Raw genomic sequence first — 57,671 nt, forward strand, 5'->3', positions numbered from 1 at the left:
CGGTTATGGCGCAGCGTGAAGCATGAGGAAGTCTATTTGAAGGCTTACGATACGGTTAAACAAGCGAAACAATCAATTGCTGAATATTTGGATTTTTATAACACGATACGTCCTCATTCAAGTTTGAATAAGGCAACACCAAATGAATTTTATGATCAACATTTACTAAAAGTAATGGCAGCATGATTTAAATATTTAGAGCGGATTTATCACTTATAAAACTGAATTGAGTGGTCTAATTAACGGAACCACCTCAGTCTGGTTGTTTCTGGTTTAAGCCAGATTCTAAAAGCACATGAAGATGGTTTGTCATTACAAGTGGGTGAGGGTGGTCATAAATTATCTGGGGGACAACGGCAGGCGGTTGCCGTGGCACGTGCAATTGCCCAGAATGCTAAAATTTTGGTTTTTGATGAACCGACCAGTGCGATGGATACTCCTCTTGAGAATCATGTGATTCATCATCTAAAACATTATATGACAGCTCAACATACTTTAATTTTGGTCACACATAAACCTACATTACTTACATTGGTTGATCGAATTATTATTTTAGAAGATGGAAAGATTATTGCTGATGGTGATAAGGAAAGTGTAATGAAAGCCATGTTTCCCCAACAAGCTAAAGTTGCAGGAGCTGTATCATGAGCACAGAACACAATAAAACCCAAAGAGAGAAGATGTTTGGGGGCGTAGGTAAAAGTATTGAACAATCAGAAAAAGTTCTGAGTCCAGTGCTAGGGCGTTTAAATTTATTTAAAAAATATCAACCTGCTGATACAAATGACTGGAAAAGTCAGGTACAAGAAGTAACTCAATCACAAAAGCCAATTCAGGCAAGAGTCATCCTTTATGTGATTGTAGTGTTGTTTATCTGTTTAATTATTTGGGCAGGTTTTGCTAAAGTGGATGAAATTACCCGTGGTGAAGGTAAAGTGGTTCCGTCACAACAAATGCAGGTTATCCAATCTGTTGATGGTGGTGTTGTTGAAGAAGTATTGGTTCAGGAAGGTGATCGTGTCAAAAAAGGTGATCTACTTATACGGATTGATCCAACTCGGTTTACTTCAAACTTAAATGAAGTGAATGCTAAAATTTTTGCACTACAAACCAAAGTAAGACGCTTAACTGCTCAGGTCAATGGAACAGCGTACACTTCTGGAAGTGTACCTGACGGGATATCACCAAATGAAGCGGCAATGATTCTGGCGCAAGAAAGCCAGTTCTATTCTGAGAGTATGCGTGAATTAAGCCAGCGAACTGTGACTAATCAGGGTGCAGTAGCTACTCGTCAAGGCGAATCACAGCGTGCACAGGCTGCGTTGGCCCAAGCGGAAAGGGCTTATCAAATGGCCGTCAGGGAGTTGGATACCACTCGCCCCTTAATTAAAACGGGAGCAGTGTCTGAAATGGATATTCTTCGTTTAGAACGTGATGTGTCTAATGCTGACGGAGAACGTCGCCAAGCGGCTGCCAATCTGAGAGCAACGCAATCCTCAATTGGTGAAGCTCAATCTCGTACTTCCGAAGCTGCTGTCAGTTTGAAAAATCAATGGCGTAATGAATTGGCAGATGCTCAGGCACAATTGGTGAGTCTTAAACAAAGTATTTCAGGGGTCGCAGATCGTGTTAAAACCACTGATATTCGCTCACCTGCGAATGGCATTGTGCAAAAGATTTTTTATAATACGATTGGTGGTGTAGTAAAGCCTAGTGATCAGGTCGCAGAGATTGTTCCTTTGGATGGTCAGCTCATTGTTGAAGCAAAAGTTTCTCCAAAAGATATTGCTTTTGTCCGACCAGAATTACCAGCGGTCATTAAGTTTACGGCATACGATTTTTCAATTTATGGGGGAATGGATGCAACAGTCAAACATATTAGCCCTGATACATTTACTGATGAAAAGGGCAATACCTACTATATTGTTCGGGCAGTGACAGATCGCCCAACTTTTGGTAAAAACTTGCCTGTAATTCCAGGAATGATGGTGCAACTGGATATTATGACAGGTAAGAAAACGATTCTGTCTTATCTATTAAAGCCAATTTTAAAAGCAAAGCAAAATGCTTTAACTGAACGTTGAATATAGGTTAGTACTTTGGCGACATAAATTGTCGCCTAAATATCTTAAGTATACAATTTATTAAATAAAGAATAATAATTGATGAGTAGAATAGCGTTATTAGGAATCTTTAATAAAAGCCAGATATATATTTTTTAAAATTAAAGATTAAGTAAATAATTGGGGAAAATAAGAGGCCATTCAATGTTTGAAAGTATTAAGAATAAAGTGAATCAGTTGATCAACCCACAAGGGCAAAATTCATTGGATTCAGAAACCTTGGCTTTAATCAACACAATTGTTGAACCTTTGGCACAGGTGGATGCAGCATTGCCGAATCAGGTTTTAAACTATATTGTAAATGGACAAAATCCTGAGGTTTTAATGACCTTACAACAACAAGCGACAGATAAAGCCTGTGCATTGTTGGGTAGTCCTGGCACTTATGGCTGGTTTTGGCCCTCTTCAGAATTGACTAAAGCTCAGGAAAAATTATGCAAAGCTTCCCAAAACGCACGTTATAAGCTGTATATTAATATTTTTTCAAAACTCAGCAGCGAACAGATTATCCGTTATGGCAAGTTTTTGGAAGCAGCCACTCAACAACGAAATTACTCTCAATTATCCAAACAAAGCCCTGTATGGTTCGGTTACGTTTTGGTCGATGGTTTATTAAGTAGTTTTAACCATCAAAGTTTTGATGATCGCCAGAAAAAGTCACATCGTGATCTCTGGACACTGGCAGTACTCAAACAACTGTATTTATATGAGCCTGAAAATAATATTGAGGGTTTTATTGCAACCTTATTTGAGCGAGATGGGGTTAATAATTATCACCATGATCAGCTTAACGTTTTATTTAAACTTTCCGATAGTGTCGTATTTTTCAATGAACATGCCCAACAGGTTCGGGAGATTTTACCGAAGCTGTCTGCCGCAGCACAGGGGATTTTTTTAGAATTTATTGCTCAACATTCAGACTTATTGCAACAACAAACTGAGCTGATGATTATGCTTGCGCTTAGTTCAAGTAAAACTGTTCGTGAACAGGCAACCGTATTGTTGTCGCAGCTTAATCAGACAGAAAGTCAGCAATATTTGCAACATTTTCTGTTGAATGGTGAGAGCAAACAGCGCAGTTTTGCGGCGGATTTACTGGCGCGTCTGGGTGAGCAAAACCGAGACATTTTGCAACAAGCCGCAGACAGTGAAAAATTAAAATCAGTACAAGTGCTGATTATTGCTGCTTTACAACGGCTTGAGAGCTTGCAGCAGGTGGTTGAGGTTGATTATACCTTACCTGAAATTAAGGCGATTGAAACGCAGGATATTCCAGAAAGTTTTATCCCAATCATTGTGGAAAACTATCAAGCATTACTGGAAAAAGCCAGACTACGTGCTGAGCAAGAAATCGAAGATAATAAAACAGCCTCTTATAAAAGCACTTGGGCGCAAAGTAATTACAAAGACCTGCAAAAACTCAAAATAGAGCAGATCAGCCAGCAGTTGTTCTCCACAATTAATGGCAAGAAAAGAACCCAGATACACGGTGATCATTATAATATCCTGACCCACCAGAATAAGCTGCAAAATCTGCCTGAGTATGGTCTTGAACATGCGCTACGTTTAAGTTATCACGGACGAAACTGGATTAACTGGAATGAACTTTTCAATAGTTTGCTAAAACCACATCATTATGAAAATCTTGAGTTGCGTCAGCTTGAACAGTTGATGAAACAGTTGGGTTTTGAAAAGCCTGCGCGTATGATTGCCGAGAGTTATTTAGAGAACTATTACTATGAAAACTTGAGTAGTTATATTGCAGATGATGACAAGGTTGTTCCATTTTTTATGGAGCATATTGATCTGATTGCTGAAGCGTTGGGTTTATCACCTGATAAAAGTGAATCACGCTACCATGGTTTTGAGCCTTTACATGCAATTGGTGTATTGCAACGTTTCCCACAATTGCCAAAACAGTTTATTCCTCGTTTACTTGAGTTTGCTCTGGGGGATGGAAAACGTTTACGTTTTGATGCTCAGGAAGTATTGAGAAAACTCCCTGATATCCATTTACGTGCGATTGAAGCGCTGGAAAATGGTAAACAGGAAATTCGTATTACCGCGATTGAATGGTTGGCCCGTTTACAGCATCAAGCCGCTGTGCCTGCCTTATATGCGTTGTTGGAAAAAGAGAAAAAAGAAGTTGTTATTGCTGCAATTCTGACAGCTTTGGAGCAATTAGGGGAAGATATCAGTCGTTATCTTTCACCTGAAAATTTGCTGAAAGATGCTGAAAAAGGACTAAAAGGTAAAATTGCCAGTAGCTTTATCTGGTTTGATTTACAGCATTTACCTCAAGCCCAATGGCAGGATGGAACGACAGTTGATCCCAAAATTATTCAGTGGTGGGTAATTTTAGCGGATAAATTAAAAGATCCGATTCCAAATGCCTTGTTACAGCGTTATATGGGGCTGTTGAATGAAAAGAGTCAACAGATATTTTCGCTACATTTACTACAAAGCTTTATTTATCAGGATACACGTAATCCAACTTTAGAAGAGGCGATGGAGATTGCAACTAAAGAAGCACCGAGTCGTTTAGCATCTTATCAAGATTCATTTAAGCGTTGGGGACAAAAGTACCCTGAATTTTATGGGCGTTATGAGCACATCACGTTAGAAGAAGTGCTTGAGGAAATTAAACGTGAACGTCTGGCAATTTATTTAGGCTCTGCCATCAAAAGTAAGGGCATGCTGGCACTCACCTTTAAAACACAGGGCAGTATTGCGGTGAAATTGTTGCAGGATTATATGAAGCAACACTATCAACGTCGTGCGCAAATTGAAGCAATGTTGAGTAGTTTTTCAGTCAGTGATGATCCACTCATGATTCAATTGCTGCTCAGTCTTTCACGTCGTTATCGTACTGCATCAGTTCAAACTCTAGCAAAACAACTGGTTGAGCAAATTGCTGAGCGTAATCAATGGAGCAGTGATGAGTTGGCAGATCGTACCATCCCGACCGCAGGTTTGGATGATGCGGGTGTACTGAGTTTAGAATATGGTTCACGGGTTCTAACTGCTTATGTGGATGATAAAGATAAATTTGTACTGAAAAATGAAGATGGCAAGATCATCAAAAGCCTCCCTGCTGCACGTCAAGGCGATGATGAAAGCTTAATTAAGGAAGCGAAATCATTGTTCAGCAGCAGCAAGAAAGAATTTAAACAGGTGATTGATCTACAGACACAACGTCTATATGAAGCGATGTGTAGTGAACGTGTATGGAGCAGTGCAGACTGGCAAGAATACCTGTTTGCACATCCGATTATGAAGCGTTTGATTCAACGTTTGGTTTGGTTGGAAATTTCTACAGAGGGTGAGATTCTACACAGTTTCCGTCCGAGTGATGATGGCAGTCTGTTAAATCTGGAAGATGATGAAATTGAATTGTCGGCAGATAGCCAGATTAAAATTGCGCATGTGGTTTTGATTAGTGCTGAGGATGCTGAGGCATGGCAAGCGCACTTTAAAGACTATAAAGTGAAGTTTCTGTTTGAACAAATGACACACCAGCTTCCTGTTTTTGAAGCACAGGCTGAAATCATTGAAGATCGTAAAGGTTGGTTAACCGATACCTTTACCTTGCGTGGTGTGATCACTAAGCTGGGCTATCAACGTGCTTCGATTGAAGATGGCGGCTCCTTTGATAGTTACTTTAAGCCATTTAGTCAAATCGGTTTATCTGCGGTGATTCGTTTTAGTGGTAGCTATGTGCCTGAAGAAAATCTTGCAGCCGTTTTATATGACCTGAGTTTTGAGAAAAAAAATGTGCGTTCGTGGCGTGACAGTGGGATGAATCTGGCAGATGTTCCGCCTGTGTTGTTGGCTGAGACCTATGCAGATTATTTAAAAGTTGCTGAGGCATGTTCTGGTTTTGATCCTGAATGGCAGAAGAAAACGCCGTGGTAGAAAATGGTAAAAATATGAATCAACAAGACATTATTAAACTCAGTGCTGAACAACATTTTGCAGAAGAACTGGCAACATTAACTGAGCATGACCATGCACCCAAGCCACAAGGTTGGTTACGTTCACCACGTGCAGTACGCCAATTTATTCTTGGTGATGAAAAACTTGCCATTAGCCGTAAATTTTATGGTGATGATGCCTTGGTAGATCGAGCTATTGTCACTTTATTGGGAAAACAAGGTTTGATGTTAGTGGGCGAGCCTGGTACAGCAAAATCTATGCTTTCTGAGTTGTTAGCAGCTGCGATTAGCGGTGATTCTGGACTGACCATTCAGGGGACAGCGGGTACAACCGAAGACCATTTAAAATACTCATGGAACTATGCCTTATTACTTGCAGAGGGTCCAAATGAAAAATCTTTGGTGCCATCGCCTGTGTATCAAGCCATGCAACAAGGCAAGATTATTCGTTTTGAGGAAATCACCCGTTGTCCACCTGAAATTCAGGACGTGCTGGTTTCACTGATGTCTGAAAAGACCATGATGATTCCTGAGTTAGGTGAGCAAGGTCGTGTTTATGCCAAAGCAGGATTTAATATTATTGCCACTGCCAACTTGCGGGATCGGGGGGTGCATGAGATGTCCTCGGCATTGAAACGTCGTTTTAATTTTGAAACCGTTCGCCCGATTGCTGATCCTGTGTTTGAGCGTGAATTAGTATTGACTCAGTTAAAACGTGAGTTAGGCGATTTATCTGATCAGATTCAAATGTCTGAATCTGTGGTCGATCTACTGGTCACAGTTTTCCAAGAGTTACGCCAAGGCACAACCAAAGATGGTACGTCGATTAAAACGCCTGACGCGGTGATGTCGACAGCGGAAGCGGTGAATATTGCCTATGCTGCTGCTTTAGAGGGCTATTATCTGGGTGATCAATCCTTGAGTGGGGCTGCGATTGCGAGGCAGTTGATTGGCGTGGTGCTCAAAGATAATGCGGATGATGCCAAACGGATGCGTTTTTATATGGATAATGTGGCACGTGAACGGGCGAAACTGGATGCTACTTGGAAAGCTTTTTTTGATGCTGGAAAGACGTTTTGGCAATGACGATACCTCAACGCTTACAACACGCCCTCGCATGGCAAAAGGATTTGGCTGAAAGGGGGATTCATTTTTTACCAATTCGCCATCATAGTCCAGCGTGTGCCTACGCTACTTTACAAGCCTTACAGCAGTTGCAGGCTAGGCATGTGTTGATTGAGGCACCACGTTCGTTTAATCGTTTAATTGCAGATTTACAGCATCCAGAAAGTCAGCCACCATTGGCTGTGTTGTGTCAAACCGAAATCATTGAACAGAATGTTGATGCTGTAAATAGGGAAACCGTTGAGCAGAAACAAACCCGTACGGCCTATTATCCATTTTGTGATTATTCACCTGAATGGGCAGCGCTGCGTTATGCGCCAGAAATTAATGCCCAGGTTGAGTTTATTGATTTGGCATGGAGCAGTCAGGTTGAGCATGAATTACAAACCTTTGCTAAACAAACTTGGCAAAGCCGAAGCTTACAACAAGAACGCTATTTAGGGCATAGCCAGTATTTACAAGCTTTAGCGCATAAGTTGCATTGCCGTAACCATGATGAACTTTGGGATCATCTATTTGAGCTAAAGTCCAAAAAAGAGATGAATGACTGGCAAAACTTTTTTCATGAGGTTCTGGTCTGGTGTGCCATGTCTCGTCTGGACTATGAAGACAGTGTCTTGGAAGCTGATGCCTCTCTGGTTCGTGAACAATGTATGTTGCAGAGCATTTTAGAGTGCTATGAGCATAATAAGGGCACAATCTGTGTTATTACAGGTGGTTTCCACACTTTAGCTCTAATTGAGGAATTAGCTAAACAACTGTTATCTGAAAAACCAAAAAAGATCAAAAAAATAAAATCAGCTGATCAGAATGATCAAGCTTGGCTGATTCGTTATAGTTTTGATCGCCTTGATGCCTTAAATGGTTATGCTTCAGGTATGCCATCGCCCGCTTTTTATCAGCGTTGTTGGCAGCAAATAATGGATGATTCTGCAAATGAAGTTGAACAACGGCAAACCTTAACCGTTGAATTACTTTCTGATTTTTCTAGGCAATTGCGTGAACAGCAGATTTTAGACAGTAGTTTTATTACCGTTAAAAATGCCACTGAACAGGCGATGAGGTTAGCCAGTTTAAGAGAGCATCATCTCATTAGTCGTTTTGACTTGATAGATGCTTGCCAGAGTAGTTTTGTCAAAGGCAGTTTAGACGAGGGACAGCAAGCCTTTCAGCATTTACTGCGCCAGATTTTAAGTGGGGCTCGTTTAGGGCAGGTGGTTCAATCTACTCAAACGCCGCCACTCTTGGCACAAGTTTATGAGTTGGCCAAAATCCATCGTTTTAAACTAGACGAAACCACCAGCAAACGCGCGAAACTGGATGTATTCCGTAATCAAAAACATCGATTGCGCAGTCGATTTTTGCATTTGCTGGAATTTTTACAAGTCGGTTTTGCCAAATCAGTTAGTGGTCCAGATTTCTTGGGCGGTGGACGTTTACATCTATTGTTTGAAGAATGGGACTATGCATGGACTCCGCATGTTGAAGCGCAATTGATTGGATTGTCAGAATTAGGAAGTGATCTCAATACCATCGCAGTACAGAAGTTACTGCAACTCAAAGAGACTTTTTCTCAGTCTGGACAAGGGCGATCTTCTCATCTTGCAGTACAGCTTTTAATTCGTGCAGCATTGATGGGATTACATAAACAAATTCCAATTCTTTTTGCCGAAATTCAACAATATTTACCCAATGATCCTGATCTGGACTCGGTCATTCAATGCGGGCAAAAACTATTAAATTTATGGATAGGTAAGGATTTTTTGGCTTTCCAACAGCAGCCTGAACTAAAAGGGTTGTTAGAACAGGTGATTCCAAGTGCCTTGTTTTTGCTTTCACAATTGGCAACGCCGCCCGCAGATCAACAGCAGCAGATTCTCAATCAAGTGTTGCAGTTACGCAATTTGTCTAAACAGATTCAGCGCGTAGTGGAGGGTGAAGCGGATTGGTTGACACAGTTCTATCAAACCCTGGCGCGTTTACATACTGATTGGCAGAAACTGGATGTGTTGGCAGGTGCAGTGGATGCCTTACGTTTTATTGATGGTGATTTGACCGAACAAAACCTACAACAATCGATTCAGCAGCATTTTTGCATCGGTGCAAGCCCTGAACATGCAGTGGCCTATCTATCTGGCATGATGCACAGCGCCCCTGAATTATTACTGCGTTATCCTGCTATGGCAAAGTTACTTAATCAGCTTTTATTGCAGTGGGATGAAGCTAATTTTGTCGCGATTCTGCCTGATCTACGCCAAGCATTTACCCATTTTAAACCAAAAGAAACCGCAGCTTTTGCGGAACAAATTGCACAGTTGAATGATGTTTCAAGTCTGGATATTTCTCAATATATGAGTGAGGTATCACAGGCTGAAATGTTGCAAGGTGTACAGTTGAATCAACAGCTACAGCAGTTTTTAGTCGATCAAAATTTACAAGGTTGGTTAGCGTAATGGGTGATTCAAATTCTAAAGACCTTGCAGCCCGTTGGCGTTTAATTTTAGGTCGTTATAGTGATCGAGCATTAAATCAGGTACAACTCGATGCAGAACAATTACGCTTGGAACGAACGCTTGATTATTTATACAACCGAGAGTATGAACAGCGCGGACATGTAGCAGGAGAATCACGTCATGGTTCACTTGATGATTCACAACTCACTGCAATTAACTGGCTCAATCAGGCACGCAAACTATTTCCACAAAGTACCTTTGAGCGTCTACAGACCCAGGCAGTTGAGCGGTATCAGTTAGATGCCTTGCTTAAAGACCCACAAAGTTTAAAAAGTCTGGAACCAACACCGCAATTGGCAAAAGCTTTATTGACCATGCGTGGGCGAATGAATGCACAAACCCGAGAGGCTGTTCGAGAGATCATTAAAACGGTGGTAGAGCAGATTATTGCACGCTTAAAACCGAATTTTATCAATGCGATTCATGGTCGTCGTAACCGCTTTCGTCGTTCATTGATTGCCAATAGTCAGAATTTTGACTGGCGGCGTACCATTCGGGAAAATCTAAAACATTATAACCATGATCTAAATAAGTTGATTATTCAACAGCCATTCTTCAATGCACGGGTACAGCGTCATTTACCCTGGACGGTGGTGTTATGTGTGGATCAAAGTGGTTCGATGATGAACTCGGTGATGTATAGCGCGATTTGTGCCAGTATTTTGGCGAGTTTACCTGCTGTTAAAGTTCATCTCGTATTATTTGATACCAATATCGTGGATTTGTCGCATATGGCGCATGACCCTGTTGAGGTATTGCTCACGGTACAGTTGGGCGGCGGAACAGACATTGCCAAAGCAGTGAATTATTGTGAACGTTTTGTGACTCAACCCAATCGAACCATTTTTACTTTGATTAGTGATTTTGAAGAGGGCGGTTCAGTGGCGCATTTGCTTAATGCGATCAGTCGCTTGCAAAGCCAGCAGGTAAAATTATTGGGCTTGGCGGCTCTGGATGAACAGGCCAATCCAGTCTATGACATTCAGATGGCGCAAAAACTCAATGAACGAGGTATGGCTGTGGCAGCTTTAACCCCTGAACATTTTGCAGAATGGATGGCAGAGGTGATGCAATGAGCTGGCAACAACAATATTTGGCTTATGATCAAGACAGTCTTGCCACCTATGCCAATGCGGGGCTGGTACGCCGTGCCTTAAAGGATATTGAAGCGCAAAAGGTTACGGTACAGGCTGAGCAGCCTGAACAGATCACGATTGAGAGTGATGGTCAACAAGTTTGTTTATCGGCTACAGGTTTAGTCAACGCATCATGTACTTGTCCTGCAATAGGTGTATGTAAGCATATCGTTGCCGCAGTGCTGTATTTACAACAACATTTGCAAAACCCAGTTCAACAACAGATCGAAAATCAGACACAAGATACACCTGAATTGGTTGAGATTTCGGTTGTTGCATCTAGCGAACAGCCTCAAGTAAGTTTAAATAAACCCAATCTTATTGAAGAGATTCTTGTATTTGATTTAAATCAACTTGCCAAAAAAATAGGCAAAGCTCAAACCCAAAAAGCGATTAAATTGGCTCGCCTTTGGCAGCAAGAGCAACAAACGGAACTATTAGAAGAACAGTATCGCTTAAAGATTCAGATCAAAAGTCTGGCTGAGGACATCATTTATGTTGCAGGAGCTGGTTTTGCAGGCATGCTGTCTAATCTGGAAAAAGATCAATCAGCCTATTATCTAGCCGCTTTAAGTGAAGTTCAGCGTCTGCAAGGAAAATTGTGGGCTGAACTGGAATTGCGTGAAGCAGAGAACCCTGCAATTTTAAGCGAGAGTGAACGTCAGTTTATTTTTCAATTAAAAGATGATCTGGCACAGTTGCTTGAATTTGGCCTATCCCATGTCAATGAAATCACGGCACGGCAACTGCATTTACTCAATATGTCGGCACGAAGTGAATCACTGCCACGGCTGGCGGCAATGCTAAGGCAACTCAGTGGACAGGTAAATCGGCTATTAAATCGTGACGAGCACAGTTCAGAACAGGATACACTGCTATATCTAGCGCAGATGAATGCTTATCTCTATCAACTTCAACATGTGCAGGGTGAGCAATTATTAAAATTAAGAGGAAAGCTTCGTCAGCAGTATCAGCTTGATGAAGAACAAGCTGATTTGCAGCTTTTACCTTTAGGCGCACGTTGGTGGCGGACGCTTGGGGGAGCACGTGGGATGAGCCTGTATTTTTCAGAATTGGAAAATCCTAAAACTTTTGAAGTCACTTTGGCGCGTGCTGAACATAATGATCCAAACTTTAACCGTTACAATGCATGGTCTCAGCAGAGTGTCTGGATGTTAACTGCTCAACAACTGATGCAGAAAAAAGTACGTTTACAACAGCCTCGGTTTGGTGAAGATGGACGGTTATCTGCCTCAGGGACAAGTCGTGCCTTGCCTTTAAATAGCCTAAGTAAGATTGATGATTTTAGTCTTTACCAACAAATCGGATTCAATGATTGGCAGACATTACAGCAGCATTGGCAGCAACAGTTACAGACTATAGACGGAATTAATCAAACGATACTTCTTAATATCTCTGCTTATGACAGCCCAAAAGTAGATGAGATTGAACAATGCTTATGGTGGACGGTTTATGACCAAAACCGATCAACATTGCATATGCGTTTGGACTGGAAAACACAAGACTTAGAGAAAATTCGTCAGCTTGAACGCTTATGTACCCAAATGGTACAGGTCCATTCTATTTTTGGATACTGCCAAATTAAAGGGCATCAATTGGTTCTATCACCGATGAGTTTATTGATCACTCAAAATGGCAAGACTCGACTGTTTAACCTTGATTTTGACCAATTGGCTGAACCAAAAAAAACTTTAAAAGAAAGTATCGTTGGACGTATTGAGCAACTGTTAGCGAAGAAAAAACAGCAGCAAGCTAAATTTGCTTCAACTCAAATTAGCTTGAGCCAGAAAGTGTGTGAACCGATTTTGGAGGTATTGCTCAGTCTTAGTTGTTCAGGGCGTATGTTGCTGAGTGCTTCGCAGGTTGAAATACTACAGCAGCAACGACAGTTGGCACAGGATGCGGGAATGAGCCTTTTAGTTAGACAAATCAACTTAATTTTGGATACTTCTCAACTAAATTCAGCGCTGCTTTTACATTTGGTCTATGTGTGTGACTTGGTTTTAAGAATGCAGGTTTTTTTGCCAATACAATTAAATATTGATAATAAAGTATTAATTTAAACTGCATTTTTTTGCACAAAATGACATTTTTTGTCAAATGTCTGACAAAAAAACATTTACTTGCTTAAAAAACAGGCTAAAATACCTAACATGAAATAGCATTATAAGACGTCAGTTTCATGTATTTATATAATTAAAATGAGTGTTTTGAAGTGCGAATGGTTTTTATAAATAGACGATTCGAGAGGATATAAATTTATCGACTTTATAAAAATACTCAGAATTTGCTAAACAATTGTAGAGGGAAAAACGATGTTGGAATCTAAAAATCTAATTGTGCTTGACCAAATGCTTGTCCTAACCAAAGAGGGAAAAAATGACTTGGTCTATGAAAATGATACCCTACTCAAGGTAAAAATGATTTCGAATCAACATATCGTAGTAGAGGATGATCAACAGACCAGTTTCCTGCTCAAACAACGGGATGAAAATATAGTTTGGTCATTTGTATAAATAACAAAAGCGCAGGCACCTGAATATAATCATCAGGTGTTTGCCATGTACATCGGCTAAAATTATTGTTTAAGCTGCATCAATATCGGGCAGCAATCAGTTTCTGTCGTTTTACACTCATCTAGCCAGCTTGAAAGTCTTTGTTTCAGCCCCTGTAATTCCTGAATCCGCTCATCTATCTTGTTTAAGCGTTGTTCAATCACATGCATTACCTGAATACGGTCTTCCAGATTTAAGGTAAGTAATTCCTTGATTTCATTGAGTTGTAGGCCAGCGTCTTTGGCTTTCTGAATAAAGCTTAAGGTTTCCACATCCTGTTCATGATAGTAACGATAACTTTGTGTGCGCTCAGGTATACGCATTAAACCTATACGCTGATAATAACGAATGGTTTCGACGTTGATGTTGCAGGACTTTGCCAGTTTACCAATGGTCACGTTCATGTGCCTGTTCCTTAAAAAATAGCCTGAAAAAATGCTTGACTCTGTACTTGGGTACAGACTTTATCCTATAACCATCAAAAAATAAAAGATAGGTGTAGTGATGATTCAGCAACAAGCTTCATCATGCTGTTCAGGTCAGAAAACAGCAATTGTTTATGAATATACTGATCCTGTATGTGGAATGCAGGTGGCTGAAACGTCGAAGCATTATTTTGATTATCAGGATATTCGCTATTTATTTTGCTCAGCAGGCTGTCAGCAAAAGTTTAGTACGCAGCCTGAAAATTATCTAAGCCTTAAAGAAGAGCCGCAGGCGGCTTCATCCTGTTGTTCCAAAGAAAAGCCAGTTAAGCAAACGTCGTGTTGTGGTGGAACTGAATTGGAACATAAAGATGAGCCTGTCAAAAGTTCATCCTGTTGTGCACCAAAACCGACTAAGCAAAAAAGTAGTTCATGTTGCGGTGATAAACCAGAAGTGTCATCTGTTAAAGAAGAAGTAAAAAATTCCTCATGTTGTAGTGAATGGCAGCATCAACACCAGTATGAAGCAGATAATCTTCAAACCGAGATTGACCCTGTGTGTGGGATGTCAGTCAAAACTACAACTGATTTAAAAACAGAATATCAGGGGAAAACCTATTATTTCTGTAATCCATCCTGTCTGGATAAATTTAAACATGACCCTGAATTTTATTTAACTCCCGCTGATCAGCGTCCAGTTCCCGAGGGAGCAATGGATATGGATTATACCTGTCCGATGGATCCTGAGATTGTACAAAAAGGGCCTGGCACCTGTTCGATTTGTGGTATGGCACTTGAACCGATGCAACCCACTTTGGATGAGGGACCAAACCCTGAACTGGTGGATTTTAGCAAGCGTTTCTGGACAACCTTGCCACTTAGTTTATTGGTGATGATTCTAGCCATGGGGTCACATATTCATGCTTTTATTTCGCCACATGTTCAGCCGTGGATTGAACTTCTTTTAAGTTTGCCTGTGGTGTTATGGGCGGGTTATCCCATTTTACAACGTTGTTGGGTATCCTATAAAACAGGCCATTTGAATATGTGGAGTTTGATCGGGGTTGGGGTACTTGCAGCATTTATTTATAGTGTGATTGCAACCATTTTCCCATCACTCATTCCAGTTGAGGCGAAAACAGGGCATGGTGTAGCTGTTTATTATGAAGCAGCCTGTATGATTGTTTCGCTGAGTTTGTTGGGACAAATTTTCGAGCTTAAAGCGCGTTCACAGACTGCAAACTCGTTAAAAGCATTATTAAGTTTACAACCAGCGAAAGCCAAACTTGTTCAAGATGATCAAGTTAAAGAAGTCGATATTGCTATGATTCAACAAGGTGATATTCTGCAAATTTCATCGGGTGAACAGATTCCCCTTGATGGCGTGGTGGTGGAGGGAAAAACCTATGTCGATGAATCCATGATGACGGGTGAGCCAGTTCCTGTGAAAAAGGAAAAAGATGATCTAGTGATTGGTGGAACCATTAATCAACAAGGTTCGATTCGCATTCAAACCACTGCGGTGGGGACCAATACCACATTGGCAAAAATGATTCAGACGGTTGCCGATGCACAGCGTTCCAAAGCACCATTACAACGGATTGCCGATGTGGTGGCGAAATATTTCGTGATTGCGGTACTCAGTATCAGTGTTCTGACTTTTATTGCATGGATGGTTTTCGGTCAGGCACAGTTTGATCTGGCGTTGATGTGTGCGGTTGCGGTGCTGATCATTGCCTGTCCATGCGCACTAGGACTGGCAACACCAATGTCCGTGATGGCGACCACAGGCCGTACGGCGCAGAAAGGGGTGTTGTTTAAAGATGCCGAAGCGATTGAAGCATTAAGCAAGGTCAATACCCTGATTATTGATAAGACGGGAACACTGATCTGGACTGGCGAATCCATTTATGTAGCAGATTGGCATTGATCTGATGTTGCATTGCCACCTTGGCCACCGATGTGTCTGCTGCAGGCAAAGCTCGACCAGGTGCTGTTTAAAATCAGTTGCGAAGATTCTGCGGGTTCTTTCTGTCGTTTGTTCAGTGTCTATAAAAGTGTCTAAGGCCATAAACATAATGTCCATTTAATAAATAATGGACACTATCGGGATATTGAGAAAATAAGAAAAGTGGGGTTCAGCGGACGCTTACCGCTGAACCCCATGGCTATTTTTTAATTTTGTTCGGATTATCAATAACATAAGCGGGCATCGCTTGCTGAGTTAGGGTGTCACACTGATCACGGACCCATTTGCCACGTACATGCTGTTCCTTATAGAACGGTGCTGGTCTGAAATTCAGTTTTTCACTGATATCTTCGCCGACGTTTAAATTCAGCAGTATATGTTCTTCGTTTTTTCGCAAGAGATGCGATGGATGTCTGGTTATTTGTAGCCATAAATTTAAGTCCCCACTTATTTTTAAGTGCGGACTAAATTAAGGCTTATAGGACGAATTCATAAGGTGTGTTCAGCGGACGCTTACCTATTTTTTCAAAAATGAAAGCTCAAAAATTACCCGAAGAATGTGATAAAGAATGTATTTATTCAACTTTTATAGAGTCTTTTAAATGCCATATTTTAACCAAATGTTCAATTCAAATGATTGAATAAAGAAACTTTTCAAGTGTTATTTATTTATAAGTATATTGATTTCGTATATTTATGACATTTTAGACAGAATTTTTTGCAAAAACGTCACGTTATAATTTGTATTTATTTTCTACAATATAACAGTTCTACAAATCAGCTAAATAGCGAAGTTGTAAAACACAAGTGGAGAAAATGAGTAACTATAGCTGAATACGTAATTTATCATTACATCTAAAACCATAGGAAATCAGGTTTTACAGATGTTTCCATGTACTAATATTTTTAGAATTTAGCTATAAGGTCATCATTCATAACAGTTTAATACGATTTATATGATGTTTACTTATTCATAATAAAGAGAGTATAAAGCTTTCTTTAAGAAGATTTGTTATAAATGGAATGATAGAAAAATCAGATTTCATGGTTTTTCTAACAGGTAAATTGTAGACATTTCATGGAATCTTAGAGTTATTCGATATAACTCAATGTAGAAAGCATAGGAAATAAGTAATGCCTAAAAAATATGCGCGTTTTTTACCTACAGCCGATTCATTTAACTTGGAAGACTTCCCTTTTTACTGGATTTCTCAAGTAAATGCCCAGTATGTTCAAAACATTGACAACGTACTTAAAAAGTATGGTTTAGATAACTCTCGCCGCCGCATTCTCATTGCATTACATGTAAAACCTCATGCCAGTGTGTCTGAGCTTTCAGATATGGTCATTTCTAAAATGTCGACGACAACAAAAATTGTTTACCGCTTAAAGGATGAGGGATTTATTGAGACTTATTCCTGTAAAGAAGATGGTCGAATTACCCGCGTTTATTTAACCGAAAAAGGTCAGGAAATGATCACCAAGGTCAATGACCTCACTTCCGTTATTCTTGAGCAATCCTTTGATGGTCTGACACCATTACAGATTGAGAAAACCATGGAAATTCTCAAACATATGTTTAAGAACTTGGCGCGCTAATTTCCTATAAAAAGAGCTTCAATAATGAAGCCTTTTTTATTTTAGGTATAGAGAACTTATATCAATCAAATATACTGAATTCTGGAGTAATGTTTTCTATGGTCATAGGTCAACGTTTTACGCAGTTCTGCAGGTAAATATTTCAGAGCTTCAGTTAAAGCCTTGCGCACTGATTCTGCCTTTGCATCAGGTAATGTTACCAAGATACAGAGCCGTGTATTTCGTTTAATAAGTGTTGCTATCGAAATTTTATTGTCTTTAACTTTAATTAAATTAGCTTCCCAATGACCTGGTATTTTTCTTTCTTCAACTTCAGTTGGGCGCTCATGAATAGTTTTAATATCCTGTAATATAGAATCTTTAGATCGTACCAGGATGTCTTTTAATGAGTTCAGCAAATTTTCTGGCTGAAAAGCTTTCTTTTCTTGACTCAAGCATTAATGCAGTACGATCTTCAAAGTTAAGATGATGGTATGACAATTTTATATACTCCATAAACCCTTTAAATTAATTAGGTGGTTTATGTCGCACTTCAAGTTTTACTCTGCCTATATTGATTTTAAAAATAAAATGCTCCAGAGGTGCCGCTGCATGGTCGTTACCCTGAACCCGATGAGTTCAAGGTGGAGGTGACGTATACTTAATGGGTTTCCTACTCGAGGCAGGCATACACTCAAAATACACAGAACACATCCATAAATTTAAGTATCGGCAGGGGACTGGACGTACTGGCGAACACCCTAGAGACAGTTTTAGTATAACCGATCTTTACACGATGACAATCGCTACTTGTAAAGATAATTATTAATTGATGGGGCTTTGTGCAAATAATCTTAACATTTAGGTATTTTTCTACACAGTCTGTTCCACATCTTCCAAAATGGTCTGGAGCAGGTGTTCACAATGGGCATATTCCTGTAAAGACTTATTCAGGCTAAACACTTCCTGAGCCATTTGCAGGGCCACCATAATCACAAGTTTGTTATGTTCTACACGAGGAGCATTACGGCGCATGTCATGAAACTTTTGGTTCAGTAGTTCAGCTGCACGCTCTAATTCTTCACGTTTATCTTCAGTCGTGTTTAAACGGAAAGTCTGTTCAATTAAACGAAGTTCTACTGTCACTTGTTCACTCATGATCAGTTTTCCTCTTGTAGTTCAGCATTTGGATGGGCGAGTTGCTGAATCTCTTGTGCATGTTGATCCTCGGCTGTACCAAGAACGGCTAGGCGCTGGATAATCGCCTCAACTTTAGACTTTGCTAACTCATTTTTCTGCAACAAACGATCACGGTCCTGTTGCAAGTCCTGAATTTCCTGTTGGCTATGACGTTGCTGTGCCTGTAGTTTTTCCTTGATGACACGTAGATCATTACGTTCCGCCAGAATTTCCTGAAAGCGATTTTTAAGATCAGTGGTACTTTTCTCTAAACGTCCATAACGTTCAGCCAAAGTTGTTGCATCAGTATTCAGTTGTTTAAATTGATCTTGTAACTGAGTCAGTTGTTCAGTTAAGTTATCAACTTCTTCCTGCTTTTGCGTGATGATGCTATTTTTCTGCACAACTTGTGCATGATGATCAGTTTCAGCTAAAGCTTTAGCCTCAGTGAGCGAAGTGTTTTCTCGCTCTAAATGATGTAAACGTGTTTTTAAAACACCAATATGCGCTTGTAGACGCTGTAATTGTTCTAACATAACGAGGTCGCACAGAGTTGCAATCAAAGGTAATATATACAGCAGTATAGAGATTGGATAAACGAATGCAAGACGATATTTCAGGTTGGACGGAATGGAATGCTCATTTTGATGGGATTGAAGAAATTTCAAGTCCAAGTGAGTTACATGGATTACTCACAGGTATAGTTTGTGTCACACAAGCACCAACCAAAGACGAATGGTCACAAATTTTAAATACTTTAAATGTTCCTGCATTATCGGAAGAGGCGTTAGAAAGCTTAACTGACGAAAGCGAAGATGTTTCTCATGCCTTGTCTGACGATGAGTTAGATTATTTGCCGATGTTGCCAGACGACACTCATTTGCTTGTAGACCGTGTTCAGGCATTGGCGGATTGGTGTGCAGGTGTGGTCCTTGGTTTTGGTTTGGCTTCTGGTCATATTCGTGCAGAAGAACAAGAGCTGATTGAACATTTACAAGATGTTGCAGCTGTTGAGTTTGAGGATTCGGACAATGATGAAGAGGGTGAGGAAAGCTATCAGGAACTGTATGAATTTGTACGCCTGATTCCTGTGAGTCTGTCGATTGGCCGTAAAAAGATTGCTGTAGCCGAAAGCTCATTATTACAAAACTTTCATGCAAAAAGTAAGAATCAGGGGGATATTGGCGATGTACAAAATGTCGTTGAAATGTTTACCCCACATCGTCCGAGTTAACTCGGGCGGTGCCTTAAGCTCTTATAAATAAAGATACTTACAATCATTCATCTTCATCAGAAGGACAATATGAAATTAAGTCAAGCCGATTTTAAACAACGCCGTAATCTTCTTGCTCAACACATAGGCAGCAATAGCATTGCCATTATTGCGACGCGAGCAGAAATGTATCGTAATCGCGATGCGGATTATAAATATCGTGCAGACAGTAGTTTTTATTATCTGACTGGGTTTGCAGAACCCGAAGCCGTTGCGGTAATCGAAACCTTTGCAGAGGGCGAGGAATATAGCTATAGCTTGTTCTGCCGTGAACGTAATCGCGAGATGGAAATCTGGAATGGTTATCGTGCTGGGATTGATGGTGCGATTGAAATCTATGATGCAGATGAAGCGTATGCAATTGATCTGCTTGATGAAGAAATTATCGACAAGTTGTTAAATAAAAAGCGTTTTTATTATCGTATTGGTCAAAATGCGGAATTCGATGCACGTGTCAGCCAATGGATTCAAAAAGCAGATGCACAGCAGCGTCGTGGTGGTGCTGCACCCGCTGAAATGATTCAGTTAGACCGAATTATTGATGAAATGCGTTTGAAAAAATCAGCGCAAGAAATCGAGCTAATGCAGATCGCATCGAATATCAGTGCTGAAGCCCATACTCGTGCCATGCAAAGCGTAAAACCAGAAATGATGGAGTATGCACTTGAAGCAGAACTCAATTATATTTTTGGTAAAAATGGTTGTGTGCCAGCCTACAATAGTATTGTCGGTGGTGGAGAGAATGCGTGCATTTTGCATTACGTAGAAAACAATAAACCATTAAAAGACGGTGATTTGGTTTTAATAGATGCTGCTTGTGAATATGAATTCTACGCATCTGATATCACTCGCACTTTCCCAGTCAATGGTAAGTTCAGTCCTGAGCAAAAAGCACTTTACAATATTGTATTAGATGCACAACTAGCTGCGATTGATGCAACCCGTATTGGCAATCACTACAAATATCCACATGAAGTCGCTGTAAAAATTTTAACTCAAGGTTTGGTTGATCTCGGCTTACTGAGCGGTAATGTAGATGAGTTGGTTGAGAGCGAAGCATTCCGTCAATTCTTTATGCATGGAACTGGGCATTGGCTCGGTATGGACGTGCATGATGTCGGTGCCTATAAAACGGGCGAAGAATGGCGTTCTTACGAAGTGGGTATGGTAGTCACTGTTGAACCAGGTTTGTATATTGCACCCGATGATGAGACAGTTGATGCAAAATGGCGGGGTATCGGCATTCGTATCGAGGATGATATTGTTGTGACTGAAAGTGGTCCATTGGTTTTGACGAAAAATGTAGTGAAAACTGTTGAAGAAATTGAGCAATTAATGGCTAGTTAAGTCAGAAATATTGATCTAAAGGCTTTTTCTGGGATAAGCCTTTTTTATTTGTCGAATTAAAATAAAACACAGACCAAACAAAGTACAAATTCCATTGTCGATTTAAGTTAGAGTAAGATAGGCTAGGGTCTGTAGATATTTCATAAATGCTTGCGACAGTGGATATTTTTTAGGTGATACAAGGCATGGCTTATGAAATTTAGTCATTCTAAATAAATAAGCCATAACGCAGTAGCGACAAAAAATATCCCTGTCCCACAGGGTTATGGCTAAAACTTCCTTAAACTTTGTTATGAAACTTGACAAGGAGTTGCCATTGCCTACGTTTCATGCCTCGTTTAAGTTGTTTTAGCCTATAACGCAACCATAGATGAAATATCAACAGACCCTTAACATCAAGTCATGAAAAACTGATAAGGAATAATATTATGCAGCAACAAGTCATCATTGTCGGTGGAGGTATGGTTGGACTCAGCCTTGCTTTAATGTTGGCAAAATCTAATATTGCCGTAAAGCTATTAGAAGCTGTGAAATATCCAAATTATGATGATGAAAATGTTGCTCCTTATCACTCAAGTTTTGATGCGCGTAACACCGCTTTGTCACGCCGTAGCGTGCAGATTTACCAAAAATTAGGTTTGTGGGAAGCCTTACAGCAACATGCCACCCCAATTCTGCAAGTACATATCACTGAGCAGGGTAGCTTTGGTAAAGCACGATTAGTCGCAGAACAAGAAAAAGTAGAAAGCTTTGGGCAAGTCATTGAAAATGCGTGGTTAGGTCGAGTATTACTCACCCAGGTTCGTCAGCAGCCTCTGATTGAATTAATTGATGGGGTACAAGTGACATCACTGACACAAGATGTAGATGAGGTTCACATTGAAGCCATGCGTAATGGTGAATATATCCATTCCTTGAAATCGAAGTTGGTGATCGCAGCAGATGGTCGTGATTCTTTCTGCCGTCAAGCAATTGGTGTGGGCGTGGATGAACATGATTATGACCAAGTTGCGATTGTTACAACGGTTCAAACCTCTAAACCTCATCAACAGGTTGGTTTTGAGCGGTTTAGCGCATTAGGACCATTGGCATTATTGCCTTTACCTGGTGAATATCGTCGTTCTGTCGTTTGGCCAGTTAAAAAAGGTACTGAAGCTGAATGGTTGGGTGAAGAAAATGATCAACACTTCTTGGATGCCCTACAAGAAACTTATGGCGATCGTGCGGGTAAATTTGAAAAAACGGGTAAACGTTTTAGTTATCCATTGTCACAAGTTCTGGCTCACAAGCAGGCAGTTGGTCGTGTAGTTCTGATGGGTAATGCAGCACACACAATTCATCCTGTTGCAGGGCAAGGCTTTAACTTGTGTTTGCGAGATGCCGATGTATTGGTTCGTTATTTACTAGAGCAGTTAGCGAAGTCTGATGATATTGGTCATCCTGATAATTTATTGGCTTATGAGCAAGCACGCTTAACAGATCAGCAGCGTGTGATTAAGTTCTGTGATTCAGTGGTGCGTGGTTTCAGTAATCAAAATCCAATCCTCAAATTATTACGCAATACAGGTCTGATTGCATTTGATGTGATTCCAGGCGTTAAGCCTTTGGTTGCCAATTATGCGATGGGACTAAAAGCATGAGTGAAATCTTAGATGTTGTGATTGTTGGCGGTGGTTTAGTCGGTGGATTAACCGCTTTATTGTTGGCTCAAGGTGGTGTGCAAGCAACAGTATTGGATGCTGCACCAGTGCTTGATCAAGAGAAAACTTTAGCTGTGATGAATCCACGGGTGTTGGCTTTAAGTCAAGCAACGATTCATCTACTAAAGACAGTGGATGTCTGGAATGATTTAGCACGCCAAATGCCTTATTCAGGTATGCAGGTCTGGAATAAAAATGGTTATGGTGAAATAAATTTTGGACATGCTTCCGAACAGCAACCTCGTGCAGATCAAGCTTTAGGTTCAATGGTTGAACCAAGTGTCTTGAATGTTGCGATTCAACAAAAAATGCTACAGCAGCTCAATGATTATCGTACTCAAGTCAAAGTGATTCGGATTGAGCAGATTCCACAAGGTTGGTCAATTCAATTGGCGGATGGCACAACACTAAAAACCAAGTTACTTATTGGTGCAGATGGTGCAAATTCTTTTGTCCGCGAACAAGCTTATATAGATTTAGATGTTTTGGATTACAAACAGGCTGCCATCAGTTGCGCGATTAAAACCACCCAGCCGAATCATTATGTGGCACGACAAATTTTCCTACCGACAGGCCCATTGGCTTATTTGCCGATGGCGAGTCTTGATCCACAAGAGAACGGCTATTGGCAGTCGATTGTCTGGACTTTACCAGATGATTACGCCGATGAATATTCAGCACTCAGCGATCAAGCGTTTATGCAATTACTGACCCAAGAAAGCCTAAATATGTTGGGTGAAGTAGTTGAGGTTCGTTCCAGAGCACAATTTCCACTTAAAGCAAGAGCAGCTCAGCGTTATATCAAATCGGGTCTGGCATTAATTGGTGATGCTGCACATGTCATCCATCCTTTGGCAGGTCAGGGCGTAAATATCGGTTGCTTGGATGCAGCAGTTTTATGTGATGTTTTATTGCATGATTTAAAACGCGGTGTGTGGGCCAATGAGCAAACTTTATTGCGCTATGAACACCAACGTAAAGGCCAGAATGATGCCATGATGCACAGTATGTCTGCGATTGGTTGGTTAGAAAGTTCAGAATTATTTCCGTTTGTTTGGGCACGTAACTTTGGTCTAAAACAAGTTGAACAATTGGATTGGTTTAAAGATCGCTTTATGAGACAAGCGAATGGATTAGGGGCTTTACAGCACACGCGTTATGCTTGCTAAAAAATAGTAGATATTTTTTAAACAATCATTTATAAATCAGAGTGAATTTGGTTATAAAAAGCACAATTTGATGAATATTTTGCTTTGATAAATAAGAAGAGCTTGTTAAATTTCATCAAGTTCTGATGGCCAAATAGCGATGATGAGAGTTGAGTCATTGTGGGGAGAGTAATATGACGGAAATGAATGATTACGACGAAAATACTGAAGATTCTGCGGTAGACGATGAAGAAGCGAAAGCCGCAGAAAGCGGTGCAGATACCGAAGAAGCAACGATTGATGATGCTGATCTAGCTGAAGCTGAAACGCTAACTGTGACTGCGAAACAGAAGCAGCGTCAGGCTTTGGAAGACGAATTAGCTGCATTTCTTGCACGCGGTGGACGCATTACTGAGGTTCCGCCAGGTGAGCATCAAGATTAAGTCTGAATTGACATAAAAAAGCATCACGGTTTTATTGGTGGCTCACATGCCCGTTCTGTATCGTTATGGGTCGATGCGCTGGATTTTGCAGGTGATGCTGCTAACTATGCAATTTCATTGGCTGAGATGATAAGGGGAGATTTTTTTAATCCCCCCTTAGGTTTTATTGATCTTGTTGGGTGAGTTCCAGAGCCCGTTGATAAGCAACTTTCTTTTTTATACCCGTTAAATCAGCGGCCAATTGTGACGCTGCTTTTACCGATAAATCCTGCAATAAGCGTTTTAACAACTCATCCAGTTTATCCTGCTCCACATCTTTTTCCGCAGATGCACCACCCACCACAACCACAATTTCACCTTTTTCCTGGTTGTGATCATTTTCAATAAACGTGACCAATTCTTTTAAGGTCATTTTTTTGATGGTTTCAAAAGTCTTGGTAATTTCACGGGCAAAACCGACAGGACGATCTTCACCAAATACCTCAGCCATATTTTTAATACTGTCTAAAATACGATGTGGCGCTTCATAGAAAATCAGGGTTTGGGTTTCATCTTTTAATTTTTCAAGCTGGCTAATGCGTTGCGATGCTTTGGATGGTAGAAAGCCTTCAAAGCTAAAACGGTCACTCGGCAAGCCAACGGCACTTAATGCCGCAATTGCAGCACAGGCACCTGGGACGGGGATTACACGAATGCCGCGTTCTTGTGCTGCGCGTACTAACTTAAATCCAGGGTCACTAATTAACGGTGTTCCCGCATCACTAATCAGCGCAATACTTTCACCATTTAACATTCTTTGAATAAGTTGATCAATTTTGTTACTTTCATTGTGATCATGACACGCTGTTAAGGGAGTTGAGATATTATAGTGCTTGAATAATTGAGCAGATTGACGAGTGTCTTCTGCTGCAACCACCGATACAGACTTTAAAATATCAATTGCACGAAAGGTCATGTCATCCAAGTGCCCAATCGGGGTTGCTACAACAAATAATTGAGCACTCATAAAAGGTAACTCCCTCATGTCTTACAAAAAATATTGGCTGCTACTCTGTTTGGCAGCATGTATGAGTCCAGCCTATGCGGACGTACTGGTGATTTTACCTGAATCTGGCACGATGGCGCGAGCAGGCCAGAGCATCAAACGTGGTTTCCTGAGTGCTTATACAGCATCTGGCAGCAAAGAAAAAATTATTTTTGTAGATTCCGCAAAAAATAGCATCGACTCAATTTTTAAGAAAAAAGTCACCCATAAGACCAGACTGATTGTTGGGCCATTGGCAAGACCTGAAGTTGAAAACGTTATACAGCTTAGTCCCAAAATTGCTGTACTGGCCCTTAATGATGTCAATACACAGTCAGCCAATGTCTGGCAATATAGTCTGGCCAAGCAGGATGATGCGGTTGCCCTCAACCAACTGCTGAAAAAAGATGGGGTGAAAAAACTATTTGTTTTACGCCAGACAGGAACTGAGTCAGCCACTGAGCTTTTTTTAGTGGCATTGATGGCTGATTTTGGTTCAGATATTGCAATGGTCAATCAGTTACCGAAAAAACTCTCCAGAAAAGAGGGCGTGTTGCTATTGGGTGACCATCAATGGATGGAACAACTGGGATCATTACCTGAGAAAAATATTTATGCGACACCCCTAAGTATTGAACAGGGGCAGTCCATACCTTTGGGATTGAGTTTCTGTGATGTCCCCGCGTTATATAATGGTCAATGGGCAGACTTAATTGAAGCCTACAAGGAACAGCCTGAAAATATGGCATTTCAACGTTTGCTGGCTTTTGGGGGTGATGCATGGAGCATGGGCCAACACTTACTTGAGCAAGCTGGACAGGTGCAGTTCTCTTTTGTTGGACGCACAGGTGCAATTGAGCTAAAAGACCATAAAATCTCTAGGCAGCCTTATTGTTATAGACAGCAAAAAAATAGCATTGAAATTTTAAAATAAGATATGGGCACAATCGAACAGCAGAAACATCTCTTGGGACAGTGGGCAGAACAAACGGCATTGCTATTTTTACAGTCCCAGCAGTATCAATATGTCAATAAAAACTACCATTCACGTTTTGGGGAAATTGACCTGATTGTCAAACGTGACAATGAGCTGGTTTTTGTGGAGGTGAAAGCCCGTTCCGCAGGCAGTTATGCAGAGGCCTGTGAAGTGATTTCGTATTCACAGCAACGTAAGATTATTAAGACGGCGCAGTTCTTTTTACAAAGATACCCCAATTATTACAATTTTGACTGTCGTTTTGATGTGATCTGTTTTGATTTTCCACAGAAACTTGCAAAAACAGTACAACCAGATTTTTCAAAATTGCAGTATGATCAGCAATGGATTAAACATGCGTTTACTTTGGATTGAGATACGGTTGAGTCATTTCAAGGCAAGTGCAGTAGATTGAATAAGTTAGTGGATAGGGAGTCTTGCCAAGTGTTGAAACGTTTAACGATGACGTTGGTTTGCGTTGCAAGTTTATCGGGATGTGCGAGTTTTATTTCTGGTGGAACAGGATCGGCGCCTGTTGGTACAAACAGTGGTGAACGTAGTTTAGGGCAGGTTTTTATTGATTCTTCAATCAAGCGTACTGCAAATATCAACCTATACAAACTAGACCATCGCTTTAAGCAGTCACGTATCAATATTGAAAGTTTCCACAGTAATGTTTTGTTGACTGGCCAGGTTCCCGATCCTTACTTAAAACAGTTGGCGGAAGATAACCTGCGCGCCATGAGCGATGTTAAGGCGGTTCACAACTACATCACTGTAGGCGATAAAGTAAGCTATAGCACCATCATGCAGGATGCAACGGTAACGGCGAACACCCGTGGTCTACTGATGAAAGCTCCTGTGGTTTCTGACAGCAAAGTACTGGTACATACTGAAAACGGTGTGCTGTATGTGATGGGGCGCCTTAATACCGCTGAAGTGAAAGATTTGGATGATGTCTTACAAAAAGTGGGCAATGTGAGTAAAATTGTCACGCTGATTGACAACATTGATCAATCTTCGGGGACGATGAACTCATCTGCTGCCACGCCGATGGTCGGTGCAGCGACAACACAGCCTTTAGTTGAAACACCAGTTGCAATTGATCCTGATCAAGATGAACCCGTGACGACGACACCAACCGCACCTTAATTTATGAAGCAACTTATTCAGCAAGTACAAGAAAACGTGATACGGGCGAAAAACTTATATCAGGAATTTCGCCTGTATGATTTTGCCAGCTATTCAATCAATTATTTGACGCCAAAGGATACTTTTGAAAAAGAAGAACATCTTGCTTATGGGTTAAAAGCCAGAAATCGACTGGATCTTTATCGAACCAAGAATCCAAAGAAACAAAAACCTTTGATTGTTTTTGTACATGGTGGATCATGGCAACATGGTAATAAGAGAGATTATTTATTCATTGGCGAAACCTTTGCTCGAGAAGGCTTTGATGTTGCTGTGATTAATTATCAACTTGCTCCAGAGAATATCTTTCCAGCATTTGTTGATGATCTAGCGCAAGCGATTCATTATTTGAATCAAAATAAAGTTAAGCTGAATATTTCAACTGACAACATGATTCTGATGGGGCATTCGGCAGGAGCTTTTAACGTGATGTCGGTTGTCTATTCAGCCCAGTCACAAAATTTCAAATATAAAGACCAGATCAAGGCAATTGTGGGTCTGGCTGGACCTTACCATTTTGACTATGTGGGCGATCCTTTATCAGAACATGCCTTTGACCACAAGATTTCCTATCAGCAGGTGATGCCTTATTACTTTATTGAACCGAACCACATCAAGCATTATTTGCTAGTGGCGGAACAGGATCAGGTCGTTGAAAGAAAAAACACGCTTGATCTGGATATTGCCTTGAGACAAAAGGGTAATCATAGCCATATTGCGGTGATTCCAAAGACGGGCCATATTACCATTGTGGCCACACTTGCCAGTCTGATGAGTCATTATTTCAAGACCAAGCGTACCATTCTGCATTTTCTCGAAGAAGCTTTAGAACCCTAAAGACTAAAAAAGCATCGTTTAAGATGCTTTTCTACTTCCTATGACTTGCATGATCATACTGTGGGCGATACTGCCCTTAAATGGTATTTCAGGCAGTTGGTCAAACTTGAAGAATTGTGCATCACTAATTTCTTCAACTTGAAGCTGAATGTCACCTGAATCATATTCTGCATGAAAGGCAATCATCAGGTTGCTTGGAAATGGCCACGGCTGACTTGACATATAGCGGATATTTTTAAGCTTGACACCGACTTCCTCAAAGGCTTCCCGTTGTACTGCCTCTTCCAGTGTTTCACCAACCTCAACAAATCCAGCGATTAGACCGTACATATTACTTTTATTACGCGCTGATTTCGCAAGTAAGAGTTCATCATCACCTTTGGTAATGATTGTAATGACACATGGCTGCACACGTGGGTATTGATGATAGCCACAGGCAGGGCAAACCATAGCATATTCTTTGGAATGGATTTCCGTGGCATGTCCACAGTGGCTACAGAATTTATGGTTACGCCGCCACTCAAGCAGTTGCACCGCACGGCTAGCCTGTAGAAATTCTGTTGTGGACCATAACTGGATTAGTTCCCGAATGGGAATCAGTTGATAGCCATCGGGAACAGATTCATGTTCAAGCAGATCACGTGCAATGACATGATCATTGTGATGGATGGGGAGGTCACTTGCTAACTTTTCAACCTTTGGCAGTTGCAGGTTTTCATCAACTAACAGTTTCTGGTGTTGAAAAATATAAGCAAGTGAGAGCTGAGTCATTATGCGGCGATGTTTTGTAATTGCTGACTGCTTGATAATGCCACATCAAACATAGATTGCAATACAGGTTGTTTATTCTTAAGGTTATCCACCAGTAAATCCAGACCTGCAACCACATTTAAAATGCAGTTCACCTGCTCTGCATCTAAAGCCAGATTCTGGTTTAAGCGATTCTGGGCAAAGTTCGCCGCAGTCAATAATGCTGTCTGTTGAGCAGAACTGCCAAGGAACAGGGCAGCACCAGATAGCTCCTTAAGATACTCTGGCAATGCCTGCAGACTATGTGAGGCTGGATCCTGAACATATAGGCTTAGGGTTTGGGTCAGTGTCTCAATCAGTGTTTTTGTCTCAGTCAACAACGCCTTATGTGCTTCATCTAAACGGTCTAGTGAGATATGCATGTTATTGACACGCAACTGCAAACGGCTAGAGGTGTAGTTACGCTCCAGAATGCCGATTGAGTTCATCGATGCTAAAATACTGTTCATCAACTGCTGTACTGAAGCTACATCCGTTAGTGTATTGGATTGACTGAGTTTTTCAGCCTGCTGGATCAGCTCTTTTGCCGCCTCATTCAGGTTAAGCACCTTGAACACATTTGCAAGCTGGTTCAGCTTGAGTTGTAGCTCCTGAGTTTTTTGAGTTGACATATTCTGATGATTATATTCAATTTCATTACGAATCTGCGCCATTTCATTGGTCATCAACTGGCTGATGGTATGAATGGTTTCATAGTCAGGGCCATATAAATGACGGCTGAGCACCTGCAACTGGGTATCGCTTAACAGTTCATCACCAATGTTGAGCTGTTCACGGATATGCTGGGAAACATCATCTTCCTGACTAATGCAGATGCTGAGAATATCAGCAAGATCGCTCAGGTTGCTTTGGTAGGCAGACTGCTGTGCCAGGAATTTGCCAATATTGGTTTCAACCTGAATCAGGGTGCGTAAACGCGCTTCGGTGATCAGCAGTTCTTCAATATGGCTTAAACCAACATTGACCAGTTGCCAGTATTGCTGACTTGGAAGATTTGAAGCCATGCCCGCAAGGTAGACACCAACAAGTTTGATGCCCTGCAAGTCCAGTGGCGTTTCCGTCTGCTTGATCAGTTTGTTTAGGCATAGCTTGTAAAGCTGGTGAATATATTGGGATTTTTCCAGACTTGGCGCCTGTGGCAGATTAAAGTTTGGTGTGATGCACTCCAGCAAAGGCTGAATGGTCTGGCCTTCTTTGGTGATTGGTTTGCCCAGCGTTTTTTCCAAACGGTTCAGGGTATCCAGCAGGAACTGGGGAACCTTGACTTCACGCAGGCTGATAAACTCGATATAGCGCTTCAGCATAGTAGTGCCTTCACTGAGGGCAACCACATCACTGGTCTTGATTTGCTGCGGTTGAGCCATGATCTTGCGCATCAACTCAGCCGAATACTGGGTGATTTGTGACAAATGTGGCATATCAATCAGGGCAAGCACCTGTGTGCATTGCTCAAACTGATTGAGTGCATCATCAATACCAAAAGGTAAGGCTTGTTCTTCAGCAAGCGTATTAACTGCTGTCTCCACCAATTTAATCGAATTGTCGATTTCATTTTTTATTATTAGTAATGCCGTTGGGTCGAAATGAATCGAGGTTTGGTAAGACATATGACCTACACCTTTCCTGAGTTGTTATATCCATGAACCTCCCGCAACAGGAGGTTTAAATGTTCTATAGGCTAATATAGCGTAACTTTGAAAGCTTGAAATACAAAAAATAACATTGATCAGTAAATTTATTTTGCAAAAAAGCAAGGCTTTCCATGTTTCTGTTCAAATTGTTTGACCCATGTCTCATGTTGGGCCAATTCATCACCCGATGCATAAATGACAGGAAGCTCAATCTGCACACGTTGACGGGTGTTTTTATTTTGACCTTGTTCCGTTTGTGACAGGGCATCTATATCAAAGGAAACCTGTCCACCCGTCATGGCAAGGTAGACATCTGCCAGAATCTCGGCATCCAGTAACGCACCGTGGAAAGTACGGTCCCGCGCAGGAATTTCGTAACGTCTCACCAAGGCATCCAAAGAATTCTTTTGGCCAGGATGCTTATTTTTTGCCAGTGCCAATGTGTCGGTCACTTCACACACTTCGGAAAGTAAGGGCAGGCCAGCACGCTTGAACTCCATGTCGAGGAAGTTCATATCGAAGGTTGCATTGTGTGCAATGATCTCGGCACCTTTTAAGTAGGCAAATAGCGTATCGGCAATTTCTGCATATTTGGGCTTGTCTTGTAGAAAATCGTCGGTGATGCCGTGGATGGCCTCTGAGTCACCAACAGGTTTTTCAGGGTTGATATAAATATGAATCGAGCTACCCGTCAGTTTGCGGTTGATCATTTCAATCGCGCCCACCTCAATAATGCGGTCGCCATCCTGATAATAAAAACCTGTGGTTTCGGTATCCAGAATCAGCTGGCGCGGGCCCTGAAGATTTAACTTGGCTTCAGTCACAACAATTTGTGGATGTAGGCTGCTTGCTGGTGTTGCTGAGGTGTCGGGCAATATCTCTGTTTCAGCCATATTGTCCTGAACATTTATTTCTATTTCAAGCTCTTCCTCAATTTCGTCCTGATCCGCCATCATATCTAAACCAAAAGGATCATCCAGCAGCCAATCTGGTTCAGGCTTTTTTGTATCAGCGTTAGCCTGTGTTGTGGATTTTAGTTGTTTGGCAGTCTGTTCCGCACCCAAATTGGCCAGTTGATCTGCCATCTCATTGCCAGCATGACCTGCATGGCCCTTGATCCAGTTCCACTCAATCTCACGGTTGGCACAGGTTGCATCAAGTTTTTGCCAGAGGTCTGGATTTTTGACATCTTTCCAGTTTTTCTTTTTCCAGCCATGAATCCATTCAGTGATGCCTTGCTTGACATAATTGGAGTCTGTCCAGATGATCAGGCGTGCATCAGTCGGGCAAAAGGCAATTCCTTCAATGGCAGCAGTCAGTTCCATGCGGTTGTTGGTTGTTTTTGGTTCGCCACCACACAGCTTGTGTTCACCCTGTTCGGTAATGATGTATGCACCCCAACCCCCTAAACCTGGGTTGCCCTTGCATGCGCCATCAACATAGAGTGTGATTGTTTGTGACATATCTGAACCTAAATCATAAATGGAATAAAAAGTTTCCAGCATTGCCATCTAAATCGGGTTAGACAAATATTCTGCTGTGACCTTGAGCAATATTGGAATAACACTGTAGTTTTCCCGTATGGATGGAAGATTTTAGCATTTCAATCCTATTTCTTGTATTGTAAGGTGAAATTCTTCCTCTGGACGTTACAAAACACATATTTTTTAATTTCTTGTAACATTTCCGTGCAAATCACGCTAAATTATTGCCTTGTCTAAGCGGCATGCTTTACTACAATGGCTAATTGAAAAAGAACTAGCGTGAGTTGACTGGAAGTTTTTATGTATAAATCGAGCACATTGGTGTGGCAAACATCTGCAACATCATTATTCAAAATTACTGTACTCACTTCCGCTCTAGCCGCGTTGGGAATGACCACAGGTTGTTCATCAACCCCTCAGACAAGCAAGGTTTCATCTTCAAAACAAGTGGGTTCAGGCCTTTTGGATGCAAACAGTCTGGATTCTCTGGAAGACCTGCTTTCCGCAACCGATATGCGTGCGGTGGAAGGCGACCGTCTTTTAGTCTTGAAACATGGTGATGTCTGGAAACGGATGACTGTGGGTTTCAAGATGGACTTAAACCATTGGGACTCGCGTATCGAGGCGCAGCGTAGCTGGTTTATTTCCCGTCAACCTTATCTGGACCGTTTAAGTGCGCGTGCCAGCCGTTATTTATACCACACTGTAAAAGAGGCTGAACGCCGTGGTATGCCGACTGAATTGGCACTTTTGCCCGTAATTGAAAGCTCTTATGACCCAGCGGCAACCAGTAGTGCGGCAGCCGCGGGTTTGTGGCAGTTTATTCCAAGTACGGGACGTATTTACGGTTTGCAGCAAACCAGTTTATATGATGGCCGCCGTGATGTGGTTGAGTCCACGCGTGCCGCTTATGAGTTTTTAGGCAGCTTATATAATCAATTTGGTTCTTGGGAACTGGCACTGGCTGCCTATAATGCAGGGCCAGGTCGAATCCAGCAGGCAATTAACCGTAATAAGGCGGCTGGGTTGCCAACTGACTACTGGTCCTTGAAATTGCCACAGGAAACCATGAACTATGTTCCCCGTTTTCTGGCAGTTGCACAAATTATTAAAAACCCCGGCGCTTATGGTGTGGCATTGCCTCCAATTGCCAACCGACCTCACTTTCGTGAAGTTGCTTTATCTGCACCGCTTGAGTTAAACCAGATTGCTTCAATTACGGGGCTAAGCCGCGCCGAACTGTATACATTGAACCCAGCCTACCGTGGTGAGATGGTTGACCCGATGAGTCCAATGCGCATCCTGATTCCTGCGGATTTAAGTCCATCGATTGATGGAAAATTACGTTCTGGCAAGGCAGGTTCTGGTGGATTCTGGGCAAGTAGTGCGTCGCCACCTGCAATGAACCCATTAACCAGCTCAACCACAGTACGCACAACCACCTCAACTATAAGCAATGTGGGGCAAATCGTTAAGCCATCCACCACACCACCGCCATCATTAACCACGAAGACCAATACTGTACCCGTTACCACCACAACAACAAAAACGCCGACCAAGATAGCCACTCCTATGGGGTCAAATGCCTTGGCCTCTTTTGCCGCGGCGGCGGATGTGCCGAGTGCACCGCGTATTCCTGTAGCGATTACACCAGCTCCAAATGTTAAACCTGTTAGGATTGAACCGCCAATTTCAGTGCAGGAGCGTGAGCAGATTGTTGCTGCAGTGAAGCAGGAGGGTGAGAAAAAAACGGTAACACAAGTTCTGCAACCACAGGCAACACAGGCTGAAAAAGATCAGGTGGTTGCTGAAATTAAGGCGATTGCTCCACAGGGTACAGAAATTGTTGATCCATTTGATGGCAAGATTAAGCTGACCGCCATTCAGACCAGCCAATCGGTTGCCGATCAGAAAGGTCAGGAAGTCAGCAAGGGCTTTGCTTATCCAAAAACCTTGGCTGAAAGTCCAGAAATTGCCAATAGTGATGAGGCCAAACGTAATCAGGGTAAGCCTTACATCACGACCGATACCGATGTTGTGGTGGTCGCACCAAAAGGTAAACGTAGCACTTATATCGTTCAACCAGGTGATACACTGGCCTCAATTGCCCAAAAGAATGGAGTGAACTGGCGTGACATTGCCCAATGGAACCAGATTGACCCAGCAGGTAAATTGTTTGTCGGGGCCAGTCTGTATCTCTATGATGCAAAACCACAAGCTGACACCTCCAAGGCGGTGGAAAGGAAGCCAGAAAGTTATGTGGTGCAGTCAGGTGATAGTCTGACCAATTTAGCGGCGCGTTTTGATCTAAGTCTTAAACAATTGGCCGACTATAATAATCTCTCTATAACGGACGGCTTGTTTGTAGGGCAAAAGCTCACATTGGTTGAGCCTAAAACCAATACGCGTAACAATCAACAAACAGTACGTGTACCAGAGACAAAGACATCCACAGCCCAAAAAGTGGCGACCAAGTCCTATACGGTGAAACGTGGTGAATATCTCAAACTGATTGCGGACCGCTATGCCTTGTCGAATCAGGAGCTGGCTGATTTAACGCCAGGACTGACATCGGGTAGTAACTTGTTGGTGGGGCAGAAAATTAATGTGCCCCTGCATGAAGTGTCACAAACTGAGGATAATGTCGAGCCTAAAAATACGGTTAAGTATGAAAATGTAAGCGCATCAACCAGCTACAAGACTGAGAACTACACGGTTCAACGTGGTGATACCTTATCCAGTATTGCGACAAAATCAAAAATCACCCTGAATGAATTGGCCGAGTTAAATAAGCTGAAATCCAATAGTAGTGTTCGTCTAGGGCAGACCATCAAGATTCCAGCAGGTTCAACTGTTCCTGAGCAATATGTGGTTCAGTCTGGCGACAGCCTCAATGCAATTGCCAGCAAGTATGACCTGACTGTCAACTATATTGCGGACTTGAATGGACTGGAGAGAACGGCTGGTGTGCGTGTTGGTCAGCGTTTAAAACTCACGGGTGATGCGCCAACTAAAGCAAATAATAGTAGTGCTAATGCCAAAGCTAAAGAAGACAGTGTGCCAGATACTTACACAGTGAAGTCTGGAGATACTTTAACCAGTATTGCGAACCGCTATGCCTTACAGCTTGAAGATGTTGCTGCCTTAAACAACTTGTCTCGTGACAGTAATGTTCGTATTGGACAAAAACTTAAACTGGCAGGTGATGTGCCAAAAGCTGAATCTGCCAAAGCATATAATGGCAAGAGTGCTTCCAACAACAAGTTGGTATCGAGCAAGAACACTGAAAAATATACAGTGAAAGCAGGTGAGTCACTGAACAGCATTGCCAGCCGTTTAGGCATGTCTGGACGTGAACTGGCAGAGTTGAATGATCTAAAAGCCACTACCAGCCTGCAACGTGGTCAGAGTATCTCCATTCCAAAAACGGTAACAGAGTATAAGGTAAAACGTGGTGATACCTTGATTGGTCTGGCGAGTAAGTATGGCATGGAAATTAATGCACTGGCTGAGATGAATGACCTTACCCCAAAAACTCAATTGCGTATTGGTGATGTGATTAAAGTCCCGAACCTGTAATTGCGCATGATTGCGTTGCTTGCTAGCAAGAGGCCTAGTCTATTGTATGGACTAAGCCTTTTTGCTCAGTTCTCATTTGCAGCCGTACATACCACGCCTTATTTGGCAATGCATGTGACCCCAAAATACGCACAGTTACACGCCATGCCTTATGCCAATCCGAATGCACCGAAAGGTGGAGTGCTTAGCCAATCCAGTCTGGGAACGTTTGACAATTTAAATAGCATGAATGGTAAAGGCAGTGCCACAGAGGGCGTGAATTATCTATTTGATAGTCTGATGGACCGTTCTTTGGATGAGCCACGGGTGATGTATCCCCTATTGGCCGAAAAAGTCAGTTATGATCCTGATGACCTGCGATTTGTAATTTTCCACCTCAATCCTAAAGCCCGTTTCAATAATGGTCAGCCTGTCACCGCAGAGGATATCAAATTTACTTTTGATACCTACCAGACCAAAGCCAATCTGGGTTTTCAAATGTATTTATCCGATTTGGCAAAAACAGAAGTCATTTCCAAGTATCAGGTTAAATTTATTTTTAAATCCAAGAATAATGTGGAAATGCCGTTAATTGTGGCAAGCCTACCAATTTATTCAAAACAAGATTGGAAAAATAAAGATTTTACTCGGGTTACATTACAACCGATTGTAGGGTCTGGACCCTATATGGTGGAGCGTATTGATGCAGGGCGGAGTATAAGCTATAAACGTAGTCCAAATTATTGGGCCAGAGACTTGCCTGTCAATAAAGGGCGTTATAATTTTGATCGGCTGAAATATGTCTATTACCGTAATTTAGAGGTCAGTTTTGAGGGTTTTAAATCCCGACAATTTTATTTATATGAAGAAAAAAATATCCGTAACTGGATGACCGCTTACAATTTTCCAGCGATGCAATCAGGCTGGATCAAAAAGTATAAAGCCCGTTTAGGTACACCCTTAGATATTCAAAGTCTGGTATTTAATATTCGCCGTTCACCTTTAAATGATATTCATCTGCGTAAAGCTTTAACCTATGCCTACGATTTTGAATGGCAAAATAAAGCATTATTTTTTAATCAAAACCGACGTTTACAAAGCTATTTTGATAATACGGATTTGGCTGCAACAGGCAAGCCTAGTACAGCAGAATTAAACATCATTCAGCCTTTTCTGAAACAGCTTGATCCTGTCATGCGACAAGGTGTGTTGGCCGATTGGCATTATCCTGTATCGGATGGCAGCGGTTTTAACCGTCAGAATTTATTGATTGCCCAAAAAATCCTCAAAGATGCGGGCTATATGATTCGCAATGGCAAGTTATATGATCGGCAGGGCAAACTGATTCAAATTGAACTGCTCATGCAACTGGAAAATCCACAACGTGAGTTGATGCCCCTTGTACGTAATTTGAATCGTTTAGGGATTCAGGTCAAGCTGAGGCAAGTGGATGTGCCGCAGTATATGGAACGGATTCGCCGTCAGGACTTTGATATGATGGTGATGAAAATGCCACAGACTTTAACCCCAGGTAAGGAACAGGCGCAGTTTTGGAGCAGTGCTGCCGCAGATGAGTCGAATAACTATAATTATTCAGGAATTAAGAATCCTGCGATTGACCAGATGATTGACAAGATTGTGGCTGCCAAACACCGTGATGAAGTAGTGCTGTATACCCGTGTGCTGGATCGTTTGTTGCGGGCAGGCTATTATCAAATCCTGACTTATGGCAAGCCTGAACGCTGGTTTGCCTATTGGGATATTTATCGACAGCCTCAAATCAAACCAAAGCTTTCAGTAGGTTGGGAGTATTGGTGGGTGGATGCAGATAAAGCCAGCAAGCTAGAACAAGCTATCCAAAAACACCAATGAAAATAATCAAGGATATTTAAATGTCTCACTATATTCTGAAAAGAATGTTATTGATGATTCCCACATTATTTTTCATTGTGTTGATTAACTTTATGATTGTGCAGATTGCGCCAGGTGGACCTGTCGAACAAGCCATTCAACAAATACAAAATGCACAGGGTTTAGGTACAGGAACAAGCGCTTCATCTAGCCTAAGTAACTTGGCGCAATATCAGGGCGCGCGTGGTCTCAGTCCTGAAATGGTTGATAAAATTAAAGCACAATATGGTTTTGACCGTCCTGCGTATGAACGTTTCTGGTTGATGATCAAGGGATATTTAACATTCGATTTTGGTACAAGCTTTTTTAAGGATAAACCTGTCACCCAACTGCTTTATGAAAAATTGCCTGTGACTTTGTCTTTAGGGTTGTGGAGCACTTTCCTGATTTACCTGATTGCGATTCCATTGGGGATGAAGAAAGCCAAAAAAAATGGTCTGGTGTTTGATCAATCGACTTCCTTGTTATTGGCTGTCAGTTATGCCATTCCATCGTTTGTGTTTGCCATTGTGTTGATTGTATTTTTTGCAGGTGGCAGTTATTTGCAATGGTTTCCATTACAAGGTCTGGTTTCAGAAAATTTTGCCCAACTCAGTCTATTGGAAAAAATTAAAGATTATCTCTGGCATATGTGCTTGCCGATTTTGAGTATGGTGTTAGGCAGTTTTGCAGCCTTGACCTATCTGACTAAATATTCATTTGTGGAAGAATTGCAAAAACCTTATGTGCTGACAGCACGGTCTAAAGGTTTGAGTGATCCTCAGGTGCTCTATGGTCATGTCTTTCGTAATGCAAGCTTGGTGATTGTGGCAGCTTTACCTGAAGCATTGGTCGGGATTTTCTTTGTCGGTAATTTATTTATCGAGATTATTTTTAATCTTGATGGCATTGGTTTATTAGGGTTTGAGGCGATTACTCAACGTGATTATCCCGTGATTTTCGGCACCTTATTTTTATTCAGCTTGTTTGGCATGATCCTGCGTTTAATTGGCGATTTGCTTTATCAAGTGATTGATCCTCGGATTGATTTTGAAGCAAGAGGTGATAAATAATGTCGCCTTTAATGCAGCAGCATTTCCATCGTTTTCGACAAAATAAATTGGGTTTTCGCTGTTTAATCGTATTTCTGATTATTTTTATCCTGTCTTTATGTGCGGAATTTATTGCCAATGATCGTCCTTTATTGGTTCGTTATCAGCAGTCACTTTATTTTCCTATATTAAAAGATTATCCAGAAACCACGTTTGGTGGACAATTTGAAACCGCAACTGACTATCAAGACCCTGCGGTCAAACAGTTAATTCAGCAACAGGGCTGGATGCTTTCTCCACCTGTGGCATTTTCCTATCAATCACCCAATTTATCCCTTGCCGTGCCTGTACCCTCAAAACCAAGTGTACAAAACTGGCTTGGAACTGATGATCAGGGGCGAGATGTATTTGCCCGAATCCTATATGGTTTACGGATTTCATTAGTATTTGGGCTGGCTTTGACTGTATGTTCGGCTGTGATTGGCATTATGGTTGGGGCAGTACAAGGTTATTATGGAGGCTGGCTTGATCTGATTGGGCAACGTATTTTGGAAGTGTGGGGCGGTTTGCCGATGCTGTTTATCGTGATGATTCTGGTCAGTATGTTTAGCCCCAGCGTGTATTGGCTGTTCCTGATTATGCTACTGTTTGGCTGGACAGAACTGGTGGGATTGGTGCGTGCTGAATTTTTACGTGCCCGAAATTTTGATTATGTCAGGGCTGCACGAGCGTTGGGTGTCAGTGATAGTCAGATTATTTTCAAGCATATTTTACCCAATGCCATGAGTTCCAGTCTGTCGCAGATTCCCTTTATGCTGACTGCCAATATCATTGCCTTAACTGCGCTAGACTTCTTGGGTTATGGTCTACCGCCTGATGCCGCGTCGTTAGGTGAACTCTTGTTACAAGGCAAAAATAATCTGGAGGCACCGTGGCTGGTGTTATCTGGCTTTTTTACTTTGGCGATTGTGTTGTCCATGTTGATTTATATTGGGGAGGCGGCACGTGATGCATTTGACCCAAGACGTTAAGCCGTTGTTAAAAGTGCAGCAGCTTTGCATTGTCAATGAAACAGGGCAGGCCTTGCTGGATGATTTAAATTTCGAGCTCTATCCAGCTCAGACGTTGGCAATGGTGGGCGAAAGTGGTTCGGGTAAATCCATCACTGCTTTGGCATTATTGGGTTTATTGCCTGAAACTTTGACTGGGCAAGGTGTGGTGCAATTTAAAAATGATGATCTATTAAAGCTTAACCAGCAACAATTACAGCAGCTTCGTGGCAAAGCTATTGCCATGATTTTTCAGGAACCCATGACCGCACTCAATCCATTACATAAGGTGGAAAAGATCGTTGGTGAAAATCTGATTTTGCAAGGTCTGTCCAAAGCAGAAGCTCAGCAAAAAGTGATCAATTTACTACATGATGTGGGCATTGAGGATGCACAGCAGATTCTAAAATGCTACCCACATCAGCTTTCGGGTGGGCAACGACAGCGTGTCATGATTGCAATGGCACTGGCTTTAGAACCTGATATTTTAATTGCCGATGAACCCACCACTGCTTTAGATGTGATGTTACAGGTACAGATTTTAGCTTTGCTTAAAAAGCTGCAACAGCAACGCAACATGGCGATGATTTTGATTAGCCATGACCTCAATCTGGTCAAACGTTATGCTGATCATGTGCTGGTTTTGAATCAGGGTAAAGTCGAAGAGCAAGGTACAATTGCTGAAATTTTTGACCAGCCAAAAACGGAATGTACCCGAAATTTACTCAATCACGATTTTGGACAGGCTTTGGTATTGGAATCAGCAGAAACGTTATTAAGGCTTGAAAATGTCACGGTAAAATATCCAATTAAACACGGCTTATTCAACCAGATTAAACATTATAAAATGGCAGCCGAAGCGATTGATTTGAGCTTAATGCGAGGTGAAGCCTTAGGCATCGTCGGGGAGAGTGGTTCAGGAAAATCTTCTTTGGCCCTGGCGATTGCACGTTTGATTCTCAGTGAGGGAGACATTATTTTTCAGGGCAAAGATTTAAACCAATTGAATCAAAAACAACTTAGACCTTTACGAAGTGATTTTCAGATCGTATTTCAAGACCCTTTGAGCAGCTTAAATCCACGTATGACAGTTGAACAGATCATTGGAGAGGGCTTAAAGCTTAGATCAATTTCCAAAGCACGGATCTCAACTAAAATCGAAGAGGTACTGAGTAAAGTTGAATTATCAATAGACGCTAAGCATTCATATCCACATGAACTGTCTGGTGGGCAACGGCAAAGAGTCGCATTGGCAAGAGCTTTGGTGTTGCAGCCCAAACTCATTATATTGGATGAACCGACCTCTGCACTGGATCGCAGTACACAGCGTGCCATGATTCAATTGTTACGTCGATTACAGCAGCAAGACCAGATCAGTTACATCTTTATCAGTCATGACTTACAAGTCATTCAAGCACTCTGCCAGAAAATCATGGTGATGCATCAGGCCAAAGTTGTGGAATATCAAGCAACAGCACTTCTGTTTAACCAGCCTCAAACTGAATATACACAACAGTTGATCACAGCCAGCCAGTACGGAGCATCTTGTAATTAAACTGACATATGATATTGTCAATTTATCGGAAGAACCCTTGACACCCACAATAATCAGATTAAATTGGAGTAAATACTCTAATTGTAGCAGAGGATGACCATGAGTCAGATTGCAGACAGTATCCAGATTCGTAATACCACATTTAAAAACCGTATTATCAAAGGTGCCATGAGTGAAGCACTTGCCAATCATGATGGACAACCGAATGATTTGCATATTGGCTTATATGAGGCTTGGGCAAAGGGTGGTTTAGGTTGTGCCATTACAGGCAATGTCATGGTCAATATCGCTGCCAAGAATGAACCTGGTGTGGTTGTAATTGAAACTGAACGTGATTTGGCAAAATTACAGCAGTGGGCGGCAGTGGGTAAAAAATACGGGATGGTACAATTGATTCAATTGTCACATCCAGGTCGTCAATGTCCAAAAGGTTTGAATAAGGAAACGGTTGCACCCTCGGCTGTGCCATTTAGCCCAATGCTGGCCACCATGTTTGGTACGCCTCGTGAACTAAAACATGAAGAAATTCTGGATATTATCCAGCGTTTTGCCACAGCAGCAGCCATTTGTGAAAAAGCAGGTTTTGAGGGCGTGCAACTACACGGTGCGCATGGTTATCTGATCAGCCAGTTTTTATCGCCACTGACCAATAAACGTACTGATCAATGGGGTGGTTCAATTGAGAATCGCAGCCGTTTTTTGCTGGAAATTTATAAGGCGGTACGTGCTGCGACTTCTGAGAACTTTATTATTTCAGTCAAACTCAACTCTGCTGATTTCCAGCGTGGCGGAATTACTGAAGAAGATGTCATCACCGTATTCAAGGCAATTGATGCCGCAGGGATTGACCTGATTGAAATCTCAGGTGGAACCTACGAAGCCCCTGCAATGGCAGGCGCAAAAGCTGAATCACGTAAAGCCAGCACCATTGCACGTGAGGCTTATTTTCTGGAGTTTGCCGAAAAGATTCGCCAGCATGTATCGTGTAAGTTGATGGTAACAGGTGGCTTCCGTACCGTTGCAGGTATGAATGCCGCACTTGAAAGTGGTGCATGTGATTTTATCGGTATTGCCCGTCCATTGGCAGTTGAAACTGATTTAACAGATCGCTTAATTGCGGGCAATGATGTGCGTTATGCCGTAAACCAGATTAAAACAGGCATCCCAATGGTTGATAAAATGGCCATTATGGAAATTATCTGGTATGCAGCACAGTTTAAGGCGATTGGGCAAGGTAAAAAGCCAAATCCTAAATTATCGCCTTTAATCGTGTTCCTGAATTACGCCAAAGGCAATATTAAGGCAGTGATCAAAGGACAGGTGAATTCACGTAAATCAGCATAATATTTTAGGACTCTTCGGAGTCCTTTATTTTAAGTGATAAAAAAAGCCACTGTCTCATTGATGCAGTGGCTTTTTAATATTTGGCGTCCCTACGGGGATTCGAACCCCGGTTACCGCCGTGAAAGGGCGATGTCCCAGAGTGCGAATTTTATACAATATTTTTGTAAAGTTATGTTAATGTGGGCAGGTGTTTTAGCACGTGATGTAAATTTTCGGGTGCTAAATGTGAGTATCTTTGCGTTATTCGAATATCAGAATGCCCCAACAATGTTGAGACGTGGTAAAGCGGAACTCCTTGCTTCACAAGAAAACTAGCAAATGTATGTCTTAAATCGTGAATTCTCACATATCCCAAATCCGTTCTTTTTAATGCCATTTCAAACCCACGCCTGAAACTCTTTATATGTGTGTCAGTGCGATCACTATAAAAGACATAATGCTTGTGTCGTTTCAACCTAAGGAATGCATCTACAGATACACTATTCAGAGGCTTATAAATTGTTTTTCTATTTTTGCTCAGTGAGTTGCGAACGATAAAATAGCGATCATGCAAAAAGACATTGTTCCAAGTCAATGTAGTTAGTTCAGAAGCACGACATCCAGTATTCAGCGCAAGCACAACGAAATCATGAAGCATATGATTATTATGTTTTAACGTTGCAGTTAATAACTGATGACATTCAACAGCAGTGAGATAGCGAGGAATAAAGTCATCCTCAAACAACCTAAAGCGATTAAATACATTCTTAAAATTCGCTGTCTGGTTATATTGTAGATAATAGTTAAATGCTGATTTTATGACATTCAATTCACGATTTATTGTACTGTTTTTAACCCCTGATAATTGCCTAATGACGCAATAATCTGTCAGGACATCTATTGTTATTTCATCATAGTTATAGAACCATTCCAGATGTTTAATTTTCTCATCATATGTATGCTTTGATTGAAACAGACCGTTTTTAGAATAAAAATCCATTATTTCTTTTATATTCATTTTTTACCCCTTGTTAAATTTTTATAGTATCAGTTCAAGTTCGGAATACTCCGAACTTTCTAGTTATACCGCCCAGAGTCTGATTTTTCTTTTTTTGTAATCAGAGGGGGGATGTGTCTGGATGCTTGCATGTCGTGGGCAAGACTGCCCACTCTAGCCCCGCAGACGCGGGGTAACATGCGAGGGGACAGGGACGCACTCCATGACATAACGACATATTGCCCCTGTTGGGCAATATGTGGAAAATCAGAGATTTTCCGAACCGAGAATTTTAATGCAGAAAAACCATTCATCATAAAAAACTTGACAAAACACTGTTGGCACATGTTTTGCTTGTGCGTGTTTTTTAATCAAGTAACGACATTAATTGTCGCTAATGTTTGATAAAAGTAGAAAGAACTAAGAATTGCTGTTCATATCAAGCCATCTTCCAGGGCTTGTTCTATCTTAGCCATCTGTTCAGTATCTTGTTGATAATCGTTCTGATGATTGAGCGAATTATTGACTTGATCATTGTTAATTCCTTGTTGCTGAGGCTGATGCATCGGGTTAAATGGACGGTCTCCAGACATGTACTTTTGACAATCAGATTGTGGTACGTTTAAGCGCGTGCCTTGCTGCGTGTATGCGTAGTATTTGCCATCCCATTTAACACAGCCAATGAATTGCGGTGTATCTGTAACCTGATACTGAAACTGGTCGTAAGGGACATTGTAAGGATCATTAGGGTCATATTTAATTGTGTAGGCCTGACCCATGTTTTTTTGTTGTTCAAATTGATTGAACCATTCGACACATTCAGGTTTTTCAACATTAGCGCCCTTTCGACATTCGATATTTAATTGATCAGGTGGAATTGATGAAGTCTGATGTTTTTTATCTGTCTGATTAGATTGTGCAGATTGTTGAGATTCGGGATTAATAAATTTTTGCGTTTTATCACTTGTGACCATTTTAAATATAATAAAACATAATATAAGAACAGCACCGCCAATATAATAAGCCTTTTTTGGGACTTTAAATTTTACAGTGTGTGTTGTTGCTGATTTATAGTAGCTGAATAAATTTTTTGGATATTTAAATAAAAATTCATTTTCGGCCACTTCTTTAGATGATTGAGATTGAGGTTGTTTCCTGCAACTTCTCCAGTAGTAAACGCTTGCCAATTTTGCACCGTATGGACGGTGCAAATGATAATGCTCACCAACAAGGTCAAGTACGAAAGCATTTAGAAAGCGAGGGGATTGTGTAATAAACCATATATCATGACCAGTATGACGGTGTACTTGTAACTTCTGTACAATGTCATCCTTGTTTGCTGACGTGCCAGATCTAAAACGCTCATGTTGCTGTGCTTCATCATAGTAAACAATAGAACCATCAGGCGTTTTTCGCCAGTCTTCTGGTGTCTTAAGTACATTGTCAACTTTTAAGCCGTTTATATCGCTGTATTGTTGCCGTACGTCTAAAATATATTCGAGCTTTAGATCAAGTTGATCATTTATATATTTAATCAACTCATTATATATAACTGAATCATAGAAATATGTCTCATATCTATTATTTAAGCTTAATCCAGCGAAAGATTGAAATTCATCAAATAGATGAGAGATTGTAATTTTTTCATTATCTGAATGTTTTAGTACATTTCTAATGTCTTCATATATTTTTTGATCACCATCAAAAAAAGATGATTGTATTAAAATTTGCTTATCGCAATTTATTTCTATGATTGATAAATTGCGCTCAAAGATTTTTGGATTGAGCTTTAGATGCTTTTCGTTTTGCTGTTCACGCTCAATAATTTTTGAAACAGCAAAAAGAGTTTTGCCAGAGCCTGGCGTACCAGTAGTTAAAATAATCATAATAAACTCCACCCGCCTGATCCGTTATGGCCGTTCACGGAACGGCAAACGGATCAGGCAGTTGCTTTCCTTAAACCTATTTTGCTTGCTTCAATCATTGCACGAGCAGCTAGCGCACCAATTAAAATAGATATGGCAACGTCTGCACCGCTAAGCCCTAAAAACATGATTGCTGATGAACCAGCGAAGTTCATACCGTTTAAGGCTTTTCCGATATAAACATCAATCAAGCTTTGTATTGCCTGACTTGAGACCAAAGCAAGACCAGCACCCAAAAGAACACGCTTTAAAGCACTTCCCAAGAGCAGCCCCAACAACCAAAAAAGAACTCTTATCATTATTCAGAACTCCCACGACTTAAACCCATTAAAATATAGGCCCCGATTAAGTAAGCAATCGCAATAACAAAAGGGCGTATCATTGACATGAACTGACAGAGTGGCTGATATGAAAATTCAAGATTTTGAGTTGAACCCATAAAAGAAACAGTAAATTGTTCTCCAGCAGGGCAACCATTGACAAAAGTAATTCTCTGGGATTCGTTGAAGGGTATTTCTTCCTGGGCAACAGGGACATCACCATCCTGATTTTGTGGATTAGATGGGTCATTAGGGTCATTGGGATTTTGTTCAGATTGATCTTTGTACCAGTCGAAAAAGTCGCGAATCTCATCATAAAAGTCTTTGTTTTGTTGCAAATCCTTTTCTTGATTTAAAGTAACAGCAGACGCATAAGATTCAAAGTCATCATAGAACTGTTTATCTTGTTGTTTAATTTCATCAAGGCGTTGTAAATATTGATTATATTTTTCAATTACAAGCGCATTATGTGCATTGTAATCAGTGCGCCAGTCTTTCCAGTCAAGATACCAGTTGCAAACTTGAACAGACCAATCACAGAAAGCAGGAAATTCTACAGGGGGATATTGTTCTGATGGTGTACCTTGTTCATCATCAAAATTATTTAACCATAAGCGGACTTCATCATAGAATTGCTGATCTTGTTGTTTAATTTGCTCAAGTGGGATTTTTAATTCCTCTAATTTCTGTTTTTGTTCCTCTAGTTTTTGGAGTTGATCAGTCATTTTTTGATTCATTTGATCTAAATTTTCTTTTGAATCAAGAGCCAAGCGTTTTAATTCTTCTCTATCTAAATTTGCTTTTTGTTCATTTGCTGCATAGTCATTCGACCATTGCTGCCATTCTTGATGCCATTGACACATGACAGAGGCCCATTCACAAAATGGGGGCCATTCAGAATTAGGGTCATCGGGGTCATTTGGGTCATCTGGAGGGGGAGTTATACAACGACCATTCACCATTTTCTGACCAGCAGGGCATTGATCATCCCGGGGCATACAATTCCCATTTGCATCTAAAGCCTGTCCAGCAGGACATTGTTTTGGCTTACATTGACCATTTACAAGAGTTTCACCGACAGGACATTTTTTCGGCTGACATTTGCCATTAGCGTCTTTTTCATAACCAGCAGGACAAGAAACAACACATTTTTTTTCAACAACATAAATAACAGTATTAGAATTGGAACCAACACAACCATCACGGGACTCAATATAAGAATGAGTTCCCCACCAACCAGAAGGCTGAGTAGCACAAGCTGCAGCACCAGTAGGATAGAAAGGACTAGAACCAACAATTCTATACTGACAGTTCTCAGAATCTCCCCAGGAACCAGAAGCACCGCCACCAGAGAAAGAACCACCAGCAGCAAAACTTTGACTTGATAAAAAGACTAATATCAAGACCGCAACATAATTAATAAAGCGAGTACAAATATTATTACTATTAGCCATGACATTATTTTTCCCCAAGTTTAAATTTAAAAAAAGGGCGCTTTTTACACGCCCTTTTGTGAACGCTATTAGACTAGTTACATCGCTCGACGGATAAGCTTCCAGCCCTTGATAGCAACTAGAATTAAAAGAACAGCAGCACCAATAGCAGCAACTGGAGTTGCTAAGCCCGCAATAGCAGCGACAGTCTCTGTTGTGTCAATAACGGCAGCATTTGAAAGACTAGCAGCAACTAAAGAACCAGCACCAATACCAGCAGGCAAGAAACGGTTTTTATTGGTTTTTTGAGTGTTTTCCATCACTTCTACATTTTTAAGATTCATTTCTGAAACTCCTATTTGATAAGTGATGCAAGTTTTTTAAAGCCCCACGCTGTAACCAGTACAAGACCGATTGCAGCGCAAAGTTGCCCAGCTTGCATCATTGATAGTTCGGGCAATCCTAAAAAGCCTACCTGCACCCACTCGATACATTGGTTGTTTTGGTCGATAGCAGTACATTGGTAAGCCATTATTTAAAATCCTATTTAAGACCGTAAGGTCTGCAACATCCCAGCAGTCACGGCACGTTTGTACTCAGTCATGTATTCACGCATGAACTCATTCGAATTTTCGAGCAAGGCAATGATCTCTGGTGAAAGTGGAATGTCTTGTGTATATTTGCCAAATGCGAACCCTTTAGCCCAAGCTGCATCTAACACTTTTTCTAGTTCAGGATTCGCCATTAGTAATGTCCTTATTTAGATGCAGGAGCAGGAGCTAAAGGCGTAACATTGTGAACAACTTGTGTCAGGCGTGAACCAGTTGTAACAACTTCAAATTCAATTTTGGCCTTAATTGGAAAATCCAAATCTTGAAGTTTTTTGCAGTTGTCAGAAGAACCCCATTTGTATTGAACTGTTTCAGCACCAAAGCCGACACCTTCAGCAAAATCAGTCATCACTGAAATTTTTGTAAAATTATGGTTAGTACCATCAATAGTGCTATTGAAAGCTTTAACGCCAGTGATCACACATTCATTAGTAAACTTCATTTTAGTTTTCCTTAAATAGCCTAAGTAATAGAACCTTGTCCCTAAGCAGGCATAGCAGAGGGGGGCATTGAATTTGAGTAATCTAGGTAAAACGGTTCGAGCCGTTTTGGATATTCATCAACTTCATGAGTCAATATGTCCAAAACAATGCTGTCGTCTTGATAAAAATCACGTATTGCTGCAATGTATTTGCCGAATTGATGTTGTGTAATGCTTATCGCTTTATCCCAAACAATTTTTGCTGTCTTTTTGATGACTTCCAGCTTTATAGGTTGCTGTGAATAATCAAGGGCATGAAAGCAGGGATACGCAGCTACAAAATGCTGGGAAGCATTTAGCATTGCATCCAATGGGATATAGCAATTCTTAGCTTTATATTCGACCTCAGCACGCATCCATTTCGAATCTGTTTGTCCGAGTTGTTTACCCTTTTCATAGATACGTGCGTATTTTGATGATTTACGTGTGCCAATGTAGGCAGTTGATCCTGAACCGTCAGGCGTCCAGTAATCACCAATAATGTTAAATTTAGGTGGGCGACCACCTGATTTATAACCGCCTAGATCGAATTGTTCTTTAGCCCAATGGATTGAGATATTGTCAGATTCAAAGTCATCATGGGCCAAGTCTATACGTGTGATTTTAGGACGGTGAGCAAATAATCTTAGCCAGGCATGTAGATCATCTTCCCAGCCGTAATTGCCCAAAGTACAGCCCAAGCCATTGATCATGACTAGGATTGTGTCATTTTGACCGCCTACACAGATATGGCCGCAGCCATTTTCAAGCTTGTAAGTCTCTTCATAGTAGTTAATGCCTTTCGGCATCTTTGACTCTATGCCAAAACCAAAGATATCTTTTAGGACTTTGCCCATAGCATAGGCATAGTCTGAATTAGTGAACAGGGTATCTATTGGAAAACCGCATTGGTTTTCTATTGTGTTGTAAACCTTGAGTTTTTCCCGTTTCACCTTGTCAAACGTGGTTTTATGGATTGAAAAGTTAATCCAATCCGTAACCGCTATTTGTCCAGATGCAGGGCGACGGATGAGTTGATGAACCGCATCACCTTTCTCATTGATCACCATAACCGTATCGAGTAGGGGATAGCCCCTATAGCCGTCATGGAGTACGTTTAGAACCTGTTCTATTTCGGCGTTAAATTGAGCCGTTAGTTTTTGCTTTTGGTCCTCATCCCCATCTTCGCCCTCTATTGTTTCGGAAACGATGTTTTCGATTTGGGACTTTCTGATTTGGCTTAGGAGTTGATTCGCTATTGCTAACTTTTCCCCCGTATTACTAAGGGGGTTGGGCATCACCTCATCAAATAGCTTTCCCCACAGTGGGAATGTGGATAAAGGTTGATTCGTGTTCTTGAATAGTGGAAATGCCGTGTTGAGTGTCGGTAATCCGTGGTTGCTGTGAATGCTATTTGTTGACATTGTTCAGCCCCCGTATTCCTGACATTCTTTGTTGTGATCATCAAGATCATCAATAAAAGCTGTAATTGATGTTGTTTCTAATTCTTGTAGAACAATTTCTTCGATTGTGCACAGGACTGCCAAGATGTCATCGCATGAGTTGCCATCCATGATGTAGCCTTTGCCCTGGTTGTATAGGAAACTGGCTATTTGCTCGTAACATTTGATTTCTTGTTCAGTCATGACTTAGTCCCCATGTACAAATCATCTAAATGAAAGTAATAAGCAGCGACATGTGAACAATGTAAATTACAAAGACCTTGACCTTTTGAGCGATAAAAATTAATTAGGCCTAGACGAAACAGCCGAACTGAAATAGGAAAGTGTTCAATCATGACTTAGCCCTCAAAATCTGATAATTCTTTGGGAAATGTAGCAACGAGCTTGTCAAGCAGATCACCAGCGCCTTTCTCAAAATTAAAAGAAGCAGTGTCAAGAATATGTGCAAGATTCAATAGTTCTTCTTTGGTCAATTCAGGCTTGTAGGTCGTTTCAGTAAAAGTATTCATTTACAATGCTCCTTTTAATAAAGGGGAAGTTTTGATGACTTGGATAATTGTTTTAATTGTTATATTCGCAATCGTTGGCATTTTTTTAGGCAGTGCAAACAAAGGCAAAAAAGGAGGGAAGCGCAACCCAATCAAGGGTAAACGCATCATCACAATGAATGAACAGCCAACATTTTTAAGATTGAGAGAGGCATTACCTGAACACATTGTCTTGGCACAAGTTGCATTTAGTGCATTTATGACAGCAAGCGGATATGCAACACGTAATCTATTCAATCGAAAAGTGGCTGATTTTGTTGTGTTAGATAAGCAATTCAACATTGTTGCCATTGTTGAACTAGATGATTCATCACACAAAGGTAAAGAAGATAAAGATGATGATAGAGACGCTTTAGTTGCAGAAGCAGGTTTTCGAGTGATTCGATATAAGCGAACCCCTGACTTTGAGCAAGTAAGAAAAGACTTCAACATTTAAACCCCCAAAAGCTTGGCAGTAGCCAAGCCTTTCCTCATTTTTCACCAAAACCTGACAATCTGTCAGGACGTTGTGAAAAAAAACCTGATATATTCGTCAGGAAATGTACCTGACAAAATCGTCAGATTCAAGAGGTGAGGAAATGCTCAAAGACATCATCGAGATGAATAAAATTCGATTTGGAAGCTATGAAAAATTAGCTGAAAGATTGGATATTGATCCAACAGTTATATGCCACTGGAAGGCAGGAAGAAGAAAGCCAACAACTACACAGATTATGCAAATGGCTGATTTTATTGGATATGAACCACTACATGTTTTATGCTTGGTTATGGCTGAGCTCGATACCGAGCATAAAACACTGTGGGAAAAATGGCGTCCCTACGGGGATTCGAACCCCGGTTACCGCCGTGAAAGGGCGATGTCCTAGGCCTCTAGACGATAGGGACTTCTTGAGGTGCATGTATATTAGGGTTCCGTCACCAAAGTGTCAAGAAGATGGGGAGACAGTTTGTTCAAAATATAGCAAAACAGTTCAGCCGTCTTTTGGGTATCGTATAGGGCGGAATGTGCCTCCTTGCCATCAAACTCAATCCCCGCCTGAATACACGCCCGCGCCAACACAGTTTGGCCAAACATGACCGCACTGAGTGTTACGGTATCAAACACAGAGAAGCTATGAAAAGGATTCTGGTTCTTTGTTCCAGTACGGGCAATTGCCGCCTGCAAGAAACCTAAATCAAAATGGGCATTGTGTCCGACCAAAACCGCATGGGTACAGTGCTGAGCCTTGCGAACCTCGTTCAATGATTTGAAAATACGTTTCAATGCACCACGTTCGTCTTCTGCCATTGCCACACGCATGGGGTTAAATGGATCAATCCCAATAAAATCTAAAGAACGGCGGTCAAGGTTCGCTCCCTCAAAAGGATTGATATGGGCATGAAATGATGGTCCAGGAATAAATTGCCCTTGTTCATCATAGATAATTGGAATACATGCGATTTCCAGAAGTGCATCGGTTTGTGCATTAAAACCTGCTGTCTCCACATCAACAACAACAGGTAGGAATCCACGAAAACGCTGGGCAATTACAGGAGCTTTACTTTCTGCTTGTGTCACACTTTTCTCCATTGCAGTGTTTTTCCTGCATGAAGTGGAATAATTTTCTGACCATCAAGATAGTCAAATGATTCAGCTACGGTATTTTCTTCCTTGACCAGCGTGATGGTAGAGGTATTGCGTGGCAAACCATAGAAGTCAGCACCGAATATGCTAGCAAAACCCTCTAGGCGCTCTAATTTACCCACTTGGTCAAATGCCTGAGCATACAATTCAATCGCATTCGGTGCACTATAGCAACCTGCACAACCACAGGCATTTTCCTTGGCATGTTGTGCATGAGGTGCACTGTCTGTCCCTAGGAAGAATTTTGGATTACCGCTGGTTGCAACTTCCAGTAATGTGGTTTGATGAGTTTGACGCTTTAAAATCGGCAGGCAGTAAAAATGTGGCTTGACCCCACCAACCAACATATCATTACGGTTAAACAATAAATGTTGTGGAGTGATGGTCGCGGCAACATTGCGATCCTGCTCAAGCACAAAATTGGCTGCATCGCTGGTGGTGATGTGTTCCAATACCACCTTTAATTTTGGAAACTGTTTGAGTAGTGGTGAGAGGATTTCATCAAGGAAACGTTTTTCACGGTCAAAAATATCAACATGGTTGTGTGTTACTTCACCATGTAATAGTAAAGGCACCTGATGTTCTTCAAGCTGTTCAATTACTGCATACACCTTACGGATATCGCTGACACCATTGTCCGAATTTGTGGTGGCGCCAGCAGGATAAAGCTTGATGGCATTCACAAATTCAGAGTCTTTAATTTTACGAACTTCGTCTGGAGGGGTATGATCAGTAAAATACAGCACCATACGTGGATCGAAATGGAGCCCCTCTGGCACATGGGCAAGAATACGCTCGCGGTATGCCAAAGCTTCTTCTACAGTTTTGACTGGTGGAACAAGGTTCGGCATACAAATCGCGCGTGCAAATTGTTTTGCCAAATCAGGTACAGTGCGTTTTAGGGCTAAACCATCACGCAAATGTGCGTGCCAATCGTCTGGTTGTAAAAGTGTAAGAGTATTCAAGGCGTACTTCAAACTTAAAAATAATACAAATAATAATGCATATAGTGTGAAAATGGTAACTACAATTATGGATAAGTGGTTAACCAAAGCACATGACAAAATGCGATTTTGTGTTATTTTTATGCGGCATAAGAATAGTGCATTATAAAAAGAGTATTGAGGATGGATAACCAGTATGATCTTGATCAATTACGGAGGTCAAAAGAGGATCTAGAGCAGCTTGTTGCCCAGCATTTTAAATCAAATAACCGGCAGACCTTGCTCCCTAAAAAGTTGGAAGATGAGTTTTGGGCATTCAATATTGACCGAACACGTGTCAATGCCATTCAGTTTTTTGGTCAGGGTGTGATTACCTATACCATTTTTGTACTGTTGATCTTGCCCTCCAATTATTTTGTTCTTCGTGAAAGTCCACATTTTGTTCTCGATTTTATCTACAGCATTTTAAGTTTAATTGTTGTGGGGGCCGCACTGTTTTTATTCTGGGCCTTTTCCCGTTTTAGAAACCTAAGAGTTTTCTTTTATCCAGCCGCTTGTACGATTGTTTTTTTTACCATTGTACTGACTTCATCGCTGATGATCGGGGTCTCCAATGTGGTGTTGCAGAACCAGGCAATGGTGCTGGTTGCTTTCTTATACATGCTGGGCTTTATCCTGAGTGGTATCAAACCCTTGCATATGTTGTGGATCGGTTCTTTTGCGGCAATTGTTAGCCTGTTTTTTCTTTATTTTTTAAATATTCCCTATGACCTTTTGATGATAGGTCGGACCTTTATTGGAAGCCTGCTCCTGGGTTTTTCCATCAGTGTAATGCTGAATTCTAAAGAGCAACGGATTTTTATAAAATCAAAAATATCTGAGATTGATGAGAAAATTCTACGCTTACAGGCCTCCGAACTGCTCCATCTAAGTCAGCATGATGAACTGACCAATGTGTCGAATCGTCGTACTTTTGAGGAAATGTTTACCCATTACTATAACCTGGCATGTAAGGAAAGCACGTCGTTATCTGTGCTGTTTATCGATATTGATTATTTTAAAAACTACAACGATTTTTATGGTCATCAGATGGGGGATCAGGTGATTTCTGAAGTCGCAAAAACCATAAAAAGTTCGATTCGCCATATGGATTTTATTGCACGTTATGGGGGAGAGGAATTTGTGGTGCTGTTGCCTGAAACTTCTGCTCAAGGTGCGTATGCGGTTGCAACCAATATTTACCGCGCCATTGACCGATTAATGATTGTACATGAGAAATCACTGGTCTCTAATTATGTCACCATTAGTTTGGGCATTACGGTTTTTAATGGTAATCCTAAAATCAGTCAGGATTTCCTGATTCAGACTGCGGACAAGGCATTATATCGGGCCAAGCAGTTAGGCCGTAATCAAATTTACTATCAACCATTGCCTATTGTTGAATAAAACTTGGCAATTAAAAAAACCGAATATTAGTAAACAATATTCGGTTTTAATTTACTTGGAATAACCCTGAAATTATTCAAGGAATTTTACGGTTACACCTGAACGGACTTTATTCCCCAAGTCATTGGCATCCCAGTTGGTTAAACGGATACAACCATGTGAGGCGGTCTTGGAAATTAATGATGGGTTTGGCGTACCATGAATACCAAATGATTTTTTACTTAAACCAATCCAGATATTGCCCACAGGTGCGTTGGGACCAGGTGGCAAGGTCAGTGGCTTAAGGTTTTTCCCCTGAACAAAGTTGGATGGTGAGTAGCTATAGTATGGGTTTTTCGCAACACCGACCACTTTATAGGTACCTGTTGGAGAAGGCGTGTCAGCACTGCCAATTGTCGCAGGAAATGAAGCAATCATTTGGTTACGGCTATTAAACAGATAAAGCTGTTTTGCGCCTTTATGTGCCACGATTAAATGGATGTCTTCAGGCAAGTCGTTACGCACATTGGCAACAATGATTTTTTCACCTGGTTTTTTGAATGTTGCAGTTGGGTTGAGCTGTCTCAGGAATTTTTCATCCATGTGAAACTTTTCACCGAGCATTTCTGTCACGCGTGTGTAGTAAAGGCCTTTCATTTTAGCTTGCAGCGCATAATCTGATGGGATTGAGTCTGCATAAGGGCCCTTAAAATCAGCATCGGTTGTGGTGTATTCAACATAGGCTGGTTTGGTTTGCTTGGAAACCAGTGCATCCCATGTTTCCTTGGTGAGTTCACCTGTTGGGGTGATGCCATTCATTTGCTGGAATGACGCAATCGCTTTCAGCGTGTTTTTACCATTGGCACCATCAATCGCACCTGGTGACGCATGTGCATTGTTCAGCATGACATGGGCACGTGCATAAGCAGGAGATTGGCCTTTTGGCATATTCTCAGACCACTCGGCATTATTAAGCGAGTCTAGGTTCCAGCTTGTAGACACTGACTTGGATGTTGCTGCTGAATCTGGGGCTTTTTCCAGATTCTGGGAAACGGTTGAGGCGGCATTATTGGGTTGTGGTTCAGAAGCCGCCTGTGGTTCTGAGGCTGCCTGCGCAACCGCACTTGAAGATGACGCAACATTAATTGCTAAAGGATCAATTGGATCTTCAACTGAGGTCGAAATTTTTTTGGGATTTAAAGGTTGCTCAGTTGTTGGTGCAGCTAAAGCAACATTAATCAGAATAGAACTTAAACTCACAGCGAGTAATGAGCGAACAAACATGCAATTTAACCTTAAGAATTATTCATATTGGGATATAAGATATTACAAGTATTACAGAAAATAATTACGCTTGCAGTAGCAGTTTTGTGTCAAAGCGAAATTTTTGTTTAAAGGTGTAATGTTTGTATGGAATTGAAATTATAAATTCCAGGCTAACTTTGTTATGATGCGTTCCACATGAAAGAATTTAGAGATTGGTCATGACAACGTTGAAAAATGATCGTTTTTTACGAGCTTTATTACGTGAACCTGTAGACACCACACCTGTATGGATGATGCGTCAGGCAGGGCGTTATTTACCAGAATATCGAGAAACTCGCGCACAGGCAGGGGATTTCCTATCTCTATGTAAAAATACAGAATTTGCCTGTGAAGTTACTTTGCAGCCTTTACGCCGTTATGAACTGGATGCCGCAATTCTATTTTCTGATATTTTAACCGTGCCTGATGCGCTGGGATTGGGATTGTATTTTGAGACGGGGGAAGGGCCAAAGTTTCATAAAACAGTACGTACGGAACAGGATGTCGCCAACCTGCCGAAAATCAATGCCAAGTCTGACCTGGCCTATGTTATGAATGCCGTTTCAGCCATTCGATCTGCTTTAAGCGGACAAGTGCCTTTAATCGGTTTTTCTGGAAGCCCATGGACTTTAGCCACTTATATGGTGGAAGGCGGTTCCAGCAAGGAATTTCGCTTTATCAAGAATATGATGTATGCACAGCCAGAAGTGTTACATGCCTTACTTGATCATTTAGCCGACTCAGTGATTGATTACCTCAATGCACAGATTGATGCAGGCGCACAGGCCATTCAGATTTTTGATAGTTGGGGGGGCGCGCTGGCACATCGGGAATATATTGAATTTTCATTGAACTATATGACCAAGATCATTGCTGGGCTTCAGCGTGAAAAAGATGGCCACCGTATTCCGATTATTGTCTTTACCAAAGGTGGTGGACAATGGCTGGAAGCCATGCTGACAACAGGTGCAGATGCATTTGGACTGGACTGGACAACGCCACTTTATACTGCAAGAGACGTGGTTGCAGAACGAGCCGCCTTGCAGGGGAATATTGACCCAGCTACGCTTTATGGTTCGACGGCATCCATTGAAAAATCGGTCAAAGCCATGCTGGATGATGCCTACAGCAATGGTGAAAAAACAGGTTATATTGCTAATTTAGGGCATGGTATTACCCAATGGGTCGATCCAGCCCAACCAAAGATTTTTGTGGATACCGTACATGAATATAGCGCGAAATATCTAGGCTGATATTTAAAAGGCATTTCAAGGCTAAACCAGCTAGGATCAGTTTTGTGCAGTTGATTGTATTACCAATAAATTTTATCAGTACGGCAGCTTCGGCTGCCTTATTTGGATTGCTGCTTTTAATTGCTTTTGCAATGACTGCACCGATGGGAAGCCAGGAATATTACGGTTTTTACCGTTATGACTATTTGTTGTTTTATGCGCTGATGATCCAGATTTGCCTGCTGTATTTAAAACTTGAATCCTGGGATGAAGCCAAGGTCATTGCCTTATTCCATATTATGGCGATGGGGATGGAGATTTTTCTGACGCATCCTGCAATTGCATCATGGCAATATCCTCAGCCTGCCATCTTTAAGTTGCTTACGGTGCCATTATTTGCGGGTTTTATGTATTCTGCGGTCGGCAGCTTTTTTGCAAGGTCACTCCGCCTGTATCAGGTGTCTTTTGAAAATCTCCCCCAGTTTGGCAATATGTTGTGCCTGGCAGTTTTGTCTTATTTAAATTTCATGACCA

The 57,671-nt window shown here is 41.3% G+C and carries 49 protein-coding genes, 1 tRNA gene, 1 other RNA gene and 4 pseudogenes (1 of these 55 running past the window's edge); 31 read left to right on the forward strand and 24 right to left on the reverse strand.

What is annotated here, in order from left to right; translation table 11 throughout:
* The 9 genes from F973_RS01550 to F973_RS01590 all read left to right on the forward strand — a co-directional run.
* Window positions 1-186, forward strand: a 186-nt coding sequence (locus tag F973_RS01550) for an integrase core domain-containing protein (protein ID WP_004759567.1), incomplete at its 5' end; no start/stop codon positions are given.
* A 120-nt stretch (window positions 187-306) separates the two neighbouring features.
* Window positions 307-648, forward strand: a complete 342-nt coding sequence (locus tag F973_RS01555) for an ATP-binding cassette domain-containing protein (RefSeq protein ID WP_034432118.1) — start codon at window positions 307-309, stop codon at window positions 646-648.
* Window positions 645-2,084, forward strand: a complete 1,440-nt coding sequence (locus F973_RS01560) for an HlyD family type I secretion periplasmic adaptor subunit (RefSeq protein ID WP_004759570.1) — start codon at window positions 645-647, stop codon at window positions 2,082-2,084. Before F973_RS01555 ends, F973_RS01560 begins: the two co-directional genes overlap by 4 nt.
* Window positions 2,085-2,267: 183 nt before the next feature.
* Window positions 2,268-6,038 carry a DUF4132 domain-containing protein gene (locus F973_RS01565; protein WP_004759573.1) on the forward strand — a complete coding sequence of 1,257 codons (3,771 nt, stop codon included), beginning with the start codon at window positions 2,268-2,270 and terminating at the stop codon, window positions 6,036-6,038.
* A 14-nt stretch (window positions 6,039-6,052) separates the two neighbouring features.
* Window positions 6,053-7,144 (forward strand): ATP-binding protein, encoded by a 1,092-nt coding sequence (locus F973_RS01570; protein ID WP_034432174.1) that lies wholly within the window; start codon window positions 6,053-6,055, stop codon window positions 7,142-7,144.
* Window positions 7,141-9,636 carry a DUF5682 family protein gene (locus F973_RS01575; RefSeq protein ID WP_004759577.1) on the forward strand — a complete coding sequence of 832 codons (2,496 nt, stop codon included), beginning with the start codon at window positions 7,141-7,143 and terminating at the stop codon, window positions 9,634-9,636. The genes F973_RS01570 and F973_RS01575 overlap by 4 nt, the downstream gene beginning before the upstream one ends.
* A complete protein-coding gene (locus tag F973_RS01580; protein WP_004759578.1) occupies window positions 9,636-10,772 on the forward strand; it encodes a VWA domain-containing protein in 1,137 nt (378 codons plus the stop codon). Before F973_RS01575 ends, F973_RS01580 begins: the two co-directional genes overlap by 1 nt.
* Window positions 10,769-12,916 (forward strand): SWIM zinc finger family protein, encoded by a 2,148-nt coding sequence (locus tag F973_RS01585; RefSeq protein ID WP_004759580.1) that lies wholly within the window; start codon window positions 10,769-10,771, stop codon window positions 12,914-12,916. Before F973_RS01580 ends, F973_RS01585 begins: the two co-directional genes overlap by 4 nt.
* A gap of 252 nt (window positions 12,917-13,168) precedes the next feature.
* Window positions 13,169-13,369, forward strand: coding sequence for a hypothetical protein (locus F973_RS01590; protein ID WP_004759583.1), 201 nt, complete (start codon window positions 13,169-13,171; stop codon window positions 13,367-13,369).
* A 62-nt stretch (window positions 13,370-13,431) separates the two neighbouring features.
* Here the strand turns inward: F973_RS01590 and F973_RS01595 are convergent, their stop codons facing one another.
* Window positions 13,432-13,812: a MerR family transcriptional regulator gene (locus tag F973_RS01595; protein WP_004759584.1), complete on the reverse strand. Its 381-nt coding sequence runs from the start codon at window positions 13,810-13,812 to the stop codon at window positions 13,432-13,434.
* A 100-nt stretch (window positions 13,813-13,912) separates the two neighbouring features.
* Here F973_RS01595 and F973_RS01600 point away from each other — a divergent pair.
* A pseudogene (locus F973_RS01600) lies at window positions 13,913-15,721 on the forward strand (HAD-IC family P-type ATPase); the annotation flags it as partial.
* 1,215 nt (window positions 15,722-16,936) lie between these two features.
* On the forward strand, window positions 16,937-17,401 hold the full coding sequence (locus tag F973_RS01610) for a MarR family winged helix-turn-helix transcriptional regulator (RefSeq protein ID WP_004678105.1): 465 nt from the start codon (window positions 16,937-16,939) through the stop codon (window positions 17,399-17,401).
* Window positions 17,402-17,484: 83 nt separating this feature from the next.
* On the opposite strand, the pseudogene F973_RS01615 reads toward F973_RS01610, so the two are convergent.
* The 4 genes and pseudogenes from F973_RS01615 to F973_RS01625 form a co-directional block, all read right to left on the reverse strand.
* Window positions 17,485-17,763, reverse strand: a pseudogene (locus F973_RS01615) (IS30 family transposase); the annotation flags it as partial.
* Between the two features lie 206 nt (window positions 17,764-17,969).
* A non-coding RNA gene (gene ssrS / locus F973_RS14345) (6S RNA) lies at window positions 17,970-18,151 on the reverse strand.
* Between the two features lie 102 nt (window positions 18,152-18,253).
* Complete coding sequence (locus F973_RS01620) at window positions 18,254-18,538, reverse strand: cell division protein ZapA (RefSeq protein WP_004678103.1); 285 nt, start codon at window positions 18,536-18,538, stop codon at window positions 18,254-18,256.
* Between the two features lie 2 nt (window positions 18,539-18,540).
* Window positions 18,541-19,095: a hypothetical protein gene (locus tag F973_RS01625; protein WP_004678101.1), complete on the reverse strand. Its 555-nt coding sequence runs from the start codon at window positions 19,093-19,095 to the stop codon at window positions 18,541-18,543.
* Window positions 19,096-19,160: 65 nt separating this feature from the next.
* Here F973_RS01625 and F973_RS01630 point away from each other — a divergent pair, with 65 nt between their 5' ends.
* The 6 genes and pseudogenes from F973_RS01630 to F973_RS14945 form a co-directional block, all read left to right on the forward strand.
* On the forward strand, window positions 19,161-19,793 hold the full coding sequence (locus tag F973_RS01630) for a UPF0149 family protein (RefSeq protein ID WP_004759588.1): 633 nt from the start codon (window positions 19,161-19,163) through the stop codon (window positions 19,791-19,793).
* Between the two features lie 69 nt (window positions 19,794-19,862).
* The gene (pepP, locus tag F973_RS01635; RefSeq protein ID WP_004759589.1) at window positions 19,863-21,179 is read left to right on the forward strand and encodes a Xaa-Pro aminopeptidase; all 1,317 of its coding nucleotides are present in this window, start codon (window positions 19,863-19,865) and stop codon (window positions 21,177-21,179) included.
* 428 nt (window positions 21,180-21,607) lie between these two features.
* The gene (ubiH, locus tag F973_RS01640) at window positions 21,608-22,819 is read left to right on the forward strand and encodes a 2-octaprenyl-6-methoxyphenyl hydroxylase (RefSeq protein ID WP_004759591.1); all 1,212 of its coding nucleotides are present in this window, start codon (window positions 21,608-21,610) and stop codon (window positions 22,817-22,819) included.
* Complete coding sequence (locus F973_RS01645) at window positions 22,816-24,048, forward strand: FAD-dependent monooxygenase (RefSeq protein WP_004759593.1); 1,233 nt, start codon at window positions 22,816-22,818, stop codon at window positions 24,046-24,048. Before ubiH ends, F973_RS01645 begins: the two co-directional genes overlap by 4 nt.
* A gap of 173 nt (window positions 24,049-24,221) precedes the next feature.
* The gene (locus F973_RS01650; protein ID WP_004678094.1) at window positions 24,222-24,470 is read left to right on the forward strand and encodes a hypothetical protein; all 249 of its coding nucleotides are present in this window, start codon (window positions 24,222-24,224) and stop codon (window positions 24,468-24,470) included.
* 33 nt (window positions 24,471-24,503) lie between these two features.
* A pseudogene (locus tag F973_RS14945) lies at window positions 24,504-24,590 on the forward strand (cation transporter); the annotation flags it as partial.
* Between the two features lie 43 nt (window positions 24,591-24,633).
* Here F973_RS14945 and rsmI read toward each other — a convergent pair.
* A complete protein-coding gene (rsmI, locus tag F973_RS01655; RefSeq protein WP_004759595.1) occupies window positions 24,634-25,476 on the reverse strand; it encodes a 16S rRNA (cytidine(1402)-2'-O)-methyltransferase in 843 nt (280 codons plus the stop codon).
* A 16-nt stretch (window positions 25,477-25,492) separates the two neighbouring features.
* Here rsmI and F973_RS01660 point away from each other — a divergent pair, with 16 nt between their 5' ends.
* The 4 genes from F973_RS01660 to F973_RS01675 all read left to right on the forward strand — a co-directional run bounded on the left by F973_RS01660 (window position 25,493) and on the right by F973_RS01675 (window position 28,498).
* Window positions 25,493-26,428, forward strand: a complete 936-nt coding sequence (locus tag F973_RS01660) for a penicillin-binding protein activator (protein WP_004759596.1) — start codon at window positions 25,493-25,495, stop codon at window positions 26,426-26,428.
* A gap of 3 nt (window positions 26,429-26,431) precedes the next feature.
* Window positions 26,432-26,845, forward strand: coding sequence for a YraN family protein (locus F973_RS01665; protein ID WP_004681272.1), 414 nt, complete (start codon window positions 26,432-26,434; stop codon window positions 26,843-26,845).
* 87 nt (window positions 26,846-26,932) lie between these two features.
* The gene (locus F973_RS01670; RefSeq protein ID WP_378251357.1) at window positions 26,933-27,622 is read left to right on the forward strand and encodes a BON domain-containing protein; all 690 of its coding nucleotides are present in this window, start codon (window positions 26,933-26,935) and stop codon (window positions 27,620-27,622) included.
* A gap of 3 nt (window positions 27,623-27,625) precedes the next feature.
* The gene (locus tag F973_RS01675; RefSeq protein WP_004759598.1) at window positions 27,626-28,498 is read left to right on the forward strand and encodes an alpha/beta hydrolase; all 873 of its coding nucleotides are present in this window, start codon (window positions 27,626-27,628) and stop codon (window positions 28,496-28,498) included.
* An 18-nt stretch (window positions 28,499-28,516) separates the two neighbouring features.
* Here the strand turns inward: F973_RS01675 and nudC are convergent, their stop codons facing one another.
* From nudC to dnaQ, 3 genes are all read right to left on the reverse strand, one after another.
* The gene (gene nudC, locus F973_RS01680; protein WP_004759600.1) at window positions 28,517-29,269 is read right to left on the reverse strand and encodes an NAD(+) diphosphatase; all 753 of its coding nucleotides are present in this window, start codon (window positions 29,267-29,269) and stop codon (window positions 28,517-28,519) included.
* On the reverse strand, window positions 29,269-30,915 hold the full coding sequence (locus F973_RS01685; protein WP_004759602.1) for a hypothetical protein: 1,647 nt from the start codon (window positions 30,913-30,915) through the stop codon (window positions 29,269-29,271). The genes nudC and F973_RS01685 overlap by 1 nt, the downstream gene beginning before the upstream one ends.
* Window positions 30,916-31,043: 128 nt before the next feature.
* Window positions 31,044-32,402, reverse strand: coding sequence for a DNA polymerase III subunit epsilon (gene dnaQ, locus F973_RS01690; RefSeq protein WP_034432181.1), 1,359 nt, complete (start codon window positions 32,400-32,402; stop codon window positions 31,044-31,046).
* A gap of 321 nt (window positions 32,403-32,723) precedes the next feature.
* Here dnaQ and F973_RS01695 point away from each other — a divergent pair, with 321 nt between their 5' ends.
* The 6 genes from F973_RS01695 (at window position 32,724) to F973_RS01720 (ending at window position 42,871) form a co-directional block, all read left to right on the forward strand.
* Window positions 32,724-36,002 carry a LysM peptidoglycan-binding domain-containing protein gene (locus F973_RS01695; protein ID WP_004759606.1) on the forward strand — a complete coding sequence of 1,093 codons (3,279 nt, stop codon included), beginning with the start codon at window positions 32,724-32,726 and terminating at the stop codon, window positions 36,000-36,002.
* A 6-nt stretch (window positions 36,003-36,008) separates the two neighbouring features.
* Window positions 36,009-37,853, forward strand: a complete 1,845-nt coding sequence (locus F973_RS01700) for an extracellular solute-binding protein (protein ID WP_004759608.1) — start codon at window positions 36,009-36,011, stop codon at window positions 37,851-37,853.
* Window positions 37,854-37,873: 20 nt separating this feature from the next.
* On the forward strand, window positions 37,874-38,944 hold the full coding sequence (yejB, locus tag F973_RS01705) for a microcin C ABC transporter permease YejB (protein WP_004759610.1): 1,071 nt from the start codon (window positions 37,874-37,876) through the stop codon (window positions 38,942-38,944).
* Window positions 38,944-39,954 (forward strand): ABC transporter permease, encoded by a 1,011-nt coding sequence (locus F973_RS01710; protein ID WP_004759613.1) that lies wholly within the window; start codon window positions 38,944-38,946, stop codon window positions 39,952-39,954. The genes yejB and F973_RS01710 overlap by 1 nt, the downstream gene beginning before the upstream one ends.
* Window positions 39,932-41,527 (forward strand): dipeptide ABC transporter ATP-binding protein, encoded by a 1,596-nt coding sequence (locus F973_RS01715; RefSeq protein WP_004759615.1) that lies wholly within the window; start codon window positions 39,932-39,934, stop codon window positions 41,525-41,527. Before F973_RS01710 ends, F973_RS01715 begins: the two co-directional genes overlap by 23 nt.
* Before the next feature lie 99 nt (window positions 41,528-41,626).
* The gene (locus F973_RS01720; protein ID WP_004759617.1) at window positions 41,627-42,871 is read left to right on the forward strand and encodes an NADH:flavin oxidoreductase/NADH oxidase family protein; all 1,245 of its coding nucleotides are present in this window, start codon (window positions 41,627-41,629) and stop codon (window positions 42,869-42,871) included.
* A gap of 169 nt (window positions 42,872-43,040) precedes the next feature.
* Here the strand turns inward: F973_RS01720 and F973_RS01725 are convergent, their stop codons facing one another.
* From F973_RS01725 to F973_RS15190, 11 genes are all read right to left on the reverse strand, one after another.
* The gene (locus tag F973_RS01725) at window positions 43,041-43,868 is read right to left on the reverse strand and encodes a tyrosine-type recombinase/integrase (RefSeq protein WP_004759619.1); all 828 of its coding nucleotides are present in this window, start codon (window positions 43,866-43,868) and stop codon (window positions 43,041-43,043) included.
* Window positions 43,869-44,281: 413 nt separating this feature from the next.
* Entirely contained in the window at window positions 44,282-45,733 is a 1,452-nt protein-coding gene (locus F973_RS01730) for a zonular occludens toxin domain-containing protein (RefSeq protein ID WP_004759621.1), read from the reverse strand.
* Window positions 45,734-45,786: 53 nt separating this feature from the next.
* On the reverse strand, window positions 45,787-46,071 hold the full coding sequence (locus F973_RS01735; protein WP_004759623.1) for a DUF2523 family protein: 285 nt from the start codon (window positions 46,069-46,071) through the stop codon (window positions 45,787-45,789).
* Window positions 46,071-47,546 carry a virulence factor TspB C-terminal domain-related protein gene (locus F973_RS01740; RefSeq protein ID WP_004759625.1) on the reverse strand — a complete coding sequence of 492 codons (1,476 nt, stop codon included), beginning with the start codon at window positions 47,544-47,546 and terminating at the stop codon, window positions 46,071-46,073. Before F973_RS01740 ends, F973_RS01735 begins: the two co-directional genes overlap by 1 nt.
* 77 nt (window positions 47,547-47,623) lie before the next feature.
* Window positions 47,624-47,869, reverse strand: coding sequence for a major capsid protein (locus F973_RS01745; protein ID WP_004759626.1), 246 nt, complete (start codon window positions 47,867-47,869; stop codon window positions 47,624-47,626).
* An 11-nt stretch (window positions 47,870-47,880) separates the two neighbouring features.
* Entirely contained in the window at window positions 47,881-48,057 is a 177-nt protein-coding gene (locus F973_RS15185) for a hypothetical protein (protein WP_004759628.1), read from the reverse strand.
* A 15-nt stretch (window positions 48,058-48,072) separates the two neighbouring features.
* Window positions 48,073-48,270 carry a hypothetical protein gene (locus F973_RS01750; protein WP_004759629.1) on the reverse strand — a complete coding sequence of 66 codons (198 nt, stop codon included), beginning with the start codon at window positions 48,268-48,270 and terminating at the stop codon, window positions 48,073-48,075.
* Window positions 48,271-48,281: 11 nt separating this feature from the next.
* Complete coding sequence (locus F973_RS01755; protein ID WP_004759631.1) at window positions 48,282-48,578, reverse strand: hypothetical protein; 297 nt, start codon at window positions 48,576-48,578, stop codon at window positions 48,282-48,284.
* A 41-nt stretch (window positions 48,579-48,619) separates the two neighbouring features.
* Window positions 48,620-50,020, reverse strand: coding sequence for a replication initiation factor domain-containing protein (locus tag F973_RS01760; RefSeq protein WP_004759633.1), 1,401 nt, complete (start codon window positions 50,018-50,020; stop codon window positions 48,620-48,622).
* Between the two features lie 3 nt (window positions 50,021-50,023).
* The gene (locus tag F973_RS01765) at window positions 50,024-50,242 is read right to left on the reverse strand and encodes a hypothetical protein (protein WP_004759635.1); all 219 of its coding nucleotides are present in this window, start codon (window positions 50,240-50,242) and stop codon (window positions 50,024-50,026) included.
* Between the two features lie 155 nt (window positions 50,243-50,397).
* Entirely contained in the window at window positions 50,398-50,568 is a 171-nt protein-coding gene (locus tag F973_RS15190) for a hypothetical protein (RefSeq protein ID WP_004759637.1), read from the reverse strand.
* A gap of 34 nt (window positions 50,569-50,602) precedes the next feature.
* On the opposite strand from F973_RS15190, the pseudogene F973_RS01770 reads away from it, so the two are divergent.
* Window positions 50,603-51,040, forward strand: a pseudogene (locus F973_RS01770) (DUF2726 domain-containing protein); the annotation flags it as partial.
* Window positions 51,041-51,416: 376 nt separating this feature from the next.
* Here the strand turns inward: F973_RS01770 and F973_RS01775 are convergent.
* The 3 genes from F973_RS01775 to pyrC all read right to left on the reverse strand — a co-directional run bounded on the left by F973_RS01775 (window position 51,417) and on the right by pyrC (window position 53,196).
* Window positions 51,417-51,492 (reverse strand) — tRNA-Glu (locus F973_RS01775).
* 19 nt (window positions 51,493-51,511) lie between these two features.
* The gene (gene rnt / locus F973_RS01780) at window positions 51,512-52,177 is read right to left on the reverse strand and encodes a ribonuclease T (RefSeq protein WP_004681252.1); all 666 of its coding nucleotides are present in this window, start codon (window positions 52,175-52,177) and stop codon (window positions 51,512-51,514) included.
* Window positions 52,162-53,196, reverse strand: coding sequence for a dihydroorotase (gene pyrC / locus F973_RS01785; RefSeq protein WP_034431051.1), 1,035 nt, complete (start codon window positions 53,194-53,196; stop codon window positions 52,162-52,164). Before pyrC ends, rnt begins: the two co-directional genes overlap by 16 nt.
* A 162-nt stretch (window positions 53,197-53,358) precedes the next feature.
* On the opposite strand from pyrC, the gene F973_RS01790 reads away from it, so the two are divergent.
* A complete protein-coding gene (locus F973_RS01790) occupies window positions 53,359-54,621 on the forward strand; it encodes a diguanylate cyclase (protein WP_004759642.1) in 1,263 nt (420 codons plus the stop codon).
* Window positions 54,622-54,693: 72 nt separating this feature from the next.
* Here the strand turns inward: F973_RS01790 and F973_RS01795 are convergent, their stop codons facing one another.
* Window positions 54,694-55,884 carry a L,D-transpeptidase family protein gene (locus tag F973_RS01795; RefSeq protein WP_004759644.1) on the reverse strand — a complete coding sequence of 397 codons (1,191 nt, stop codon included), beginning with the start codon at window positions 55,882-55,884 and terminating at the stop codon, window positions 54,694-54,696.
* Between the two features lie 200 nt (window positions 55,885-56,084).
* On the opposite strand from F973_RS01795, the gene hemE reads away from it, so the two are divergent.
* Window positions 56,085-57,158, forward strand: a complete 1,074-nt coding sequence (hemE, locus tag F973_RS01800) for a uroporphyrinogen decarboxylase (protein ID WP_004759646.1) — start codon at window positions 56,085-56,087, stop codon at window positions 57,156-57,158.
* Window positions 57,159-57,202: 44 nt separating this feature from the next.
* A protein-coding gene (locus tag F973_RS01805) for a DUF817 domain-containing protein (RefSeq protein WP_004759648.1) crosses the window boundary here: on the forward strand, window positions 57,203-57,671 show its 5' portion. It continues 326 nt past the right edge of the window; only the first 469 of its 795 coding nucleotides appear in the window; the start codon lies at window positions 57,203-57,205; the stop codon falls past the right edge of the window.

This window comes from Acinetobacter sp. CIP 102129 (assembly GCF_000368305.1).
Taxonomy (GTDB): Bacteria; Pseudomonadota; Gammaproteobacteria; order Pseudomonadales; family Moraxellaceae; genus Acinetobacter; species Acinetobacter parvus.

Excerpts from the sequence above, each read along its gene's own strand:
- F973_RS01560 (WP_004759570.1), top strand. The coding sequence starts at position 645 with ATGAGCACAGAACACAATAAAACCCAAAGAGAGAAGATGTTTGGGGGC.
- F973_RS01565 (WP_004759573.1), top strand. The coding sequence starts at position 2,268 with ATGTTTGAAAGTATTAAGAATAAAGTGAATCAGTTGATCAACCCACAA.
- F973_RS01570 (WP_034432174.1), top strand. The coding sequence starts at position 6,053 with ATGAATCAACAAGACATTATTAAACTCAGTGCTGAACAACATTTTGCA.
- F973_RS01575 (WP_004759577.1), top strand. The coding sequence starts at position 7,141 with ATGACGATACCTCAACGCTTACAACACGCCCTCGCATGGCAAAAGGAT.
- F973_RS01580 (WP_004759578.1), top strand. The coding sequence starts at position 9,636 with ATGGGTGATTCAAATTCTAAAGACCTTGCAGCCCGTTGGCGTTTAATT.
- F973_RS01585 (WP_004759580.1), top strand. The coding sequence starts at position 10,769 with ATGAGCTGGCAACAACAATATTTGGCTTATGATCAAGACAGTCTTGCC.
- F973_RS01590 (WP_004759583.1), top strand. The coding sequence starts at position 13,169 with ATGTTGGAATCTAAAAATCTAATTGTGCTTGACCAAATGCTTGTCCTA.
- F973_RS01595 (WP_004759584.1), bottom strand. The coding sequence starts at position 13,812 with ATGAACGTGACCATTGGTAAACTGGCAAAGTCCTGCAACATCAACGTC.
- F973_RS01610 (WP_004678105.1), top strand. The coding sequence starts at position 16,937 with ATGCCTAAAAAATATGCGCGTTTTTTACCTACAGCCGATTCATTTAAC.
- F973_RS01620 (WP_004678103.1), bottom strand. The coding sequence starts at position 18,538 with ATGAGTGAACAAGTGACAGTAGAACTTCGTTTAATTGAACAGACTTTC.
- F973_RS01625 (WP_004678101.1), bottom strand. The coding sequence starts at position 19,095 with ATGTTAGAACAATTACAGCGTCTACAAGCGCATATTGGTGTTTTAAAA.
- F973_RS01630 (WP_004759588.1), top strand. The coding sequence starts at position 19,161 with ATGCAAGACGATATTTCAGGTTGGACGGAATGGAATGCTCATTTTGAT.
- pepP (WP_004759589.1), top strand. The coding sequence starts at position 19,863 with ATGAAATTAAGTCAAGCCGATTTTAAACAACGCCGTAATCTTCTTGCT.
- ubiH (WP_004759591.1), top strand. The coding sequence starts at position 21,608 with ATGCAGCAACAAGTCATCATTGTCGGTGGAGGTATGGTTGGACTCAGC.
- F973_RS01645 (WP_004759593.1), top strand. The coding sequence starts at position 22,816 with ATGAGTGAAATCTTAGATGTTGTGATTGTTGGCGGTGGTTTAGTCGGT.
- F973_RS01650 (WP_004678094.1), top strand. The coding sequence starts at position 24,222 with ATGACGGAAATGAATGATTACGACGAAAATACTGAAGATTCTGCGGTA.
- rsmI (WP_004759595.1), bottom strand. The coding sequence starts at position 25,476 with ATGAGTGCTCAATTATTTGTTGTAGCAACCCCGATTGGGCACTTGGAT.
- F973_RS01660 (WP_004759596.1), top strand. The coding sequence starts at position 25,493 with ATGTCTTACAAAAAATATTGGCTGCTACTCTGTTTGGCAGCATGTATG.
- F973_RS01665 (WP_004681272.1), top strand. The coding sequence starts at position 26,432 with ATGGGCACAATCGAACAGCAGAAACATCTCTTGGGACAGTGGGCAGAA.
- F973_RS01670 (WP_378251357.1), top strand. The coding sequence starts at position 26,933 with ATGACGTTGGTTTGCGTTGCAAGTTTATCGGGATGTGCGAGTTTTATT.
- F973_RS01675 (WP_004759598.1), top strand. The coding sequence starts at position 27,626 with ATGAAGCAACTTATTCAGCAAGTACAAGAAAACGTGATACGGGCGAAA.
- nudC (WP_004759600.1), bottom strand. The coding sequence starts at position 29,269 with ATGACTCAGCTCTCACTTGCTTATATTTTTCAACACCAGAAACTGTTA.
- F973_RS01685 (WP_004759602.1), bottom strand. The coding sequence starts at position 30,915 with ATGTCTTACCAAACCTCGATTCATTTCGACCCAACGGCATTACTAATA.
- dnaQ (WP_034432181.1), bottom strand. The coding sequence starts at position 32,402 with ATGTCACAAACAATCACACTCTATGTTGATGGCGCATGCAAGGGCAAC.
- F973_RS01695 (WP_004759606.1), top strand. The coding sequence starts at position 32,724 with ATGTATAAATCGAGCACATTGGTGTGGCAAACATCTGCAACATCATTA.
- F973_RS01700 (WP_004759608.1), top strand. The coding sequence starts at position 36,009 with ATGATTGCGTTGCTTGCTAGCAAGAGGCCTAGTCTATTGTATGGACTA.
- yejB (WP_004759610.1), top strand. The coding sequence starts at position 37,874 with ATGTCTCACTATATTCTGAAAAGAATGTTATTGATGATTCCCACATTA.
- F973_RS01710 (WP_004759613.1), top strand. The coding sequence starts at position 38,944 with ATGTCGCCTTTAATGCAGCAGCATTTCCATCGTTTTCGACAAAATAAA.
- F973_RS01715 (WP_004759615.1), top strand. The coding sequence starts at position 39,932 with ATGCATTTGACCCAAGACGTTAAGCCGTTGTTAAAAGTGCAGCAGCTT.
- F973_RS01720 (WP_004759617.1), top strand. The coding sequence starts at position 41,627 with ATGAGTCAGATTGCAGACAGTATCCAGATTCGTAATACCACATTTAAA.
- F973_RS01725 (WP_004759619.1), bottom strand. The coding sequence starts at position 43,868 with ATGAATATAAAAGAAATAATGGATTTTTATTCTAAAAACGGTCTGTTT.
- F973_RS01730 (WP_004759621.1), bottom strand. The coding sequence starts at position 45,733 with ATGATTATTTTAACTACTGGTACGCCAGGCTCTGGCAAAACTCTTTTT.
- F973_RS01735 (WP_004759623.1), bottom strand. The coding sequence starts at position 46,071 with ATGATAAGAGTTCTTTTTTGGTTGTTGGGGCTGCTCTTGGGAAGTGCT.
- F973_RS01740 (WP_004759625.1), bottom strand. The coding sequence starts at position 47,546 with ATGGCTAATAGTAATAATATTTGTACTCGCTTTATTAATTATGTTGCG.
- F973_RS01745 (WP_004759626.1), bottom strand. The coding sequence starts at position 47,869 with ATGAATCTTAAAAATGTAGAAGTGATGGAAAACACTCAAAAAACCAAT.
- F973_RS15185 (WP_004759628.1), bottom strand. The coding sequence starts at position 48,057 with ATGGCTTACCAATGTACTGCTATCGACCAAAACAACCAATGTATCGAG.
- F973_RS01750 (WP_004759629.1), bottom strand. The coding sequence starts at position 48,270 with ATGGCGAATCCTGAACTAGAAAAAGTGTTAGATGCAGCTTGGGCTAAA.
- F973_RS01755 (WP_004759631.1), bottom strand. The coding sequence starts at position 48,578 with ATGAAGTTTACTAATGAATGTGTGATCACTGGCGTTAAAGCTTTCAAT.
- F973_RS01760 (WP_004759633.1), bottom strand. The coding sequence starts at position 50,020 with ATGTCAACAAATAGCATTCACAGCAACCACGGATTACCGACACTCAAC.
- F973_RS01765 (WP_004759635.1), bottom strand. The coding sequence starts at position 50,242 with ATGACTGAACAAGAAATCAAATGTTACGAGCAAATAGCCAGTTTCCTA.
- F973_RS15190 (WP_004759637.1), bottom strand. The coding sequence starts at position 50,568 with ATGAATACTTTTACTGAAACGACCTACAAGCCTGAATTGACCAAAGAA.
- rnt (WP_004681252.1), bottom strand. The coding sequence starts at position 52,177 with ATGGAGAAAAGTGTGACACAAGCAGAAAGTAAAGCTCCTGTAATTGCC.
- F973_RS01790 (WP_004759642.1), top strand. The coding sequence starts at position 53,359 with ATGGATAACCAGTATGATCTTGATCAATTACGGAGGTCAAAAGAGGAT.
- F973_RS01795 (WP_004759644.1), bottom strand. The coding sequence starts at position 55,884 with ATGTTTGTTCGCTCATTACTCGCTGTGAGTTTAAGTTCTATTCTGATT.
- hemE (WP_004759646.1), top strand. The coding sequence starts at position 56,085 with ATGACAACGTTGAAAAATGATCGTTTTTTACGAGCTTTATTACGTGAA.